The following is a 54,333-nucleotide window of genomic DNA, read 5'->3' as shown; positions in this document are numbered from 1 at the left end:
TCAGCTCCCAGTCGCGGCGGTGCGGCCGGCGGATGAACGCGGAGTCGATGCCCGCGTTCTCGGCGGCGCGCACGTCGGACTCGTTGTCGCCGACGAACAGGGCGTTGCCGGCGTCGAGATCGCCGAGCGCCTGCTCGATGTAGTGTGGGTTCGGCTTGCGGAGCTGGAGCGAGTGGATCGTGGGCTCGCGACCGTAGGCCGCGCCGAATCGCTCGAAGCCGTCGAAGTGGTCGACGAGGAAGTCGACGGTGGCCTGTTGGTTCGAGGAGACGATCCCCATCTCCACCTCGAGGCTCTGCAGCTCGTCGAGGTCGTCGTAGGGGGTCTTCCGCCCCTCGCGTGCCTCCTGCTGTTGGGCCTTCGAGACCACGTCGTCGCGGGTCCGCCAGAACGACCCCGGATCGAGGTCGTACGTCTGGCAGACGGTCCCCACGCTGCCGGGGGTCGCACCGATGGTCATGCGCTCTACGTCGTCCGGATCGGGCTCCTCGACGCCGCACTCCTCGAACGCGTCCCGGGTTGCATCCCGGAGCACGTCGAAGCGCGTGCGGCCCACGAGGACACCGTCGTTGTCGAACACGACGGTATCGTACGTCATAGGGAGTATCCACGCTCAGCGCTTAAAAGGGTTTCACCAACTCCGCGACAGGTACGGCCTCAGTTATCTTCATTTATATACGTTCGCCCCGCGTCCCGCGGTATGCGCGTCAGCGTCATCGGCGGGAGCTCGGTCCCGCCCGAGACGGCGGCGATCGCCGAGAAACTGGGGGAACAGCTCGCGAACCGCGGCCACGCGGTCGTCTGCGGCGGCCTCGGCGGCGTGATGGAAGCGGTCTGCCGCGGCGCCGCGGACGCCGGCGGGGAGGCGATCGGGATTCTCCCGACCGACCGGCGCGCGGACGCGAACCCCCACGTCACGGTCCCGATCGCGACCGGGATGGGCCACGCCCGCAACGCGCTCGTCGTGATGAACGGCGACGCCGCGATCGCCGTCGACGGCTCGTACGGCACGCTCTCGGAGATCGGACTGGCGCTCGCGCACGGGCGCGCCGTCGCCGGGCTCGACACGCACGACGTGGCGGGCGTGGAAGCGGCGGAGTCGCCGGCGGCGGCGGTCGACTACGTGGAAGGGGAGGTCGAGAAGACGCGGTGAGTCGATCGACCGAGAGCACGGACCCGTAGCTCGGTTCGCGCTCTGCCGGCGACCGCCTTCCGCGGCTATCGCTCGCGACCGTCCGAATCGGGCGTGTCAGTCGCGTCGTCGTCCCCCGCTCGCTTCCTTCCTTCCGCCTCGCGCTCGGCGTCTACCGCCGCGATGTTGCGGAAGCGGTCGGAGTCGTCGCTCGAACTCTCACCGCCGGTGCTCCCGCTATCAAGAACGTCCGGACCCCGCGTCGAGCCGCCGGGGCCACCGTATCCGTCCCCGTCGAGGGAGCCGTAATCGCGGTCGAACCGCCCGTTGGTAACCCAGAGTGCGAGGTAGCCGAACCCCATCGTTCCGACGACGAACGTCACGATCCCGCCGAGGACGGGAACGAGTCCGAGCCCCGCCCACGCGACCGCGCCGACGACGAGCGCGGTCCCGCGGTCCTTCGGGGTGCCGCTCCCGAGAGTCGACCGGATCCACGTGCCGAGGGCGATGACGGAGACGGCCGTCCCGCCGAGGCTGAGGATCCCGATGACGATCGCGGCGGGGATGACGATCACGAGACCGATGACGGTGATCGCGAGCAGGAGCATCGCGACGGCGCTTACCACGTACGCCACGAGACCGTACAGGAATGCCTCTCCGGGCTCCGCGCGGAGGTACTCGAGGCCGTCGTCGGTGAACTCCGGCGAGACGGCCGAGACGGCTGCGCAGATGAAACCGATGACGACGGCGGTCACGACGAACTCGACGACGGCCGATCCGACGAGTTCGACGCCGGTCCACTGCGGCGGGCGATCGATCGCGACGGCTACTCGTGGGGGGAGGGCTGCAACCTGTGGCGGGGCCATATGGAGGGGGATCGCTCTCGCGAGTGAAACGCCTTCCCCATTCGAAAGCGCGGATCCACTTTTCGACGAAACCGGTTAGCGGCCCCTAACCGTGCCGCCTACCAGGTGTCGTGGAACGTGTCGAACTCGATCGAGTCGAGCGGCTTCTCGCCGATCGCGGCCTCGTACTCGCCGGGGGTCAGCATCGGCTTGTGGAACCGCGGGCCGTCGTCGGTCGTGATCCGGGGACAGCCGGTGTTGACGAACGCGTCCATGTCGAAGTTTCGGAGGCGGTCCGGCGTCACCTCGTCCATCGTGATCAGGTAGGCGTTCTCGTTGTTCTCGACGATCTCCTGGGCCTTCTCCCACCGGCCCTGCCCGATCTTCGTACAGAAGATGACGCCCCACTTCTCGGCGCCCATCGCCTTGTGGACCGAGGCGTAGCGCTGCTTGAGGAACTGGTCGTGTTCGGCGACCGAGACCGCGTTGTTGACCGGGTCGGCGATGACGACGCGCTTGTCGGGGTGCTCCATCGCGAGCCCGACCGGGTGGAACTTCCCACCACCGACGTACAGCACCTGCTCGGCGTCGATGTCCGCGGAGGCGTAGTTGCAGCCGAGCACCTGTCCCTCCTTGGTGAGCCGGTCGTCGCCCCGGCGGGTGTGAACCTCGTAGCCGCGCTCCTCCAGCCAGTCGGTCATGTCCTCGAACCGGTTCATGTGCTGGGCTGTGGTGACGAGCCCGACGTCGGCGTCCTCTTCCGGTGCCGAGAGCTCCTCTTCCAGCGCGTCCTCCATGATCGGGAAGGGGTCGACGTTCGAGAAGAGGGGCACGTAGACGATGCTGTCGGACTCCTTCATCGGCGTGTGACCGAAGTGGACGAACACGTCCGTCCGGCGCATCAGGTACGTGTCGAGGTCGCAGGCGCCGTAGCAGGGCTGTCCGGACAGCATGAAGGTGACGTCGTCGGGCGCTACCTCGCGGAGGTCGTCGGCGACCTTCGGGCCGCGGCGCTTGAGTCCCTCGGGGAACTGGAGGCCGACCTTGGAGGCGTCGCGCTCCTCGATCGCCTCGACGATCCGATCGAGTTCGTAGTCCCACTCGCGGTCGTGTTTCAGGGCCATCCCCGTCTTCGTGAGGTCGCCCTCCGTGGAGCCGCTCATGTCGAACGAATTGTGCGGCAGGACGGTTAAACGGCGCGTTCGACCGCGGCGTTCGTCCGCGACGCCCGTGACGTTCGCGAACGCGGCGGTGTCTCCGGCCTCTCAGAGCGTGTCGCCCGTGAGCAGTCGACCGATCCACGCCCGCGGACCGGCGAGAAGTGCGTCCCCCTCGACGGCGACCGGATCGCGATCGACGTCGACGAAGACGCGCCCCCGGTCGTCGGGCTCGTCGCCGGCCTCGCGGGTCCAGACGAGCCGGCCGTCCGAGTCGGCCGCGCTCGCGTCGCCGCGGACCTCCCACCCGGACGCCCCGCGGACGGTCACCCGATCGGCGCCGAGGTACCGCACTCCCTCGCCGCCGATGGCGAACGGGACCGAGGGAGCGGCGGGCGTCAGCGGCGTGAACACGACGACGCCGAGGTGTCGCTCCGTGGCGTTCGGGTCCCGGTAGTCGACGAACAGCGTGTCCCCGTCGATCCGCGAGTCGACGTCTCTCGGCTCCGCGATCCCGTCGCGAGCCGCCTCGGAGGCGACCGTGCGCCGAAGGGACCCGTTCGCCGCGAGCGCGTCGCTTCCGGCCGCGAGGTCGACCTCGGCCTCCCACGTCGTCGACCCGTTCTCGCGGATCGTAACGGTCAATTCGCTCTCGCCGGCGACTACTGGCGTGCCGTCCGGCGTCGTTCGGTCGAGGTCACAGACGCCGCAGATCGGCGTCGGCGGTGCGCGAGCGTCGGCCGTCGGTGCTGCGGCGATCCCGGCCGCGAGGAGGAGGACCGCCGCCGCGGCGGCGATGGTGCGGGGACGCATGGATCGAACTCCCGGCGCGATCGTAAATAACCCATCCGCGAGCGAGCGCGGCTTGCGGCTCGATCGCTCTCCGATCGCCCGTCGGTCACGACCCCTCTCTCCGTTCCGAACCGATCGCTGCCGCGGCCGACGGATACAACTCCCGAGCCGACGAACGCCGGACACATGACCGACGTTCCGCTGGAACACGTCCACGTCGCGCCCGACGACGACCCCGAGAACGCCCCCGCCGTCTTCGTGCTGCACGGTCGCGGCGCCGACGAGGAGGACCTGCTGCCGGTGGCACAGCGCCTACCCGACGGGCTTCACGTCGTGAGCCTGCGCGCGCCCGACCCGCTGCAGGGCGGGTACACGTGGTACGAACTCGACCTGTCCGCCGGCGGCCTCGAGTCGAGCCAGCCGGACGCGGCGGACTTCCGGCGGAGCCTCGATCTGGTCGCCGAGAGCGTCGAGGCCGCGATCGAGGCCTACGACTTAGACCCCGACCGGCTCGGCCTGCTCGGGTTCAGTCAGGGGGCGATCACGAGCCTCTCGCTCGCGTTGGAGGAGCCGGACCGCTACGCGTGGGTCGCCGCGCTCCACGGCTACCTCGCGGACGCGCACGCCGACCTCGAACCCGACGGGATCGAGGGCAAGCCGGTGTTCGTCGGCGCGGGCGCCGGCGACCGCGTGATCCCGGAGTCGCGGTCTGCCGCGGCGGCCGACCGGTTCGAGGAGATCGGGGCCGCCGTCACCCGCGGGAGCTACCCGGGCGGTCACGGCATCGGCCAGCAGGAGCTTCGCGACGTGGTCGCGTTCGTGGAGTCGCAGGTCGCACGCGACGAGTGAGCGGGACGAACAGGTGCGGCCGGTCCCCGGAGACACCCCCGGCTCCGGCAGGTTGAAACCGGTCGGTCCCGAGGATCGGGTATGAGCGTCGAACACGCCTCCCCCGACGAACAGGCCACTATCGAGGACCTCGGCCGCGAGCTCGGCGAGCGCATCGCCCAGACGCGCGAGTACGAGCGGTTCGAGTCGGCCCGCGAGGCGGTCCAGCGCGACGAAGAGGTCCAGGCGAAGATCGACGAGTTCGAGCAGCTCCGCGCGGAGTTCATGCAGGCCCGAGAGACGGGGCAGGCGACGAACTCCGGGCTCCAGAAGGTGCAGGCGGCTCAGGACGAACTCCACTCGATGCCCGTCATGAGCGAGTTCCTCGACGCCCAAGAGGACCTGAACGACACCCTCGAAGCCGTGAACGAGGCCATCTCGGAGCCGCTCGCGGTCGACTTCGGCGGCGAGGCCGGCGGCTGCTGTCAGGACTGAGACGGTCCGCTCACCGCTTTTCCTCTCGCGGTCCGCGTCCCTCCCGCCTCCCGCGTTCCCTCCCCGTCCTGCCCTTTATAAGCGATAGCGACGCAACCCGTCGCGTGATAGCCGTGGCCGGTGGAAAGGGCGGAAGCGGGAAGACGACCACCACGCTGGGGCTCGCGCGGGCACTCTCGCGGCGGGGCGCGCCCGTCGTCGCCGCCGACGCGGACTGGGACCTCCCGAACCTCGCGCGGCTGGCGAGCGCGACCGACGGCGACCGCGAACGTGCCGCGGACGCGCCGACCGTGATCGACGCCGTCCGGGCCGACGGAGCGATCCGGCCGGACCGGCGGGCCCCGACGGTGCTTGCGGCGCCAGACGATCCGAGAGACACCGACGCCGGGAGAGTTCTCGGCGCGGTGGCGGAGGCGGTCCCGGACGATGCCCCGACCCTCCTCGACTGTCCGGCGGGGGCGTCGCCCGACGCCGCGGCGCCGCTCCGGGCCGCCGACCGGTGTCTCCTCGCGACGCCGCTCCGCCGGGCGGCGCTCCGCGACGCCGCGAAGACCGCGGCGCTCGCGCGTCGGCTGGACTGCCCGCCGGTCGGTGCCGTCGCCGTGCGGGCCGAGTCGGTGCCGGCGGGCGTCAGCGATCTGCTCGGTTGCCCCGTGCTCGGGCGGATACCGGTAGCCGAGCCCGAGCCGCTGTCCGACCGGTCGGTGCGGGCGGCGTACGACGACGCCGCGCGTCGTCTCGTCGACGAGCACGGAACGGACCGCTGGCGGGTCGCGTGACCGCCGGCCTCGGTTCGGATCGGACGCTCGTCCCCCACCGACAGAGCCAAACCTCCGGAGCCGGCAGCGGGTGTATGGAGACGCTCCCGACCGGGATATCCGTGCTGGACAGGGAGTTCGGCGGCGGACTCCCGAGCGGCAGCGTCGTCGTGTTGAAGGCGGACCCCGCGAGCCAGTCGGAGCTGATCGTGGACCGGTTCTCGCGCCCGCGGGAGTGCCGCTACCTCACGACGGTGCGCTCGGCCGACGCGGTCGGGGAGAGCCTCACGCTCGGCGGGTCGGGCGGAAACGCGGACGCCGAAGGCGACGGGGACGAAGGCGAAAGGGCGGCCACCGAGACCGTCGTCGAGGAGACGGACCGCGAGAGCCCGATCGACGACGTGCTGGCGGCCGCCGCCGACCTCCCGGAACGCGGCACCCTCGTCGTCGACTCCGTCGAACCGCTGGAGGCGGCCGACCGGTCGCGATACGGCTCGTTCCTCACCGACCTCCGCCGACGCGTCGCCGACACCGGGGGAATCGCGGTGATACACGCGTTCAAGGGAGACACCGGACGAAACCGAGTCGTCACCGAGCAGGTCGCGGACGTCGTCTTCGACCTCCAGACGACGGTGACGGGCACGGAGATCGTGAACCGGCTGATCGTGCCGAAGTTCCGCGGCGGCGCGGCGCTCGAAGAGCCGCTCAAGCTGAAGCTCACCGATACGGTGTCGGTGGACACGAGCCGGGACATCGCCTGAAGCGACGCATTTTCGAATTTCTGCCTACAGTGCGGCGGACGCGACGACGACGATCACGCCGACGACCGCCGCCGCGACCGCCCAGTTCCGCGGATCGTCGCGGGGACCGTACGGCCCGCCTTTCCGCGAGAAGAGGTAGACGGCGTACACCGCGAGCGGCGCCAGCGTCGGCAGGGTCGGCACGTCGACGACGCCGGCGACGCCGGACAACAGGGCGACCGCGATCGTCGTCGCACCGGCGCTCGCGGCGACGAGGAGGTCGCTGCGCGCACGTTCGATTTCCATGTCTCTGGGTGGGTCGACCGCGGTTCAAAAGGGATCGGTTCGCGTTCCGCACCGCCGCCCCGGTCGGCTCGGTCGGTCCGGACGATTCCGAGCGTCCGACCGACTCGACCGGAGTACGGCTTACTCCTCGTCGATCTCGTCGACGATCTCGTCGGCGTCGACGTCGACGTCCTCGAGCGCCTCCTCGATGTCCTCGGCGCCGGCGCCGCCGCCCATCCCGCCCATCATGCCGCCGAGACCGCCCATACCGCCGCCCTCGATGACCTCCTCGACGACGACGCGGTCGAGGTCGAGCCGGCTCATGAGATCCTGTGCGATCTGCTGTTTCTGGAACATCCACTGCTGGTTCATCTGCATCGCCTGCGTGGCCGTCACGTAGAGGACGTCCTTCTCGACCTCCTCGGTCTCGACGGTCTCCTCGCCGTCGTCGTCCTCGGTGACGCTCTCCTCCTCCTCGGTGACCGTCTCGATCCGGACCTCGGGCGCCTCCTGGAGGTACATCCCGAGCATGCCGGCGGCCTGCTGTTCGCGGTCGTCGATCTGCTCTAAGATCTCGTACTCGTACTCGAGGTCCTCGCCGGCCAGCGGGTGGTTGAAGTCGACGCGGGCGCGGCCGCCGATGATGGTCTCGAGATAGCCCTGCTGGTTGTCGATCTGGACCTGCGCGCCGGGGTACCGGCTGTCCTCGGGGATCTTGTCGGCCTTGACGGTCTCGACCTCGTCGGGGTCGTACGCGCCGAAGGCGTCCTCGGCGGGCACGTCGACGACGCCCTCGTCACCGACCTCGGCGCCGATGAAGGCCTCCTCGACGGACGGGAACACGTGCCCGGCCCCCAGCGCGATGATGCGGGGCTCGAACTCGTGTTCCTCGGTGTCGATCTCGGCGTCCTCGGCGATCTCCTCGTCGGTGGTGTCGATGACGCGGTCGTCATCGGCGGTTCGAATCGTGTACGCGACTCGCACGAAGTCGCCGTCGGCGAGTCCCTCGGTCTCGGCCTCGTCTGCGTCCTCGGCCGCGTCCGCTTGCTCCTGATCGCTCATACCCTGAAGGTCTCCTGTTACACCCTTAAGGAGCACGGTTCGACCCGGCGGGGTTCACTCCGGCGACGCCCGCGTCGCGTCGAGCTCACGTCCCGCGGCGCTTAAGAACGCGCCCGGCGGAATCCGGGTATGTACGAGGTCGAGATCAAGGTCCCGGCCGACGTCGACGCCGTCCGGGAACGACTGCGCGAGGCCGGCGCCGAGCGCGTCGACGCCCGCCGCCAGCGCGACGCGTACTACGACGCCCCGCACCGCGACTTCGCCGAGACCGACGAGGCGCTCCGGGTCCGACGGGAGTCCCCGCTCCCGGACGGGATCGGGGGCGAGGCCGAGTCCGCGCCGGCGGGCGCGGATCCGGCTCCGGAGACGACGAAGCTCACCTACAAGGGTCCGCTCCTCGACGAGGGCTCGAAGACGCGCGCGGAACACGAGACCGAAGTCGACGACGGCGAGGCGATGGCCGGCGCCCTCTCGGGACTCGGGTTCGAGCCGGCTGCGGTCGTCGAGAAGCGCCGCGAGTTCTGGTCGTTCGCGGGGTTCACCGTCACCCTCGACCGCGTCGAGGGAGTCGGCGAGTTCGTCGAGATCGAGCGCGAGGTCGACGACGAGGGCGCGATCGAGGCCACGCGCGACGAGGCGTTGGCGGCCCTCGATCGGCTCGGGCTCGACGGCGACTCGCAGGTCCGCACGTCGTACCTCGGGCTGTTGCTGGCGGACGGCGAGGGGAGCGAGTGAGGCGCCCCGCGTTCGGTTTTACTCCTCTTCTTCCGGTCGCTTCTCCGAGAGCACGGTCCGGTCGAACTCGCAGACGAGCACGTCGTCGTCCCCCTCGATCACCTTGAACGCCTCCACGTGCATCGTGACCACCCCGCGCTCGCCGTCGCTCGTCTCCCGCTTGTCCGTGACGGTCGACCGCGCGCGGATCGTGTCGCCGTGGAACACCGGATTCGGGTGCTCGACGTCGTCGTACGAGAGGTTCGCGACGATGGTGCCGTCGGTCGTCTCCGGGATCGACACCCCCACCGCGAGCGACATGGTGTAGAGCCCGTTGACCAGCCGCTCGCCGAACTGGGTCCTTTCGGCGAAGTCGGCGTCGAGGTGGAGCGGCTGCTGGTTCATCGTCATGTCGCAGAAGCGCTGGTTGTCGGCCTCGCTTATCGTTCGCCGCTTCGCGTGGTCGATCGTCTCGCCGACCGCGAACTCCTCGTAGTAGCGTCCGGGCATGGGCCGACCGTCGGCGGGCGACGCCAAATCGGTACCGCTCCTTCGACCGGGCGGCCCATCGACCGGGCGACTCGTCGGGCGACGCCCCGACCTCGCGGAGGCGCCGCCGGGACGATTTATATCCATGCGCGCGGACCGCTCGACATGGCACGACGAAGCCTCCTGTTCTCGCCCGGCGACCGCCCGGAGCTCATGCGCAAGGCCCCCGGCGCCGGCGCCGACGTGATCTGCTTCGACCTCGAGGACGCGGTCGCGCCCGACCGGAAGGCCGAGGCCCGCGAATCGGTCCGCGCGGTGCTCGCGGATTCCGACTTCGGCCCCGACGCGGAGGTGTGCGTCCGGCTCACCGCGTCGGATCCCGCCGCCGACCTCGACGCGCTGGTGGGAGCGGGTAAGGGCGGGCGATCCGAGACGCCCGCCGGCCTCCGCCTCGACGCGGTCATGCTCCCGAAGGTGGAGTCGCCCGATCGCGTCGCGGAGGCCGCGTCGCTCTGCGCGGACCGCGGGCTCGACCCGGCCGTGTTCGCCCTCGTCGAGACCGCGGCGGGAGTACTCTCGGCGGAGTCGATCGCGGCCGCCTCCGCGACCGACGCGCTCGTCTTCGGCGCCGAGGACCTCGCGGCCGACGTGGGCGCGACTCGCACCGACGAAGGGACGGAGGTACTGTACGCCCGCGAGCACGTCGTCCTCGCGGCCGGCGCGGCCGAGGTCGACGCGATCGACACGGTGTACACCGACTTCTCCGACGCGGACGGGCTCCGCGAGGAGGCCGCGTTCGCGCTCACGCTCGGCTACGACGGGAAGCTCGCGATCCACCCGGCCCAGGTCGACCCGATCAACGCGGCGTTCACGCCGGACCCCGAGGAGGTCGAGTGGGCGGAGCGAGTGCTCGACGCCCGCGACGCCGCGGACCGCGAGGGGCGCGCCGTCTTCCGGGTCGACGGCGAGATGATCGATGCGCCCCTGATCGCGCAGGCGGAGCGGATCGTCGAGCGCGCCGGCGCGGGCGATCGATAGGCCACCGGTCGAGACAAGAACCGAGGCGGCCGTCACAGTTAACCTCGGCCCCTCGGGAGAATCAGTCATGACCGGCCAAGCCAATCCCTTCGAGAGCCTTCAAGAACAGGTCGACGACGCCGCGGCCTTCCTCGATGCCCCGCCCGGCGTGCTCACCCGTCTGAAGAACCCCGAGCGAGTGCTGGAGACGAACCTCACGTTCGAGCTCGACGACGGGTCGCTGGAGACGGTCCGGGCGTATCGGTCGCAGTTCAACGGCGACCGCGGCCCGTACAAGGGCGGCATCCGGTATCACCCGGGCGTCACCCGCGACGAGGTGAAGGCGCTGTCGGGGTGGATGGCGTACAAGTGCGCCGTCGTCGACGTCCCGTACGGCGGCGGGAAAGGGGGGATCGCGATCGACCCCGCCGACTACTCCGACTCCGAACTGGAGCGGCTCACCCGCGCGTTCGCGACCGAGCTCCGCCCCCTGATCGGCGAGGACCGCGACATCCCCGCGCCCGACGTCAACACCGGACAGCGAGAGATGAACTGGATCAAAGACACCTACGAGACCTTAGAGAACACGACCGCCCCGGGCGTCATCACCGGGAAGGCGCTCGACTCGGGCGGCAGCGAGGGGCGCGTCGAGGCGACCGGTCGCTCCGTCGCGCTCGCCGCGCGCGAGGCGTTCGACTGGCTCGACCGCGACGTCGCGGGCGCGACGGTCGCCGTACAGGGATACGGGAACGCCGGTTCGATCGCCGCCGCGCTGCTCGACGACCTCGGCGCGGACGTGGTCGCGGTCTCGGACTCCTCCGGCGGGCTCCACGCGCCCGACGGGTTCGACCCGCGCGCCGTGAAAGCCCACAAGGCCGAGACCGGCTCCGTCAACGGCTACGGCGACGCGGAGTCGATCACGAACGAGGAGCTGTTGACGCTCGACGTCGACCTCCTCGTGCCGGCCGCGCTGGAGAACGCGATCGACGGCGACCTCGCGGCCGACGTGCGTGCCGACCTGATAGTCGAGGCCGCCAACGGGCCGCTCACCCCCGACGCCGACGACGTGTTCGCCGAGAAGGACGTGTACGTCGTCCCGGACATCCTCGCGAACGCGGGCGGCGTCACCGTCTCGTACTTCGAGTGGGTCCAGAACCGACAGCGGTTCTACTGGACGGAGGAGCGAGTCAACGAGGAGTTAGAGCGCGTGATCACCGAGGCGTTCGATCGGCTGGTCGACAGCTACCAGGCGAACGACGCGCCGAACCTCCGGACCGCCGCGTACGTCGTCGCCATCGAACGGATCGTGGACGCCTTCGATCAGGCCGGCAACTGGCCGTAATTCGGCGTCCGGAGCACAGAACTTCTACTCGAGCCGCGCGTCCCCGACCTCGACGTGGCCGCGGTCGCCCTCCCAGACGGCGTCGTACTCGATGTCGATCCGCCGGTCCATGTGCGGCCCGTCGACGACGTACGTCTCGAACTCGCCGCCCTCGCCCAGCGGATGGACCCCGTACTCCTCTCGGAGATCCACGAGCTCTGCGAGCGCGTCCGCGTCGTAGCGCCGACCGAGCCACGACTCGTCGAGGCCGTAGGCCGCCACCTGCACGATCCGGATCTCGAAGCCCGCCTCGAACATCGCCTCGGCGAGTTCGATCGGGTCCTCCCGCCACAGGGGCGCGAACAGGTCGATCCCGAGCCGGTCGCACATCCCCTGAATGCGGCTCGTCTGGTACTCGCTCTCCACCGCGCCCGCGGTGACGCCCGCGAGGTCGACCCCCTCGTCGGCGGCGATCTCGCGCAGCGCGGCCTCCATCGGCTCCAGTTCGGCGTCGCCCTGCGCGCCCGCGTCGTCGACGTCGTCGGCGCCGAAGTCGTCGGGCGACACCTCGACGAGGTCGATCCCGACGCTCTCGGCCGCGAGCTCGGCCAGTTCGGTCGCCGGCGTGTGGTACATGTACGAGTCGCCCGCGGGGTGAATCGTCAGGAGCCGCGAGACGTCGAGGCCCTCCTCCAGCGCCCGGTACAGCGCCCACGAGGAGTCTTTGCCGCCCGAAAAGAGGCTCACCCAATCGTCGGTCATTGGCGGTGAAACGGCCGGTGCGCCTAAAGCGTCGGCGGTCTCGACGCGGTCGCTGGCGGGCGAACGGCGGTCAGAGAGCGGAAATCTGTCGATATCGGTCACCGCAGGGGAACCGACGGTTCAGAACCGTACTCAGTCCGAGATGAACTCGTTGTCGCGCCAGTTGACGCCGCCGTCGCCGTCTCCCGCCCCCTGGGGGCTCTCGACGACCTCGATGCTCGCGGGACGCGCTTCGCCCTCGACGATGCGTGTCGCCTCCAGCTCGCCGTCCTCCTCGGTGATCGCTGTCAGCGTCCCTTTCTCTGAGCGGGTCGCGATCTCGCGGAGGACTAAGAACATGGGGTACTGGAGCGCGGAGTTCTGGAGGACGGTCTCGCGGTCGCCCTTGAAGCAGGCGAACTCGACGAGCTCGGAGGGGATCTCCTCCTCCTCGTCGTCCATCCACTGCGGGCCGCCGGCGCGCGGGGGCTCTTCTTCCCACACGCGCGTCTCCGTGACCGACGCCTTCAGCTGGGCGGTCGGCGTGTACTTGCTGATGGACTCGTCGTCGGACAGGGCCTTGATGATGAGGGTGTTGTTTCGACGCGTGATGTCGATGTCGTCGATCTCCGGCGGGAGGTCGGGATCTTCTTCGAAGTACGTCTCCACGTCTTCGAGTGGCAGTTCGAGCGTCGAATGAAGTCTGAACACGCGGCCTGTCATTGTTAGTTGGGTGAGGTGGGGTCGAACCGATCGACACGGCGGCAGCGGCGACTGCTGCACCTACCCCGTCTACGGTCCGTAGGTTTATATCGCCTGCCCTTCGACCTCCGAGATTAGGAGTCGACTAAGCCGCGAAAGGCGGGGGCCGCGCGTTCCCTGAGATGTCGGCTTCGGCGGATTCGAACGGGTTATTCAGCGCCTAGCTCGGCCGCGAGCTCGCCCCGCTCGTCGAGCTCCGCGAGCACGTCGCTCCCGCCGACGAACTCGCCGTCGACGAACGTCTGCGGGATCGTCTCCCAGCCGCTGCGGGACTCCAGCGCCTCCCGGTAGTGCGGCAGCGCCGGCAGCACGTCGACAGTCTCGAACTCCTCGACGTGCTGGCCGATCAGCTCGACCGCCCGCTTCGAGTAGCCGCACTGCGGCATCAGGCGGTTCCCCTTCATGAAGAGCACCACGTCGTTGTCGGCGATCGTCTCCTCGACTCGGGCCGCGATCTCGTCGGGGTCGGCGTCGGTCTCGGGTTGGAACGTCATGGGAAGCGATACGCGCCCGCGACGCAAATGGGTTCCGCACGGGATCGACGCGACTCGAACCACGGACGGACGGGGGGCCACGGTACAGCGGACACGGTGTTTCATCCCGTCCTGTCGGCTCCGTTGCACTCTCACTCCTCGGATACGTTCCCGTCCGAAACGGCCGGTCACTGACGGATGTCCCTTGATCGACAGCGGGAGTGGGTATAGCAAGACGGTAGAGTGGTTGTTTATAAGCGATCGAGCGGTGTTGCTGGCGGCTGTTTATAAGTGATCGACGGTATTGCGGTGAAGACCTGCAAAGCCCCAGCCGTGAGGGCGGCGCACGCTCGCCGCGCTCCTCACTCGGTCGCGTTGCTCCCTCGTTGCGGTGCTCGCGTCGCCTGCGCCGCCCTCACGGCTGCCCCTTTGAATCCCACCCGCACAACACCGCAACCGCGCCTCACGCCTCCCCAGCCTCGTCACCGGACTACGTCCGGTTGCTAGCGAGAGCTTCGCTCTCGCCCTGTCGCTGGCGGCGATAGCCGCCAGCGACTCCCTCGCGCGTGCTCCTCGCGGCCTGTCGGCCGCTCGGAGGCACGCAGGGAGGCGCAACGCGCCTCTTGCAGCCGGCGGCTCTGCCGCCGGCGACGCCACCGCGTTGTTATTTATAAGCGATCGTCGCCATCGCTCACGGATCCTTTAAGTACTGATTCGCCACCACCGATCTGCGATACTCACTCCCGCTATCGTTCGTCGCTGTGTCTGTACTGACCGGTTTCGGTCAGAACGCCACTCCCAACTGGTTTCGACGGAGCCGTTCTGTCCTACTCCTCGCGGTCGACGCGGACCACGTCGACGAGCGAGTACACCGGCACGTCGTCGATCTCGTCGTACCCGCGCTTGTCGACCAAGACGACGCAGGCGACCGGCTCGCCGCCCTGCTCGCGGATCGCGTCGATCGACTCGCGCATCGTCGTCCCCGAGGTGATGATGTCGTCGACGACGTAGCAGTCGCGGTCGCGGATGGCGGCGAAGTTCCGCGAGAAACCGCCGCCCTGTTCGTCGATGTCGCCCTCGTCCCACTGGTGTTTCGCGGGCGCGTACGTGCCGAGATCCGTGTCGAGCTGGTTCGCGACCGCGGTCGCGAGCGGCGCGCCGGCCTTCTCGACGCCGACCGTCAGGTCGACGTTCTCGCCCTGCTTGGCCAGCAGGTCCGCCATCGCGCTGGCCGCGTACCGGAGGCGCGTCGAGTCGCGTCCGAGCGCCGACCAGTCGACGTGAATGTCGGCCGTCGAGGTGGACGCCGCGATCTCGTCGCCCGCGTCGTTGCCGCCGCCGCGCTCGACGAGCCAGCTGGCAGTTTCTCGGGAGACGTTCAGCTCGTCGGCGATTTCGCCCTTCGAGAGGCCGTGTTCCGCGAGCTCGGCCGCGCTGTCTATCAGGTCGTCAACGTTCTTCATATACGCCGAATTCGACCGCCGTTTTAATAGTCGTGTCGTCATCCGCGAACGCGGCCTCGAAGTCGTCGAGCCCGTAGATTCCCGTGACGAGATCGTCGAGGAACCCGTCCGAGAAGCGGGACAGCGAGTCCACGGCGGCCTCGAAGTGCTCGTAGCCGGAGTTGACGCTGCCGACGAGCGCCTTGTTGTGGAGGACGAACTCGCGGTGGAGCTTTCCGCCGTCGATCTCGAACACCCAGTCGCCGGGGACGCCGAGCAGCGCCCCCACGCCGTTCGGCGCGAGCGCCTCGATCGTTTCGAAGGCGTGAGGCGCGTAGCCGGTCGCCTCGAAGACGAAGTCCATCGGCTCGTGGGCGTCGGGGACCTCGGGAACCGGCGTCTCGTTGGAGTTGACGTACGTCGCGCCGAGCGACTCGATGACGTCGATCGTCGGGTCCGGTCGCTCCCGGCGGCCGAGACAGTAGATCCGGTCGAACGCCTCGTCGAGGGTCGCCACCGTCAACAGCCCGAGCGAGCCGTTGCCCAAGATTAGCGCCGACTCCGGCTCCCAGTGGAACGCCGACCGGCTGGCGTAGGCGTGTTCGATCGCCTTCTCCGCGATCGAGACGGGCTCGACGAGGAACCCCCACTCGGCCAGCGCCGGCGGGATCTCGACGAGGAACTCCGCGGGGCTGGTGAAGTACTCCGCCATGAATCCGTGGGCGCCGACGATACCGCGCTCGTGGTATCGTCCCTCGGGCGCCATGTCGGGCTCGCCGCGAGCGAAGTACTCGTTGGCCCCGTTCGGCGGCCGTCGGACGGTCGGCACCACGACGTCGCCGACCTCGAACGGCGTGTCGTTCGGCTCTTCGATCACGCCGACCGCCTCGTGGCCCAACACGAGGTGATCCTCGCCCTCGGGGGAGCCGCCGTGGCTCCCCGAGATGACCTCGTGGTCGGTCCCGTCGACGCCGACCCGAAGGGTCCGCACCAACGCCTCCCCGGGCGCCGGCTCCGGTCGCGGCTTCTCTGTCACGACCGGTTCGTCCGTCCCGTCGTACACGGCGATGGCCTTCATGTAACGGCCTTGGCGGCCAGCCACCAAAAGATTTCTTTTATTCTGAGTAAAGACTCTCCGCCCTCGTCGACCGCGGGTTTTTCCTCGCGAGCCACCGGATCGCCGCCGTGTGCACCCTCACGCTCGCCTGGCAGACGTTCGGTGACGCACCGATCGCGCTCGCCGCGAACCGCGACGAAGCGCTGGACCGCCCCTCCGAGCCGCCGGCCCTTCGAGGAGACGACGGCGAGGACGACGACGCCGCGGCCGACGACGACGACGACGCCGCAGCCGGCGACAACGACGATCTGTACGTCGCCCCCCGCGACGCCGAGGCCGGCGGGACGTGGATCGGGCTCTCCGCGTCGGGCGTCGTCGTCGCGGTCACGAACCGCTGGCTCGACGCCGACCGCGATGGCGACCGTTCCAGGGGGCTCCTCGTCCGGGACTGCCTGACCGCGAACTCCGCGGAGGACGCCGTGCGGAGGGTCGAGCGCGAGCTCGAACGCCGGTCGTACGACGGGTTCAACCTCGTGCTCGCCGACGCCGCCGCCGCGTTTCTCCTCTCGTACGACGGCCGACTGGCGATCGCCCGCCTCGACCCCGGCGTCCACGTCGTCGGGAACGTCGGCAGCGTGATCAACGGCGCCGAGCGCTTCGCGATCCCGGACCGGCGACGGGAGTTCGGCGCGGAGCGGGCCGACAGCGCGCGGGCGGTCGCGGAGGCGCTCGCTCCCGAACCCGGCGAGTCCGGCGCGGCGTGGCTCGACCGCGCGAGCGCGACGCTCGCGGACCACGAGTACGGCGCCTGCCTCCACGGCGACGGCTTCGGCACGCGATCGTTCACGCGGATCCGAACCGTCCCGAACTCCGAGGGGGCCTCCGGCTCAGAGACGACCGTCGAGTTCGCGTACGCCGACGGCCCCCCCTGCGAGACGCCCGCGGAGCCGGTACCGCTGCCGGCGGGCTTCGGCACGGGCGGATCGGGCGGCCCTGACTCCATCGGACCGGATGGATCGGCGTAGCGGCGGCGACGGCGCGGAAAGCCAGTTTTAAGCGACTCGCGGGCGCTCGATACGGTATGAGCGTGTCCGAACTCGAGGCCGACCTCTCCGAGGACGAACGCGCCGGCCTCGAACTCATCCGCGAGACCGGTGGCATCCACCAGAGCGACTTCTGGAAGGAACTCGGCGTCTCCTCGCGAAAGGGGAGCCGCATCGCCGAGTCGCTAGAGGAGTCCGGGCTCATCCAGCGCTCGGACACCGTCTACGACGGCCACAACACGTATTACCTCGAACCCGCGCCCCGCGACCTGGACTTCTCGCTTCTCATGGCCGGCGACATGCTCTCGCCGTTCATCGGCGAGGAGGAGGTCGACGCGCAGGCGGACGCCTTCTCCCAGTGGATGATGAACCTCGCGTACGAGGAGTACTGACTCGGACGCCGGGCTATCGCCCGAACGCCCTTACTCTCCGTTATCCGGGTCGATCACGTCGTCGTCGACCCGCCGAATGCTCTCCGCCAGCCGAGAGCCCTCGGGCACGGCGCTCAGGAACGCCTCGGATCCGAACGACGCGTCCCCGTTGACCGACACCATCCCGAGGTCGGCGGGGTCGCCGTCGAGCCCGGTGAGGAACGCGACGGTCCGGACCGCGGGCACGTCGTCGACTCGCGCCGCCGCGTCCACGGAGCCGTACAGGGAGCGATGGGTCGCGACGTGGTAGACGCAGGTCGGCGTCGGCGCGAAACAGAGGAGGAACCGCGCGCCCGGCTCGGTGCGCCCGAGCTTCGGGCGGAGCCCGTGGCTCGCGTCGGCGTGGAAGTACCGCTCCATCCGGCGGTACTGCCGGAGGATCTCGTTGGCGCCGGTCGCGCCTCGGACGGCGGCGTCCCCCTTGAGTTCGATGACGTGATCGACGCGCTCCGGCGTTCGGAGGCGGACGTACACGTCGACGATCCCGCGACGCCCCTCCGCGTCGTACGGCTCCTCCAACCGGATCTCGGGGTCGTCGTGAACCGCGGTGTAGTGGTCGACCACGCGCGTCGCCAGCTCGTCCTCCCGCATGGATCGACCACGGGGACGCCCGCGAATAAAGCCGCCGACGGCGGGCCACCTTCCCTACAAGAAACGACCCACAATTCTCGAACAACGGGGGTAGTCAAGGGGTTTGTAAGGCTCGAACCCCTACTGAAGGGCGATGTCTGACAGACTGTCTAGACGGCGGTACGTCGCCGGGACCGGAGCCGCGCTGACCCTGGGAACGCTCGCCGGCTGTTCCGGCGGCGACGGCGGCGACGGATCCGATGAATCCGGAGAAGATGGCGGGTCCGACGGCTCCGACGGAATGGACGGCGACGACGGTTCGGACGGCTCCGATGGATCCGACGGTTCCGACGGCGGGTCGGGGTCCGACGACGTCCCGAACGAGATCGACGACTACCTCTCCGACGCCCGGCTGTACGAGGGGCAGATCATGGACTACACCGGACAGGACCAGGTCACCGTCGCGGTCGGCGGCGGCAGCGACGGGCTGGCGTTCGAGCCGCCCGCGATCCGGATCGACTCCAGCACGACCGTCGTCTGGGAGTGGACCGGTCAGGGCGGGGCACACAACGTGGTCTCCGCCGAGGACTCCGAGTCCGACTTCGATAGCGGCGACGCGGTCGACGAGGAGGGCGAGACCTTCGAGCAGTCGTTCGACAACACCGGGATTCAGCTCTACTACTGCACCCCCCACGAAACGGTCGGGATGCTCGGTGCCATCGAAGTCGTCGAAGCGTAACTCGGCTCCGAACCGCGATTCGATTTTTCCGAAACGCCGATCCGACAGCGTCGCGGCCGATCGCGTCGGCTCGGATTCGATAACCGTCTCCGACGACTGCGGGAAAAGCGGGAGCTACGGGAGGAACGACCATCGCACGTCGACGATCCGGTCGTCCTCGCTCGTGACCGTCGGGCGCGCGAGGTGGTCGTTCGCGTTGACGCCGGCGTCGGCCAGCCGCGAGAGCGACTCCTCCAGCGTCCGATCGGAGCGTTCGACGGTCGAGTCACGGACGTACGGCGCGTCGAGGGGGTCCGAGCGGGAGTTCGACACCTCGATCGCGTCCGTGAGCTCGCCGCCGATCGCGTACGCCGGCTGGTGGAACTTCCACCCGTCGACGTCTAAGAAGAGCCAGACGTCGCCGTTGATCGCGTGGTATTCCCCGGAGACGCGGGACGGGTCGTGGGCGACGACGCGGGAGAGGACGGCGGTCTTCGTCCGGTAGAGCGCGTCTTTTCGGGCCGACCGGACGTTGCTCTCGGTGAGGTCGCCCCGCTCGTAAGCGGCGGTCGCCTCGTCGGCGAACTGCTTCGCGATCTTGTTGACGACGTACAGCGACTCGAGCAGATCGTCCGTCGGTTCGAGGGGGTCCACGGTGGCATCGGTCGGCTACTGCGACCGGTGTGAAGTGGGCGCGTCGCGCGGATAGACGTTTCGGGATCCGTGGTCGGTGGTCGGACTCCGTGGTCGGTGGTCGGACTCCGCCGTGGTGTCAGAATCCGCGGTCGGTTCGAGAAGTGCGATCGCGTCCCCCGGATGGTTAATTCTTTAAGCACAGGGACGAAGTCGAAGGCAAGCAATGTCGGACGACTCGCTCAAACTGTACACCGCGATCTACGTCGCGCTCCTGATTGCGGCGGCCCTCAACTTCGTTCTCTTCGAGGCCGATTTCCTCAACTTCACCTACGCTCAGGCGCTCGGCGGGACGATGGTGATCGCGACGGTCAAGACGCTGCTCATCGTCGCGTACTTCCAGCACCTCCGGTGGGAGAACCGCTCGCTCACCTACGTGATGGCGCTCGCCCTCGCGCTCACCATGCTGCTGATGGCCGCGGCGACGTACTCCATCTCGTAGACCGCTCTCGTCTTCTCGCGCGTCTCGCGTCCGATCCTCTCTTGCCGGTCCGCTCTTTGCGCCCCCTCTATTCCTGGCCCGTTCCGCCTGTGTGTTTTTTGTAGCCGCGCGTGAATGAGCCGGTATGGATATTCGACCCGCGACGCTCGACGACATCGACGCGATCCGGACCGTCGCGCGCGAATCGCTGATCGCCTCCTACGGCCACGCGGTCGACGAGACGCTGCTGGCGGAAGCGGTCGACGAGTGGTACGACCCCGACGATCTCGGCGCGGATATCGGCGACGAAGACACGGTGTTCCCCGTCGCCGACGTCGGCGGAACGGTCGTCGGGTTCGCCGAGAGCTACGTCGTCGGCCGGCGCGAGCGCGTCGGCGAGATCGACTGGCTCCACGTCCACCCGGACCACCGCGAGTCGGGGATCGGCTCCGCGCTCTTGGAACGGGTCGAGTCGGAGCTCCGTGCGGCCGACGTCGACCGCATCGAGGCGCGCGTCCTCGTCGCCAACGAGGCGGGGACGGCCTTCTACGAGCGGGAGGGATACGACCTCGACGGCGAGCGCCCGGTGGAGGTCGGCGACGAGCGGTTCGACGAACGAGAGTACCGAAAGCAGATCGGACGGCTGACCGGCATCTCCGAGGGCACCTACCAGACGGACGCCGGCGACACCGTCCACGTCGCCTTCGACGAGAGCGACCGCGGCTCGCACGCTCCGTTTTACGTCGCCTACGCCGACGCCGACCTGTCGCAGCGCTACGGCTACCTCTGCGGGAACTGCGAGGGGACGAACGTCGCCATCGACACGATGGACCGGATGGAGTGCCGCGACTGCGGCAACCGGCGTAAGCCGAGCCGGTGGGACGCGGCGTACTGAGCCGCGCTCGCGCCCTCCACCTACGGCGTCCCTTTCACCCTACAGCGTCTCCTTCACGCCCAGCACGCGCTCCTCCGCCTCCCGTCCCGGGTCCCACTCCCCGCCGTCGCGGTCGGCCTCCCGGTGCTCGGCGACGGTCCGAGCCATCGCCTCGCCGGCGGGCGTCGACTCCCACCCGAGCTCGGCGAGCGCGCACGTGTCGAGCAGGTGCGGGTACTCCCGGTACAACACGAAGTCGTCCGGTTCGAGGCCGCCGGCCGCCAGCGCGTCGGCGCTCGCCGCGACGATCTCGCAGTCGACGCCGGCCGCGTCGGCGATCGCTTCCAACGTCTCTTCGAGGGTGAGCGCCCGGCGATCGCCCACGTTGTACGCTCGCCCCGCCTCGCCGCGTTCGGCGACGATCCGGAGCGCGCTCGCCACGTCCGCGACGTACGCGCGGTGCCAGAGGTTCTGCCCGTCCCCGGGGACGACGACGCGGTCGTGAGAGAGCACGCGGTCGATCCAGTAGTCGAGCCGCTCCGTGTAGTCGTACGGCCCGTAGACGATACAGGGGCGCACCGCCATCGCGTTGACCCCCTCCTCGGCGGCCGCGAAGACGGCGCGGTCGCCCTCCGCCTTTCGGTTCCCGTAGGTGTCCGACTCGTCGTCGGTCGCCTGCTCGGGCGTACACGGGCGAAGCGGCGTCTCCCCTTCGCGTTTCGGGGTCTCCTCTTCGGCGTAGCTGTCCCCGGACGAGACGTACACGTATCCCTCCGCGTCGGCGAACACCTCCGTGGCCGTCTCCACGTCGGCCGGCTGGTAAGCCACGCAGTCGATAACGACGTCGGGCTCGACCGAGAGCTTCGCGGTCCGGAGGTCCCGCTCGTTCGTGCGGTCTCCCTCGACGTGAGTCACCCGGTCGTCGTCGGAAAAGGGATTCTCGTGGGTGCCCCGGTTCAACATCCCGACCTCGTAGCCGTTCGCGAGCAGGTCGGAGACGGTGTGTCGGCCGATAAACCGGGTCCCGCCGATGACGAGCGCCGTGTCGGTCATACGGATTGTCGGTTCAGGATCTTCAAAAGGATGATCGAACCGGAACGGGACGAGTGACTCAATCGTCGCGCCTCGCGCGGGGCCCGTCGCCGCGCCACCGCCGGTACAGCAGGTACGCGACCCCGAGTCCGAGGAACCACGTTCCGACCCCGAGCACCGCGAATCCGACCCCGGTCAGGAACTCTCCGGCGGGGATTCCGAGCATACCCCGAGTCGGCGTCTCGGACACATAAACGCTCCGAGGAAGGGATGGTTTCTCGGCACTGGCGCCCGTTCCCGCCGACATGAGCGATCCCGATCTCAGTCGCCGACGACCGTGGCTCGCGGCCCTGTTAGCGCTCGTGGTGTCCGGACTCGGGCACGCCTACCTCAGGCGATGGGCCCGTGCCTTCGGGTGGTACGCGGTGATCACGGCGACGCTCGTGTTCGCCGTTCCCGACGCCGCCGTCGATCGGGTGGTCGCCGGCGAGCGTCCACCGATCGCCGAGATCGCCCCGGCGCTCGTCGCTGTCGCCGCCAGCGTCGTCGACGCGTACGTCCTCGCCGTCCGGAACAACCGAGCGTACGAGCGACAGTCGTCGTCAGTCGGACCCACAGAGGACGCGTCGCCGTCCGAGGACGAGGAGACCGCGTGGAACGATCGCGAGCCCGAACCGTCCGAACCGGAAGCGGACTCGACCACCGAAAGCGTCTCGTGTCCGCACTGTGGCCGCGACACGGACGCGTCGCTGGATTTCTGTCAGTGGTGCGCCGAGTCGCTCGGCGAGTGACGGATCGTTCGAAAAAATCGAACCGGGGCCGCCGTTCCCTCAGAAGAGGTAGAACAGCGGGAAGATGAACACCCAGACGATGTCGACGAAGTGCCAGTAGAGGCCGAAGTACTCGATCGGCCGCTCGTCGTCCAAGTAGTGGCCCTGATACGCCCGGACCCACAGGAAGATGGCGATCACCAGACCGATCACCACGTGGATCCCGTGGAGGCCGGTCGTCACGTAGTAGATCGACGCCTGGACCGGGTCGCCGTACGGGTTCTGCGCGAGGCGGACACCAACGTCGTAGATCTCGTGGTGCCACTCCCACATCTTGATCCCGAGGAACACGAATCCGAACGCGATCGTCGCGCCGAGCGAGGCGAGCAGCCCCTGCCGGCTCTTCCGGTGAGCGGCCACTAGCGCGAGAATCACCGTGAACGAGGAGGTGATCAGCACGAACGTGTTGATGAGGCCGGGAAGCGACTCCGTCAGCGGCTCCCACGTCATCCAGCCGGCGTTGTACCGGACGAAGATGGCCGCGGAGAGGAACGCGCCGAAGACGATCACGTCGGACGCGAGGAAGAACCACATTCCCAGTTTCACCTTCTCGACGCCCTCGAAGGGCCACCGCTCGGCGAACTCGCTGGGCGGGGCGTAGAAGTCTTCTAGGCCCCATTTCACGCCGGACCCGATCAGTCCGATCAGGCCGACGACGACGAGTATCGGGTACACGGGGTTCGACACCGTCATCGTCGTCGCCGCGAGCGAATCGCCGACGGCGAACGACAGCGACTCGTTGAACCCCGAGAGGCCGAGCAGCATGATGCCGAGCGCCAGCGAGAGCGCGAACGGCCAGATGCTCGCGTGGCTCGGGTGCTTGTCCCAGTACGGGTACTCCGAGATGTGCTCTTCGTGGCTGTCGCCGCCGTCGGTTGCGGCGTTGCCGTCGGCGTCAGCCTTCACCGCCGGGCCGCCGTCAGGCACGTAGTCCTTCACGAACTCGAGCTTTCCGGAGGCGTACGAGGGGCGATTCGGCCAGTTCTCGAGCGGCGGGGGCGAGGAGATCGCCCACTCCGCGGTCCGCGAGTAGTCCCACGGGTTGTCGCCGGCGGGCTCGCCGGAGACGTAGGACTTCGCGAAGTTGTAGAACATGATGAAAAAGGAGAAGCCGAGGACGAACGCCCCGATCGTCCCGAACTGGTGGTAGATCTGGAACTCGGGGTTGTACTCGAACACCCGGCGGGGAGTCTCCCAGCCGAGGAACATCGAGAAGTAGACGGCGTTGAACCCGATGAAGAAGACGACGAAGTGGATCTTGCCGAGCAGCTCGTCGTACATCTTCCCGGTCACCTTCGGGAACCAGTAGTAGGCCCCGCCGAACAGCGCCGTCGCGCCGCCGAACATCACGTAGTGGAAGTGCGCGACCACCCAGTAAGTGCCGCGGAACTCGTAGTCGAGCACGATCGCGCCGAGGAACACCCCGGTGATGCCCCCGAGGATGAACAGCAGCAGCGCCCCGAACGCGAAGAGGAACGGCGTCGTGAACTGGATGCGACCCTTGATGAGGGTGTAGATCAGCGAGAACACCACGAGGTCGAAGGGCAGCGAGATCCCGATGGTGGTCGCCATCATCAGCGTCTTGATCTCCAGGTTGATCGTCGTCAGGAACATGTGGTGCATCCACACGAGGAACGACTGGACGGAGATCAAACAGATGGAGATGATCACCCACTTCCGGCCGACGAGCCGCCGCCCGGAGAACGTCTGGAACAGCTCAAGCATTACGCCGAGCGCCGGGAAGAAGACGATGTACACCTCGGGGTGACCGAAGAACCAGAAGAGGTGGCCCCACAGCAGGGAGCCGCCCTCAGTGGCCGAGAAGTACACGCTCCCGAGCACGCGGTCGGACGCGAGGATGAGTCCGACCGCCAAAAGCGCCGCGAACGCGAACAGCATCATCCACACCGTCGCGAGGATGGACCACGTGAACATCGGCATGTCCATGATCCCCATCCCTTCGGCGCGCGAGTGGTGGATGGACGTGAGGAAGTTCACCGTCGACGCCGTGATGCCGACGACGAACATGAACAGCGCGAGCACCGCCCCGGTCGACCCGATGCTCGGCGTGTACATCGGAATGTTGAGCGGGGCGTACATCGTCCACCCGGCGTCGAGCGTCCCGCCCTGGAAGAAGCTGATCCCCAGCAGGATGCCGGAGAACAGGTACATCCAGTAGGACAGCGCGTTCAGGCGCGGGAACGCGAGGTCGTCGGCCCCGATCTGTAGGGGCACGAAGTAGTTCGCGAAGCCGAACCCGAACGGCGAGAGGAACCAGAACACCATGATCAGCCCGTGCGCGGTAACGGCCTCGTTGTAGGCCAGCCCGGAGAGGATCTGGCTCGTCGGGTCCCACAGCTGCATGCGGATCAGCAGCGCAAGGACACCACCGAACAGCAGGAAGAACAGCGCGGTGATCGTGTACAGAATGCCGATGTCCTTGTGGTTCGTCGTGACGAACCAGCGCTTGACGGAGGTCGTCGGCGGAAGCTCACTCATGCGGGGACACCTCCGGCGGTGGAACCACCGATGCTGGCAGAGGTGTTGCCGCTGGCAGATTCGTTGCCGCTAGGGGAGTCGTCACTTCCCGTGTCCTCGTACCACGCCTCCCACTCGTCTTGCGGAATGACGGTGATCTGCCCCTTCATCGCGGAGTGCCCGGGGCCGCAGAGCTCGAAGCACTCGACTCGGTACGTCGCCTCGCCGCCCTGCGCTTGGACCTCTTCGGAACTCACGGAGAACCAGTTGGTGTTGGTGTCTCCGGGGATGGCGTCGGTTTTTATCCGTAACTCCGACGAGCCGAAGTTGTGCCACACGTCCCGTGACGTCACCGCGATGTCGATCCGGGTGTCGGCGGGAACGATCATCTCACCGGTCTCGGTGTGACCGTTCGGGTACTCGTAGTCCCAGCCGTACTGGTACCCCTCGACCGTGATCTCGATGTTGTCCCCGTCGGAGTCCGGCCCTTCCTCGACGTAGAGGAGGATCCCGTACGCGTACACGACGAGGCTGATGACGACGATCGCGCTCAACCCGAACGACAGGAAGAGCTTCTTTGCTTTCGGACCGCCCTGTCCCGTCGGGAGCTCGCCGACCTCCGGCGCGTCGAAGCCCTCCTTCGGCTCGTCACCGTCGTCGCGGTACTTGTACACGTTCCACAGCGTGTACGCGACGACGATGGTTCCGACGAGGGTCCCCAACGCGAGGAAGACGAAGAATATCTCGTCGAATACCTCCGCCTGGGCGCGCCAGCCGCTCCCCTGTTGCAGGATAAGTGACTCTATCATGTTCGTCTCTCTGCTCTTGTACCCACCTTAGTGAAGGCGCACTTAGCTCTTGTGTACCGGCCGAGAAGCGCCCCACGGAAGGACGCGAAGGAGTCGCTTTCGGAGAAGGTATGTCAGCCGGTTCCTGGGAATCACGACGCGGTGAGAGAAGCGAATCGATCGACGGCCGATCGGGCGAACATACGAAGGCTATTTGTACGCGGGAACGGACCGCCTAACAACGAACTCACCATGGTCTCACTCACGCTCTTGAGCACGGCACTGATGGGGCTGCTCGTCGTGGCCACCTTCGTCGCCGTCGCGCGGATCGGCGGGCAACGCAGCGCTCCCGGCGTCGAATCGGCCAGCAGGTACGACGCGATCGTCGGGACCCTCGGCGACGTCGCCCGGAAACCGGTGACGTGGGCCGTCTCCTTCGTCGCCATCGCGGTCGGCGTCGGCGCGCTCGCGGTCCTCGCGGTCGGTAGCTTCGGACTGTCGGAGGGACTCTCTGGGACCCTCCTCAACCTCACGTACGTCGCCGTCGGGCTTCTCCTGACCGGATTCGTCTTCCTCGGCGCCTACTTCGGCGCTCGCGGCCGCGGTCTCGGGAACGCCCACGGCGTCGCTGCCGGGTCGTTCGCGTCGGGACTCGTCTTCCTCGTGGTCATCGCGGTCGAGCTGCTCGTCGGGCTCGTCGGGTAGCTCGGCCGAGTAGAACGTGACGGTGGGACACGGCCGCGATCTTCTCGGCCTGCAGAGAGTCTATCGGCGCCGGTGAAAGCGCCCGGATTCGACGCGCGTCGGCGTTTCGCCGGAACGGTTCTTCTCAGAACCCCTCGCCACGAACCGGTCAGGCGACGGCGACGCCGTTCCGGGCGAGGAAGTCGCTCGCGGCCTTGATCTCCACGGGACTCCCGATGATCCGGCAGTGGTCGTCGCGCTCGACCACCGTCACGGTGAACCGATCGCAGACGCCGTCTCGCAGGCCGTCGAGCGCGCGACACGGAAGGACGATCTGCGTGCTGTCACGGAGACTCGACGGATCGGGCATTCGACGTGTCGCCCGTCGCGGCAGGTCGGCTTAATCGTGTCGAAAGATTGCCGAATCGGGTCCGATCCGTCGGAGACGAGCGTCTGTCTGGGGTCCGTCGCGCTCCGAGCGGTGGTCGGGCACCGCGAACCGGTTCGCGGACGCGGGAGGATCTCGGCCGCGAGGCGGAAGGAACACCTTTAACGAGACGAACGGCCGACTGTACGCCAATGGGACTGGAGGAAGAGATCGAGGACCTCCGCGAGGAGATCGCCGAGACGCCCTACAACAAGTCCACCGAGGCACACATCGGGCGGCTGAAGGCGAAGCTCGCGGAGAAAAAGGAGAAGCTGGAGAACCAGTCCTCCGCCGGCGGCGGCCACGGCTACGCGGTCGAGAAGCACGGGGACGCCACGGTCGCCTTGGTCGGGTTCCCGAGCGTGGGGAAGTCCACCCTCATCAACGCCCTCACCAACGCCGACAGCGAGGTCGGCTCCTACGAGTTCACGACCCTCGACGTCAACCCCGGCATGCTGCAGTACCGCGGCGCGAACATCCAGATCCTCGACGTGCCCGGGCTGATCGAGGGCGCGGCGGGCGGGCGCGGGGGCGGGAAGGAGGTGCTCTCCGTCGTCCGGACCGCGGACCTCGTGGTGTACGTCCTCTCGGTGTTCGAGATCGAGCAGTACGATCGACTGAGCGAGGAGCTGTACAACACCAACATCCGCCTCGACACGGAGCCGCCGAACATCAACATCCGGAAGACCCACAAGGACGGGATCGGGGTGACCATGAGCGACGACGTGAGCCTCGACGAGAACACCGTCAAGCAGGTCCTCCGGGAGTACGGCTACGTCAACGCGAAGGTGACGATCCCCCACGACCTCACGATCGACGAGCTGGTCGACGCCGTGATGGACAACCGCGAGTACCTCCCCTCGATGGTCACCGTCAACAAGGCGGACCTCATCGACAAGGACTACCTCCCGACCGTCAAAGCGGAGCTCCGCGAGCGCGACCTCGACCCCGACGACGTGCTCTTCATCTCCGCCGAGAAGGAACTGGGCCTCGACGGGCTCAAAGACCGGCTCTGGAAGGAGCTCGGGCTCATTCGGATATACATGGACAAGCCGGGCCGCGGCGTCGACTACGAGGAGCCGCTGGTCCTGTTCGAGGGCGACACGGTCGGCGACGCCTGTACGAAGATCGGCGGCGAGTTCGAGGAGCGGTTCAAGTTCGCGCGGGTGTCGGGATCGAGCGCCAAACACGACGATCAGCAGGTCGGGAAGGGGCACGAGCTGGCCGACGAGGACGTGCTCCGAATCGTCGCTCGAAAATAGAATCTGTGAGCTGACCGCAGCGGTAGAGCAGTTGTTCTCTCTCTCTCTGACGCGTTCACCGTTCTCAGATGACGAGCTGACAACGGACGGAGGTCTGTTGAAATCCTCAGCAGGCGATACGTTCTGAACTGTATCCCATCAGTACAGGAGCTCACGAATCGCTCAGTACAGGATATTCACAGATCAACCGGCATTATGCGAGAACCTTGCCACTGAAAACTAGACGTTCATATTGAGTGATCAGACTCCGCCACCACGATTGTAGATGTGGTCTTCTTGCGGCACAGAGTCGGAAAAGAAAACAACCGCAGATGTAATGATCAATAATGCTCCGATGATGATTGAATAAATTGACCACATTTCGTCGGAGGCAAATACAAGTGGATAACCGATCATCCCCACACCGATGAGACCGGCCGCAATAGCAGTCACTTGGTTTCCACTAACTTCTTTATTCATGTCTGCGATTTCACAACCATCTAATATAAAATCCGGTGTCGAGCAAAGGGTCGCGTTAAGTTAGAGGATGAGGCGGACGATTTCTGAGTGTCTATGACAGAATTCGACCGCCTCAGCGAACGTATCGCCTGGATCGACTTGTCGTTTGTGGAGCGAGATCGAACGCCGCGCTGGGCGATTGAAGTAGGGATCCGCTGTCATTTGGCCGGTATGTCACTACGCGAGGTAAGTAATCATCTCGAAAGGTTYGGGATCGATCGCAGTCATGTCGCTATCCATCACTGGGTTCATAAAGCCGATCTACAGCCGATCTCGACCGTCTCCGAGGATCAACTCGCGGTTGATGAAAAGATGATCCGCCTCCACGGCCAGAAGTTCTGGCTGTACGGCGCGGTTGATCCACAGACGAACGAGATCCTTCACGTAAGTCTCTATCCGACCGCAAACAAACAGACGACGCGATGGTTTCTCACCGAGCTACACCGGCGMTATCAGCTCAACAACGTCGAATTTCTCGTCGATGACGCAGACTATCTCGGCTCAGTCCTCGCTGAAGACGGCTATCGATTTYAAGTGATTCGACATGGAAATCGGAATGCCATCGAACGTGTCTTTTGGGAAATAGAAAGACGAACATCATCGTTTGCRAATAGTTTCAGCAATGTCGCGTTCGAGACAGCTCAAAATTGGCTCGAAGCCCTCGCAGTCTACCACAATTCACGCCAAACTTAACGCGACCGAGCAAAGACAAGATAGTCCGATATGTCTGGAAGAAAGGAACAATACGCAGGCTTCAGCGACCGACTGTTCAGACGAGAACATGTCTGAAAATAGGATTTCGACAGGGCCCAAACGGAGACGAACACCTCCAAAGCCCCAGCCGTGAGGACTCGCGTATCTTGTTGCGCGCCTCACTCGGTCGCTCACTTCGTTCGCTCCCTCGCTGCGGCGTGCTTCGTCCTCACGGCTGCCCCTTTGAGTCCCACTCCGCACAGCACCGCAGCCTCACGCCTCCCCAGCCTCGTGGGTGGCCCTCCGCTTCGCTCCGGACCACCGACTCCAGCGAGGGACCGAAGGTCCCTCTAGCAGCCGGCGGCTTCGCTGCCGGCGACCTCGCACGCGCCACCACATCGCTTGATGTCATTTATCTCCCCACCGTGTCCTCGCGACCGACCGAAAGGCGCTTTTCGCGCGGCCGCGACGCACCACCATGATCACGGTCGCGCTGGCGGGCAAGCCGAACGCTGGCAAGTCCACCTTCTACACCGCCGCCACGATGGCCGACGTCGACGTGGCGAACTACCCGTTCACGACGATAGACGCCAACCGCGGGGTGACCCACGTCCGCACCGAGTGCCCCTGTCTCGACCGGGACGAGCGGTGCGGCAACGAGAACTGCCGCGACGGGAAGCGGTACGTCCCCGTCGAGCTCCTCGACGTGGCCGGACTGGTTCCGGGCGCCCACGAGGGGAAGGGCCTCGGCAACCAGTTCCTCGACGAGCTGACCAACGCCGACGTTGTTCTCAACGTCGTCGACGCCTCGGGGGCGACGAACGCGGAGGGCGAACCCGTAGAGGTGGGGGCGCACGACCCCCTCGACGACGTGGACTTCATCGAGGAGGAGATGGACCTGTGGCTCGCGGGGATCGTCGACCGCAACTGGGAGGGCGTCGAGCGCCAGTCCCGCTCGCCCGACTTCGACCTGGAGGCGGCGGTCACCGACCTGCTGACCGGCTTCGGCGCGACGGAGCACGACGTGACGGCGGTCCTCCGCGATCTGGAGTACCCCGACGACCCGAAGACGTGGACCGACGACGACCGCGAGGCGCTCGCGCGGGCGATCCGGCGCCGGACCAAGCCGATCGTCGTCGTCGCCAACAAGGTCGACGCCGCGCCCGAGGGCGCGATCGACCGGCTCCGCGAGGGGACGGACAAGCCGGTGGTCCCGGCCACGGCCGACGGCGAGCTCGCGCTGCGCCGCGCCGCCGAGGCCGGCGTCGTCGACTACGACCCGGGCGACGAGGGGTTCGACGTGGTCGGCGACGTCTCGGAGGGGCAGCGCGAGGGGCTGGAGGCGATCCGCGACGCGATGGCCGAACACGGCGGGACGGGGGTCCAGACCGCGCTGAACGCGGCGGTCTACGACCTACTCGACCGGATCACGGTCTACCCGGTACAGGACGCCTCCAAGTGGACGGACGGGACCGGGACCGTCCTTCCCGACGCCTTTCTCCTCCCCTCGGGGGCGACCCCGCCGGACCTGGCGTACGCGGTCCACACCGACATCGGCGAGGGGTACCTCCACGCGGTCGACGCGCGCTCTTCACGTCGGATCGGCGAGGGCCACGAGCTCTCGGAGGGTGACGTGGTGAAGATCGTCTCGACCGCGGGGCCGTGAGGGAATGGACGGGGACCGGACGAGGGCGGACGAAGACGGCGTCGAGAGGCGAGTGTGAGACCGACAGGCACATGCGGATCCGCTGAGAGGGACCGGTAGATGCTCGGGCTCGAACACGACTTCCGGATCGTCGACACGCGGGCGACGCTCGACCCCGACGAGTCGTCGGTCGCGACCCACGGCCGGGACGTCTCCCCCGAGCTGTTGGAACGCGAAATGCTGCAGGCCGGCGTCGTTCGCGCGGTCGCGAGCCCGGGCCGGCGCGCGCCCGGTCGGAGCTACCTCCGGGCGAACAACGCGGTGGCGCGGCTCTCGATCGACCGCCCGTTCGTCGCGTTCGCCCGCCTCAACGGCCCCCGAGACCCGGGAAGCGGCCCCGTCTCCGCGGTCCGGAACCTCCGCGCCGAGCGCGACGATCACCACGCCCGCCCCGACGACGTCGAGCAGTACTCCTACGACGACCGGTTCCACGGGTTCACCCTCGTCCCGCACGCGGACGGGCTCCCGAACGAGGACGTGCTCACCCGGCTGGAGGACGCCGACCTCCCGGTGATCGTCCACGCCGGCAGGGAGTTCCCGCCGGAGGCGGTCGAGCGCGAGCTGCTCGGGTACGACATGCCGGTCGTGCTCGCCAGCTTCGGCGGCTACCCCCTCGACGCGGATCTGATGAACGAGACGCTCGACCTGTTGGAGGAGTACGACCGGCTGTACGTCGAGACGAGCGCCGTGCGGTACCGCGAGGTGCTCGAACGCGGCGTCTTAGAGCACCCGGACCGCGTCCTCTTCGGTTCCGGCGCGCCCGACGTGCACCCGAACGTCGGCGTGATGGAGGTGCTCACCCTCGACGTCTCCGAGGACCTGATGCGCCGCGTGTTCGCCAAGAACCCCGCCCGGCTGATCCCCGCCCTCGCCGAGGGCGCCGACGTCTGAGCCGTCGCCGTCCGCCCGGCCCGAGACGGTAGCCACTTGTCGCGCCGCCGCCGACCGGACGACAATGAGCGACGCAGACGCCGAGAGCGACGACTCCCTCGTCGACGACGACCCCTTCGTCGAGGTCGTCCGCGCGGTCGGCCACGAGCACGTCACCGCCGAGCACGCGAGCACCGTCGAGCTCACGACCGACGACTGGCTCACCCCCGCGGGCGACTGCATCGTCGGCGTCGAGGCCGACCGCGCGCCCCGCGACTTCGCCCCCGAGTTCCGCGAGGCGTGCCAGGCCGCGGACGCGACGATCACGGCGACGTTCGCGGTCGGCGAGCCGGGTGACGACGCGGTCGGTCTCAAGGATCCGTCCCACGTCGACGAGATCGTCGGCCGCGGCGACCCCGGCCTCGCGCTCCTCGACGACCGGTCGATGGTCGGTCGGACCAGCGACTACACCGACGACGAGCGCACCGTCTTCGTCGACGGCGACGGGGCCGCCGCGGACCTCGACCGCGACCTCGTGGCCGCGCTCGCGGCGGGCGCGCCCCTGACGCTGCGGTTGGAAGTCGACCCCGCCGAATGATGTGAGCGTCTCGAAACGGCATACACGAGCGAGAACATCGAGATCGCACGGGATCGACCGCCCGTTCGAGCCGTTCACCGCACCCCCTGCCAATCCGTGTCACAGAGGTCGCTGACTCAGGCACGTAACTCCGTCGTATTCAAATATCCGCACCAAGACCGATCCGTATGGACGAGATCGACGACCAGTACGCGCCCGCGGACGTCGAGTCCGGGGTCGACGAGTACTGGGACGAGATGGACGCCTACGAGGCGGCGAAGGAGGCGCACGCCGACGACCCGCCCTTCTTCTTCGTGGACGGCCCGCCGTACACCTCCGGCCAGATGCACCTCGGCACGGCGTGGAACAAGACGCTGAAGGACGCGATCCTCCGCCACAAGCGGATGACCGGCCACCGCGTCACCGACCGCCCGGGCTACGACATGCACGGGCTCCCGATCGAGGTGAAAGTCGAGGAGGAGCTCGGCTTCGAGAACAAGCGGGACATCGAGGAGTACGGGATGGAGCCGTTCATCGAGAAGTGCAAGGAGTTCGCCCTGGAGAACCGCGCGGCGATGGACGAGGACTTCAAGTCCATCGGCGTGTGGATGGACTGGGAGAACCCCTACGAGACGATCGACCCCGAGTACATGGAGGCCGCCTGGTGGGCGTTCTCCGAGGTCGCCGACAACGGGCTCGTCGAGCAGGGGAAACGCTCCGTCTCGCAGTGCCCGCGCTGTGAGACGGGACTCGCCAACAACGAGGTCGAGTACGAGGACGTCGAGGACCCCTCGATCTACGTGAAGTTCCCGCTCGCGGACCGCGAGGGGAGCCTCGTCATCTGGACGACGACGCCGTGGACGATCCCCGCCAACACCTTCGTCGCCGTCGACGAGGACCTCACCTACAACGCGGTCCGCGCCGAGAAGGGCGGCGAGGAGGAGCTCCTCTACGTCGCCGCGGAGTGCGTCGAGGACGTGCTCCAGGAGGGCCGCTACGAGGGGTACGAGGTCGAGGCCGAGCTGACGGGCGACGAGCTCGTCGGCTGGGCGTACGACCATCCGCTCGCCGACCGCGTCGCCGAGTACCCGGACTTCGAGGGCGCGGGACGGGTGTACGCCGCCGACTACGTGGAGGCCGACCGCACCGGACTGGTCCACTCCGCGCCGGGCCACGGGGAAGAGGACTTCCACCGCGGCACCGAGCTCGGACTCGAGATCTACTGTCCGGTCGGCCCCAACGGCGAGTTCGCCGAGGCCGCCGGGGAGTACGCGGGCCAGTTCGTGCGCGACGCCAACGACGACATCGTCGACGACCTCGTCGCCGACGGCCACATGCTCGCGCACGGCACCGTCGAGCACAGCTACGGCCACTGCTGGCGGTGTGACACCGGGATCATCCAGCTTGTCACCGACCAGTGGTTCATCTCGATCACGGACGTGAAGGAGGACCTCCTCGACAACATGGAGGAGTCGGAGTGGCACCCGCAGTGGGCGCGCGACAACCGGTTCCGCGACTTCATTCAGGACGCCCCCGACTGGAACGTCTCCCGCCAGCGTTACTGGGGGATCCCGATCCCGATCTGGGTGCCGGAAGACGCCGAAGCGGGCAACCTCGACGAGGACATGATCGTGATCGGCACCCGCGAGGAGCTCGCCGATCGCGTCGAGGAGGACGTCGACCCGGAGACGATCGACCTCCACCGGCCCGCCGTCGACGATCTCACCGTCGTCGAGGACGGGACCACCTACCGCCGCGTCGAGGACGTGTTCGACGTGTGGCTCGACTCCTCGGTCGCCAGCTGGGGCACGCTCGGCTATCCGAGTGACGAGGCGGCCCACGACGAGCTGTGGCCCGCCGACTTCATCGTCGAGGCGCACGACCAGACCCGCGGCTGGTTCTGGTCGCAGCTCGGGATGGGAACCGCCGCGGTGGACCAGGTCCCCTACGAGGAGGTCCTCATGCACGGGTTCGCCAACGACGAGAACGGTCGCAAGATGTCCAAGTCCGTCGGCAACATCGTCACGCCCGAGGAGGCGATCGAGCGCGCCGGCCGCGACCCGCTGCGCACCTACCTGCTCAGCCACGACCAGCAGGGCGTCGACCTCGCGTTCGAGTGGGACGGCCTCGGCGAGCTGCAGGGGAAGCTCAACATCCTCTGGAACGTGTTCCGCTTCCCGCTGGAGTACATGGACCTCGACGGCTACGACCCCGCCGAGGCCGACCTCTCGGACGGCGAGCTCGAGCTCGTCGACGAGTGGGTCCTCTCGCGGCTCCAGTCCGTGGAGACGGAGGTCGAGGAGGCGTGGGCCGACTACCGCGTCAGCGACGCCGTCAACGCCGTCATCGAGTTCGTCACGCAGGACGTGTCGCGGTTCTACGTGAAGGCGGTCCGCGACCGCATGTGGGAGGAGTCCGACTCCGCCTCCAAGCGCGGCGCCTACGCGACGCTCGCGACCGTCCTCGACGAGACGACCCGCCTGCTCGCGCCGATCGCGCCGTACATGACCGAGCGCATGTACCAGACGCTGGACGGCGAGGCCACGACCGTCCACCAGCTCGACTACCCCGAACCCGACGACGACCTCCGTGACCCGCAGCTCGAACGCGACGTGACCGTCCTCCGCGACGTGGAGGAGGCCGCCGCGAACGCGCGCCAGCAGGCCGGCCGCAAGCTCCGCTGGCCCGTGCCGCGCGTGGTCGTCGAGAGCGACGACGAGGACGTGACCGCCGCGGTCGACCGGCTCTCGGCGCTCATCGCCGAGCGCGTCAACGCCCGCGAGGTGACCGTCACCGACGCGTTCGACGAGCTCGTGGAGACGGCCGAACCGCAGATGGGCGCGATCGGCCCCGCCTTCGGCGCCGACGCCCAGAAGGTGATGGAGGCGGTGCAGGGCGCGCCCCGCGCCGCGGTCGAGGGCGGCGAGGTGACCGTCGACGGCGAGCCCGTCGACCTCGACGACGAGATGGTCGAGTACGTCGCGGAGCCGCCGGAACACGTCTCCGGGGCCGACTTCGACGGCGGCGCCGTCTACGTGGACACCTCGCTGACTCCCGAGATCGAGTCCGAGGGGTACGCCCGCGACGTGATCCGCCGGATCCAGGAGATGCGCAAGGAGCTCGACCTGGACGTGGAGGCCCGGATCCGCGTCGGCGTCGCGGTCGACGACGACCGGATCGCCGAGTTCGTCGACGACCACGCCGACCTGATCGCCGGCGAGGTGCGCGCCGACGCGTGGATCGACGACCCGAGCGACGCCGCGGACGCCGACGGCGGCCTCGTCGAGGAGTGGGAGGTCGAGGGCGTCGCGGTCACGATCGGGATCGAACCGGTCGCGTGACTATCTGACCGAGATCGTCGCGGGGAATCGCGCGGCGATCCGTGGATGCAGGGAAGCGTCAGACGTCGAACCGAAGCGTAACTGATCGTTTTTACTATTCTCGTTCTCGGTACCCTGCGAAAGGTTGCCGTCCCGAAACCTATAGGTGACCTCTTTACCCACGGTCGTACATGCATGTCCGGGCGGCGCGGCCCGACGACGCGGAGGCGCTTCGAACGGCGGTCTCGCGGGCCCGGGAGGCCACCGTCTTCGACGACATCGGAGCTCCCCTTCTCGACGTGTCCGCCGCCGGCGTCCGCGAGGCCGCCGCGGAGGCCGAGTGGTCGTTCCTGATGGAGGGCGATGACGGACCGGTGGGCGTCGCCATCGCTCACCCGGACGCGGAGGGGTCGACCGACGAACCGGGAGAGGAGGAAGTGGCGATCGACGGCTGCGACGGCGCCGACGAGGGCGATCGCGAGGCCGAACTGCTCGCGCTGTGGGTCCACCCGAACCACGCGGGCGAGGGCGTCGCGGCCGAACTGCTCGCGCGCGTGGCGTCGTCGGTGGCCGAGCACGATGTCAACACCCTTCGTGCGAGCGTTCCCTCGGACAGCCCCGGCGCCACCGAGTTCTTCAGCGCGCACGGGTTCGCCCACCGGGGCACCCGTCGCGGTCCGGCCGGCGACGAGTCGATCGTCGTCGCCGACGTGAACGCGCTCCGGTGACCGCGGGGCGGGCGAACCGGATAGAGGCGACGGCCAGCGGGAGCGTCGTTACTTCAGGCGCTCCTGGAGGAACGAGGGGTGGGCCGCGGTGACGCCGTCCACGCCGAGGAGCTTCTCGGAGATGACGTCGCCGAGCTCGTCGCCGTCGCCGGCGCGGACCTCGGCCATCAGCATGTGGTCGCCGGAGGAGGTGTACAGCGCCTGCACCTCGTCGAGCTCCTTCAGCTTGCGGGTCGCGCTTACGTACTGCCCCGAATCGACGTCCATGCCGACCATCGCGATCGACTGCGAGGAGAGCTTCTTCGGGTCGATCTCCGCGGAGTAGCCGACGATCACGCCCTTCTCCTCGAGGCGGTCGATGTACTTCCGCACCGTCGGCTTCGAGACGTTCGCCCGGTCGGCGATCTCCGCGCAGGAGGCCTGCGCGTCCTCCTCTAACACCGACAGGATCCGTTCCTCCGTCGATACCGTACTCATGACTACTGCTTTGTCACCACCGAAAAAATACCTTGCGAACCGAAAAACGAGACGAACGGACGACGAACCGCGGCGGGATCGTCGGTCGATCCCGGTCTACGGCCGCGTCAGGCGTGCTTGTCGAGGAACTTGTCGTAGGAACGCTCCCACTCGTAGTCGTCGTCCCAGTAGCGCTCGGCCAGCGGCTCGTCGGGCATCTCGCCGATCGCCCGCTTCTCCTCGCCGTAGGACGGGCGGTCCTCGTCGACGTAGAAGCGGCCGGTGAGGACCTCGCCCTCGTAGAGCGACTCCTCGGTCTTGCGCATCATCTCGGCGGCCTCGACGCGGTCCGTCTTGTCGAAGTCGTAGTCGTCGGACTCGTTGACGTCGATGTACGGGACGTACTGGCGCGCGTCCTTGTTCCAGGTCGGACACTGGGTGAGGAAGTCGACGTGCGCGAAGCCGTCGTGCTCGATCGCCTCGATGAGGATCTCCTTGGCCTGGTTCGGGTTGACCGCGGCGGTGCGAGCGACGTACGAGGCGCCGGCGTTCAGCGACATCGAGAGCGGCTTGATCGGCTCCTTGGCGCTGCCGGCCGGCTGCGTCTTCGACTTGTGGCCCTTCGGGCTCGTCGGGGAGGTCTGGCCCTTCGTGAGCCCGAAGATCTCGTTGTTGAAGACGATGTACGTCATGTCGTGATTCTCCCGGGCCGTGTGGATGAAGTGGTTCCCGCCGATCCCGTAGCCGTCGCCGTCGCCGCCGGCGGCGATCACTTCGAGGTCGGGGTTCGCGAGCTTCGCGGCGCGGGCCACGGGCAGCGAGCGCCCGTGGATCGTGTGGAACCCGTACGTGTCGAGGTAGCTGTTCAGCTTGCCGGAACAGCCGATCCCGGTACACAGCAGGGTCTCCTCGGGCGTGCGCCCGACCTCGGGAAGCGCCTGCTTGAGCGCCTTCAGGACGCTGAAGTCACCGCAGCCGGGACACCAGGTCGGCTGCGGCTCGACGCCGGGGGTGTACTCGTCGCGGTCGATCTCTCGTTCGTCTCCGATTGCTGAAAACGTGCTCATTGGTTAGTCACCTGCGGCTGGGACGAAGGTGGTCTGATGGCCGGACGCGTCGCCGTCGCCCTCGACGATGGAGGCCTCGAACCCGTCGACGATCTCCGCCGGCTCGAACGGGTTCCCGTTGTACTTCAGCAGGCTCGACAGCTTCTCGCCGTAGCGGCCGAGGTTCTTCTGGACGAGCCCGCGGAACTGTCCGGACGCCGTCATCTCGACGACGAGCACCTCGTCGACGCTCTCGACGAACGCCTCGACCTGCTCGGTCGGGAACGGGAGCATGTCGGAGACGCCGTACGACTTCACCGAGACGCCGGCGTCGTTGAGTCGGTCGACCGCCTCCTCGACGGTGCCCTGCTGGCTCCCGAACGTGAGGATGCCGTACTGGGCGTCGTCGGGGCCGGCGTACGAGCCGGTGTCCTCCTGATCGAGGTCGGCGCGGATCGCCTCCAGCTTCTGCGTCCGCCGGTCGATCTGCGCGACGCGATTGTCCGGCGACTCGGCGATGTGACCGGTGGGGCTGTGCTCGTTGCCGGTCGCGAGGAAGCGACCGCCCTTCTGGCCGGGGATCGACCGCGGGGAGACGCCGTCCTCGACGTCGTGCTGGAACCGGTGGAACTTCCCGTCCTCCGAGTGCGGCTCCTCGGCGAGCGCGTCCTCGCTCAGGGTCTTTCCGAGCGTCGGGTTCGGATCGCGGTCGAAGTGGCTCTTCGGGACGTTCACCAGCTCGCCGCCGAGCTTCTGATCGTACAGGAGGATCGACGGGATCTGGTACTCGTAGGCCAGCCGGAAGGCGATCCGCGACTGCTCGTACGCCTCCTCGACGGTCCCGGGCGCCAAGACGACGCGCTGGGAGTCGCCCTGCGAGGTGTACAGGACGTGTTCGAGGTCGGACTGCTCGGGCTTCGTCGGCATCCCGGTCGACGGGCCGGCGCGCATGGCCTCGACGAGGACGACGGGGGTCTCCGTCATCTCCGCGAGTCCGAGCGGCTCCGACATCAGGGCGAAGCCGCCGCCGGAGGAGCCGGACATGGCCTTCACGCCGGCGTGCGAGGCCCCGACCGCGAGCGCGGCCGCGGCGATCTCGTCTTCGACCTGCTCGGAGATCCCGCCGAGCTTCGGCAGGTTCTTCGTCATGATGGTGAACACCTCGGTCCACGGCGTCATCGGGTAGCCGGCGATGAACCGACAGCCCTCGTCGATGGCGCCGTAGGAGATGGCGTCCGAGCCGGACATGAGCAGCTGCTCCTCGTCGTGCTCGCCGGTCGGCACCGTCACGTCCGGCGCGTCCACGTCGTACTCCTCTTTGACCTGCTCGTAGGCGGTCTCGAGGATCTCGATGTTCGGTTCGAGGATCTTCTCCGGCATCGCGTCCCGCATCAGGTCCTCGACGTGTTTGAGGTCCATTCCGGTCAGCGCGCAGGTCGCGCCGACGCCGGCGGTGTTGCGCATGACCTCGCGACCCATGTCGCGGGCGAGCCCGCGGAGGTCGAGGGGGTATACGTGCCAGTCGTTCTCCTCTGCGCGCTCCTCGAAGTCCGGGATCTCGGAGGCGTCGAGGAGCCCCTCGTCGTACACGATGACTCCGCCTTCGCGGAGCTCGTCGAGGTTCTCCGAGAGCGGCTTGATCTCTTCGTTCCCGTAGACGGCCTCCTCCTGCGGGTTGCGGGCGAACGAGTCGCCGAGCGCGAGCAGGAAGTTGTACCCGTCGCCGCGGGACCGCACCGGGTCCGAGGCCGCCCGGACCTCGGTGTAGGTGTGGCCCCCGCGGATCCGCGACGGGTAATGTCGATGCGTGAAGACGTTGAGCCCCGATCGCATCAAGGCCTTCGCGAAGTTCTGGCTGGTCGAAGCGATCCCGTCACCGGATCCCCCCGAAATCCGCCAGATGAGTTCGTCGTCAGTCATAGTGGTATGTGAGCCCGTGAGGGCCTAGTGATTGGACCTTGTGCTGGTTACCTCTTAGGGCTTGCTATGGAATCACAAGGAACAATCATGAAGGACCTTTAGGTGCGACCCGCGGCGGATCGTCTCGACGCCCTTCCGCGCCCTTTTACTCGCCGCCCGCCCGACGAGTCGTATGCTCACGTTCATCGGTCTCGGCCTCTACGACGAGCGATCGATCACCGTCGAGGGGCGCGAGGCGCTCAGGTCCGCGGACCGGGTCTTCGCCGAGTTCTACACGAGTAAGTTGGTCGGTGCCGACGTCGAGGACCTAGAGGCGTACCACGACGCGGAGATCGAGGTCCGGTCGCGCGAGGGCGTCGAACAGGACCCCGAAGCGATCCTCGCGGCGGCGGAAGAGGGCCACGCCGCCTTCCTCACCGCCGGCGACACGATGATCTCGACGACCCACACGGACCTCAGGCTGCGCGCCGAGGAGCGCGGGATCGACACCCGCGTTATCCACGGCGTGACCGCTCAGTCGGCCGCGTCGAGTCTCACCGGCCTGCAGAACTACCGGTTCGGCAAGGCGACGACGCTCCCGTTCCCGTACGCGCACGGCGGCGACGACGTGCCCGGGAGCGTGATCGACACCGTCGAGGCGAACCGCGAGCGCGGGCTCCACACCGTCGTCTACCTCGACATCAAGGTCGGCACCGGCCCGACCGGCCCCGACCCGGACCACGAGGAGTACATGACCGCCGACGTCGCCGCCGGCCTGCTCGCCGAGGGGTGGGAGGACGCGCTCGCCGTCGTCGTCGCCCGCGCGGGCTCGCCCGACTCGGTCGTCGCCGCCGACCGCCTGAGCGCCCTCGCGGAGCGCGAGTTCGGCGACCCGCTCCACCTGCTCGTCATCCCCGGCGACCTCCATCACGTCGAGGCGGACGCGCTCGTCGGGCTCGCGGGCGCGCCGCCGGAGCTCGTCGAGGAGTGAGCACACGGGTCGCCCAGTCCAGACGACCGGTCGTTTGATATCCCCGTCCCGCGTTGTCGTCACCCATGACAGACGTTCCCGTCGAGCGGCTGATGTCGACCGATCTGCTCACCATCGAGTCGGGCGCCTCGGCCGCGGCGGCCGCTCGGAAAATGCTCGAAACCGGGAAGAGCTCGATCCTCGTCGTCGGCGACGACGGGCGCTTGGCCGGACTGATCACCGCGACCGACTTCGTCTCGCTCGTCAGACGGAACGACCCGGAGGACGAGACGCCCGTGGAGGCGTTCATGACCACGGAGATCGTCACCGTGTCTCCCGACGACTCGGTGGAGGAGCTCGCGGGGCCGACGGACCGCGGGTACACGCACTTGCCGGTAGTCGACGCCGACGGGCAGCTGGTCGGGATGGTCTCGACGACCGACCTCACCGCGTACGTCTCGAGACAGCGGTAGCCAAGGCGCGAGCGATCGGGTCCGACACATTCCACCCGTTGCGCCAGCCGGAAGAGTCATCAGGTGTGGTAACACACGCCACATATGGATCTGAACGACCGGACCCGCGTCAGCGAGGTCATGTCGACGCCGCTGGAGACGATCGGGGCCGACGAACCGCTCCGGGAGGCGGCTCGGCGGATGAGCGGCGACGATATCAGCGCGCTCGTCGTGACGACGGGCGGCGGCTGTATCGTCACGCAGAGCGACATCGTCGGCGCCGTCGCGGCCGGCCGCGACCTCGACGACGCGGTCGTCCGCGACGTGATGACCGAGAATGTCGAGACCGTGACGCCGGACCTCATGATGGAGGAGGTCGCGGCGATGATGACGATGTACGGCGTGAAACACCTCCCGGTCGTCGACGACGACTACGTCGGCATGGTCTCCTCGACCGACGTGGCGGCGCATCTCTCGTGAGCGACTGGGGACGCGACCGCGGGCTGGCCCCGGCGCGCTAACGCAGGAGCAGCGGTGCGCCGACCGCGACCCCCACCGCGATCAACACGAGGTTCCAGAACAGCACCGGCCGGACCAGCTCTCTCGCGATGCTCGCGGCGAACGCCGTCTTGACGAGGATGCTCGCGGCAGTCCCCGCCACGACGCCCGTGACCGCGGTGTCGACCGTGATCTGTCCGGTCCCGAGAAGCGAGACCGCCGTGGTCGTCGCCGTGCCGGAGGAGACGAGCCCCGCGAGGAACGACGTGGCGACGAACCCGCCCGCGCCGAAGGTCCGCTCCGCGCCCGCCGAGACCAGCAGCACGACGAGGAACAGCGCCCCGAACGTGAGGGCGTTCCGGAGACTGAACGGCGAGGTGAGCTCCGCCTCTACCGTCGTCCGCCAGTCGCTGCGCCATATCGCGAGCGCCACGCCGGCGACGGTGACCGCGCCGAGCGGCGCCCCGATCACGAGGGCGGCCTCCGGGACGAAGACGGCGACGACCGCGGCGTTCCGGAGGGCCATCGCGGCGTTCGCGAGCAGGATGGATCCGACCGCGATATCGGTCAAGTCCGTTTGCTCCTTCGCGCGCTTGGCCATCTCGGCGACGACCGCGGTCGAGTTCACGAGCCCGCCGAAGAAGCCGGTGACCGCGTAGCCGCGGCCCTGATACCGCTTCACCAAGACGTAGTTGACGAAGCCGATGGCGCTGACGGCGACGACCAGCGACCAGATGAGCCGCGGCTGGACCGCGTCCCACGGGTCGATCGTCTCCGCCGGCAGCAGGGGAAAGACCACGAACGCGAGGATCGTGAACTCGACCGCGCTTCGGACCTCCTCCCGCGAGAGCCCCCACGCGAACTGGTGGAGCTCCCGCTTCAACACGAGCAGCAGCGAGGAGAGCACGGCCACCGTCACCGCCTCGATGAAGAACGCCTCGGCGACGAGCGCGCCCACCCCGTAGGTGACGAGCATCGACACCGACGTGGTCAGCGAGAGGCCCTCGACGTCCTCCTCGACGAAGCTCCGGACCGCGAGCAGCACCGCGATGGCGATGATCAACACGCCGCCGACGATCAGGAGTCCGCCACCGCCGAGCAGCGAGAAGACGGCCGCCGCGAGGCTGATCAGGGCGAACGTCCGGATCCCCGCGGACTTCTGGGACCACTCCCGTTCGAGCCCGAGGAACATCCCCAGCGCGGTCGCCAACACCAACTTCGCCACGTTCGTCTCGAGGTAGACCAGTGGGTCGACGGCGCTCAACACGGCCCGATCCTCCTTCGTCGCGGTATCTGCCCACTCTTTCGCCGCTCCCGGCCCGACCGAGTCGTCGCGCTCATACGCCGAATCAGTCGACAGCGACGCCTATAGCTTACTATATATTGATATATATTTCGAAGGGACCGTCCGTGTCGGACGGGAACGCGTCAGCGGTTGGTCGGCTCCCGCGGCAGATCGAGCGCCTCGGTCAGGTCGTGCTCCTCGCCGGTGAGCAGGTAGAGCACGTCCTCGAGGATGACCACGAGCTCCGGAAGCTCTCGGACGACCAGGAAGGTGATACCGATCAGCGCCACCACCGCGAGCAGTTGGCTCATGATCCGGTCGGAGATCAGAAAGGACACCCGATACGGGTCGCTCGCGCCGAACATCGCCAACACCAGATCCGGGTACCAGTGCATGTACTGGTTGCCCGCGGCGACCGAGATGAACGTCGTCCGGAGGATGTTGAGGACGTAAATGAGCGTGACCGACACCGCGAGCCCGCGGAGCTTCCGCCGCAGGGGCGCTTCGACCGCCGCGACGAGCCCCCCGAAGATCGCCATGCTCCCGAGCCCCGTACAGGCGAGCACGATGTCGATCCGGTAGGTGTGGCCGTCGTCGAGCGTCCACAGGTAGGCCGCGTCGTACCCCTCGCTGCTCGCCACCCGCTCCGGCGCGTAGCCGAGCAGGTCGATGAGCATCCCGGTCTGGGTCGCCACCGCCTCGATGAGGATCCGGCGGGGCTCGGGGAACGAGACGCCCGCGAGCGTGAACGCCGGGATCGTCTCGAACGGGAGGTAGATGAACAGCATGATCGCGATCGCCCGCGTGAGGGTGAACAGCGACGCCCGCCCGTTGTAGAGGAGGTAGCCGGCGTACATGCAGGCCGGGACCCCGACCAAGGCGAGGATCGATTCGACGTAGCTCTGGTGTTCGAACGCGAAGTACGGCACCGTGGTCAGCCAGAAGAGGCCGAACAGCGCCCACGTGCCGGCCGCGAGCGACCGGCCCGCCGCCAGCCCGCGGCTGTCGAGCAGCCACGCGGCGGCGAAGAGGATCGCGACGAGCCAGGCGAACGTGAACGTGTCCGGCAACAGGCTCAGAACCGCCGGTACGCCGGAACCGAACATGTCCGAATCATCAGTCGTCGTCGGATAAAGCCCTTGTCGTTGCCGACGATCCGTCGGGTAGCGGGTCGTGAAAGCGGAGACAGAGAGGAGTCCGGACCGCTATCGGCCGCCTACCGCTCGTCCGAGTCGAGCACGCGGATCTGGTCGCCGCGGACCGTCACCGGGATCGGGACCGTCGCCTCGTACAGCTCGACGGTCACCTGGTCTTTGCCCTCGTCGATGCGCTGGACGCGGGCCTTCTCGCCCTTGAAGGGCCCGGCGATCAGCTCGACGATGTCGCCCTCGGCGATCCCCTCCACGTCGGGGGTCGGCGAGAGGAAGTGCTCGACCTCGGAAAAGGGGCTTCTCGCCGGCCCCTCAGAGCCCTGAATCACGCCGCGAGCGTGGGGGATCTCGTCGAGGATCCGAGCGAACACGCTGCCGTCGGTGGCCTCGACCATCACGTAGCTCGTCAGCTGGTCGGGGGCGATGACGGCCTGAATCTCCGGCATCTCCTTTTCCGCGAGCATGTCGGCGACGGTCCGCTCCTGGCTCGCGGTGGTCTTGACCGAGAAGATCGGCATTACGCGCCGACCCCCGGCAGGAGGCTCATGATCGCGAACATCAGGAAGCCGATGAACCCGATGAGTAAGATTCCGGCCCCGGCGATCTTCGACACCTGGAGGAACTCGTCGGTGCTCGGCGTGCTCGCCAGTTTCAGCACCCGAATGTAGCTGTTGAGGTCGTACGGAACGTCCATGTTGCGAGAGAGTTCGAGTCGATCCGGTTTTTACCTTTTGATGCGAGGCGCACGTCGGACGGAGAGCGAGAACCGGGGAAACGGCCGGAGAGTGAGCGGAGAGCGGACGGAGAGCAAACGGGGAGTGAGAGAGACGGGGACGACCGGACTCGCCGCGACCGGCGCGATTACTCGACGTAGTCGATGTCTTCCATCTCGGGCGACGTTCCCTCGGGCGTCTCGCCGTTGTTGCCGTAGATCTGCGGCGACTCGACGCCGGTCACGACGATCATGGTCCGCATCTCGCCTTCGAGCTCCTCGTCGACGGAGGTCCCCCAGATGATCCGGGCGTCGGGGTCGATCCGGTCGTAGATCTCCTCGACGACGCCCTCGGCCTCCTCGATGGACATGTCCGTGCCGCCGGTGACGTTCACCAGCGCGGAGTTCGCGCCGGAGATGTCGACGTCGAGCAGCGGCGAGCGGAGCGCGGACTTCACCGAGTCCTGCGCCTTCGAGTCGGAGTCGGACTCCCCGAGGCCGATCATCGCGACGCCGCCCTTCTCCATGACGGTGCGGACGTCGGCGAAGTCGAGGTTGACGAGGCCGGGCATCGTGATGAGCTCCGTGATCCCCTTCACCGAGCGCATCAGGACCTCGTCGGACACCTTGAACGCCTGCCGGACGGGGAGCTTCCCGACCGCGTCGAGCAGGCGGTCGTTGGGGACGACGATCACGGTGTCCGAGACGTCGCGGAGGCGCTCTAAGCCGGCCTCGGCGTTCGTCCGGCGGACCTCGCCCTCGGCCGTGAAGGGGGTCGTGACGATGGCGATGGTCAGCGCGCCGGACTCGCGGGCGGCCTTCGCGACGACCGGCGCCGACCCGGTCCCCGTGCCGCCGCCGAGCCCGGCGGTGACGAACACCATGTCGGAGCCGTCGATGGCGTCCTGGATCTCCTCCTGGGACTCGATGGCGGCCTCCTCGCCGACCTGCGGGAGGGAGCCGGCGCCGCGCCCCTGCGTCTTCTGTTGGCCCATGAGGATCTTCGTGTCCGCCTCGATGTTGACGAGGTGCTGGACGTCGGTGTTGGCGGCGACCAGCTTCGCGCCGTGGATCCCCTCCTCGGTCATCCGGTTGACCGTGTTGCCGCCGGCGCCCCCGCAGCCGACGACCGTGATGTTGGTCTGGAGGTCCTGGAGGACGTCCTGCAGCTCCTCGTCGGTCATCGTCCCGGTCTGTGGCGGGGCCCCGGCGGCCGCGTCGTTCCCGCCGGTGCCGGCCTCCCCGGCGTCGTCCGCCGGGGATTCCTCGGCTTCGTCGATGGCGTCCTCTACGATAGAGTCCATTATATGGTGTGGTTGCGACCCGGACGTATTTATTTTTGCCCGATCGTCTGACGGAAGTCGGACTATCGGAGACAGTCTCCAGAACCGACAAGACCCGCGTATCACCGTTCGAAAACGAACGATCGGACCGCCGATCGGCGGCCGCGCTCTCGACGCGCGCCGACCCACTGCGACGCGCCGCCGCGCGAGCCTCACTCGATCGGGAACCGCTCCGTTCGCACCCGCGACACGTCCTCGGGCGCGACCGTCTCGCCGTCGACCTCGACAGACTCCCCGCCGGCGAGCCGGCCGAACGCCGGCCCCTCCGGGACGCCCCGCTCGGCGGCGAGCGCCGGATCGAACGCGGTCTCGCGCGCGACCACGGCGCCGTCGCCGACGTCGACCGCGTCGTACCCGCGCTCCAACACGCTCGCGAGATCCGCGACGAGGTCGTCGAATCCGGGCGAGTCCCCGTCGGCGGCGAACGCGGCCCGCCCCGTCGCCCGCGTCCCGGCCTGCTCGGTGTCGAAGGCGACGGCGTTCGCTTCCACCGCCGCGCGGGCCGCGTCCGCGTCCACGCCCTGCGCCCGCGAGAGGAGTTCGCCCGGCAGCGCTCGGACGCGGATCGAGTCGGGAGACCCGGGGACGACCCCGCCGAACCGGAGCCCCTCGTCGACCGTCGCGACCTCGGCCTCCAGCCGCTCCACCAGCGGGAGGGGGCGATCGCCGACCTCGCGCACCCACGTCTCGCTCACGACGCGATGGCCGAGGTCCTCGACCGTCGCCGCGAGGTCGGGTTTGTCGCCCTCGATCACGGCCAGATTCGCGCGGCTCCGCGCGAACGCCTGCTCGATCACGTCCCGGTTCGCGTCGGGCGCGCCCAGCTCCCCGAGCGCCCAGTCGGCGCCGACGTGTCCCACCGCCCACTCGGTCTCGCGGACGATCCGAGTGAACCGCGGGGCGTAGTGGCCGCCGCCGAATCCGACGACGTGGCGGGGATCGGAGTCGCCGTCGGCGGCCTTTCCCGCGCTCGTCTCGCTCGACTCGCCGATCAGATCCGCGCCGGTCCCCCGCAGATCGAGCACCGCCCGCGCGACCGCCCGGGCCGCCTCCGGGTCGGTCCATTGCGGCTCGCCGGAGCCGAGCTCGACGAACAGCGACGGGACGGAGGTCCCCGTGGGCCCGTGGTGCGTGCACTCGATCCCCGCGTCGTACCCCTCGGGGGCGCGTTCCGCGAGCGCCTCGACGACGCGCTTCTCGGCGCCCGGCGCGGCGAGCGCCAGCGTCTCCGGCTCGCCCCCGTACGGCGCGGGGCCGAAGTTCCCGGTGACGTGGGCGGTCAGGAGTTTTCCGGTCTCCCCCGAATGACGGGAGACGAACGCGAGGAACTCGGGATCGCAGTCGAAGGCGGCGGCCGGGTCGTTCAGTTCGATGTGGAGGCCGTCGAACTCCCGCAGTTCGAACCCGTCGGTCCGGTAGTACGTGCCGCCCCCGTCGGCGTCGGGGCGGCTCGGGTCGTCGCGGCGCTCCCAGTCGCCGACGTCGAGCAGGTGCTCGCCGATGTGTTCCGAGGCGCTGTCGGCCCGGCTGACGACGATCGCTATCACGGATTCCTGTCGGAGTCGGGCGGCCGAATAGCCGTCGGTACGACGCGGACGGAGCGGCGGTGACTTCGTCTGCCTGTCCGGTTGATCGCTTATATGTGGGCGATGTTGGATCGGCGGTGAACGCCTCCAAAGCCCCGGCCGCTCGGCTGTACGTTGGCGTTTATAAACGGCGGATCGACGCGATCTCCTCCAAAGCCCCGGCCGCGAGGCGGGCGCACGTTCGCTGCGGTCCTCGGTCACTCGCTTCGCTCGTTCCCTGCGGTCCTTACGTCACCTGCGCCCGCCTCGCGGCCGCCCCTTTGAGTCCCGCCCCGCACCTCATGCCTCCCCAGCCTCGTCGGTGGTCCTCCGCGTTGCTCCGGACCACCGACTCCCTCGCACGCGCGGTTCGCGCCCTAACGGGCGCTCACCGGCGCGCGCCACCGCCGACGTTCCATCTCATATTTATAACTAACAGTTGTCGTCGATCGACGTCATCCGGTAGAATCGCCACCCTCACGGCAGCAGCAGGTAGATGAACGCGACGTAGCCGGCGACGAGGACGCCGCCGTCGAGCCGCGAGATGCGCTCGCCGCGGTACATCAGCCCGACCAGCAGGGCGGTAAAGGCGAGCAGCGCGGGGAACTCGAAGCCGCGCACGCCGGGGCTCACGCTGATCGGCGTAATGACGGCGACGACGCCGATGACCGCGAGGACGTTGTAGATGTTCGAGCCGACGACGTTGCCCACGCTGAACTCCGCCTCGCCGCGGATCGCGGCGACGACGCTCGCGGCCAGCTCCGGCAGCGAGGTCCCCAGCGCCAGCACCGTGAGCCCGATGAAGATGTCGGAGAAGCCGGCGGCCGACAGCAGGGACTGGCCGCCCTCGACCAACCAGCGGGATCCGAGGACGAGGGCGACGATCCCGCCGACCACGGCGACGACGTCTCGGGCTCGCGCGTCCGGCATCTCCTCGCGTTCGGCGTCGGAGATGCCGGACTGCGTCTGCTGGACCCGCCGCATGACGACGGCGGTGAACGCGACGAGGGCGGCGAGCAGGACGACGCCGTCGACGGCGCCGATCCGCCCGTCCCAGCCGAGGCCGACGAGGAGCAGCGCGGCGAGCACCATGAACGGGACGTGGCGCTCGAAGACGGTCTGCGAGATGTCGAGCGGGCGTATCAGCGCGGACGCCCCTAGCACGAGCCCGATGTTGGCGATGTTCGAGCCGACGATCGCGCCCAGCCCGGTGTCGGTCGACACCGTGATCGCGCCGAGGAGGGCGACGAACAGTTCGGGGGCGGTGGTCGCGAACGCGACGACGGTGACCCCCACCGTCGACGCCTTCAGCCCGACCGCGAGCGCGAGGTCGCCGGCGCCTTTCACGAGCAGCTCTGCCCCGGCGTACAGGAGTGCGGCGCCGCCGGCGAGCAGCAGGAGTTCCGTGAGCGGCGACCCGAGTGGCACGGCTCCCGATTGCGTCGGCGTTTTAAAAAGCGCCGTGATCCCGGGGCGTCGGGAGTTCGTGGAGGCCGTAGGGCTGCCGGCGCCTCAGGCGCGCGTCGCCCGGAACTCGCCGTGTTTCATCCCGACGACGAACGCGACGGCGCCGAAGACGACCATCGAGGGGAGCACCATCATCAGCGTCGTCGAAAGCGCCATCGGCGTCCCGAAGGCGACCCCGAGCGTTCCGAGGACGACGATGAGCGCGACGATACCGACCGCACGCGGGAGGTCGAACTCCATAACGGCAGTACGGCTCGCGATCCCCTAAGCGTTCGGCCCGCGGAAGCGCCCTCTCTGGTGGCGAACCGCCCTCCCGATCCGCCGGAGCGCTACGCTTCGATGATCTCGTCGTCCTCCTCGTCCGGCACCCGAAGCTCGCCGTCCATCGAGACGACCGCCCGTCCGCCGACGCGCACCGCGTCGCCGTCGACCCGAACCCGAACGTGGCCGGGCCGGTCGACGAAGTGGCCCTGCTCGAAGCGCATCTCGTCGGGGAAGTCGCCGTCGAACGCCTCGACCTCGCGGAGGTAGGCCCCGACCGCGCCGCTCGCCATCCCTGTGACGGGGTCCTCGGGAATCCCGAGCGCCGGTGCGAACGCCCGGCCGTGAAGCGTCGAGTCGAAGCCGATCGCGTCGAAGGTGAACGCGTACACGCCCGCCACGTCGTGCGCCGCGGAGATCGCCTCGATCGCCGCCGCGTCGGGCTCGGCCTCGCCGAGCCGTTCGAGGAAGTTCACTGGGACGACGAGCCACGGGAGCCCCGTGGAGGCGACCGCGACCGGGAGGTCGGCGCCCACGTCGCGCAGGGCCGCCGGGTCGATCCCGAGCGCGTCGCCGAGGCGGTCGGCGTCGAGACCGGACCCCTCCTCGACGTCGGGATCGATCACGTCGACCGTCGGGGGGTTCTGCCGCATCCAGACGGTCCCGTCGTCGTCGACCGTGACCTCGAGGTCGCCGACCTCGGTCCGGAGGGTGCGGTCGCCGGCGTCGATCGCGCCCTCGGCGAACAGGGCGCCGTAGGTCGCGATCGTGGCGTGGCCACAGAGGTCGACCTCGGTGGAAGGCGTGAAGTATCGGAGTCGGTCGACAGCGCCGGCGTCGCCGGTGGCGCTCTCGCTGTCGGCGCCGTCTTCGCCCCCGCCGTCCCCGCCGGCGTCGAACAGGAACGCGGTCTCGGAGGCGCCGATCTCCGCGGCGATCCGGCCCATCTGGTCGTCGCTCAGTCCCGCGGCGTCCGGCACGACGCCGGCGACGTTCCCGGCCAGCGGCTCGTCCGCGAACGCGTCGACGAGAAGCGTGCGTCGCGTCTCCATGCGCCACCGTGACGGGCCGCCCTCAAAAGGCTCCCGAGAGGAGGGGAGGGTAAGGAGGGAGAAGGGGAGCCGACCGGCGGCGGCGACGCGCCCGGGAAGCGATGTGAACCCTTTTGCCCTCCACGGCGGATGTACCCCTATGGGCCTCTTCGACCGGCTGCGAGGGAACGACACGCCCCGCGTGGCGTTCATCGGGATCGACGGGCTGCCCCACCGCCTCGTCGCCGACAACCCGGACACGTTTCCGACGCTGTCGGCGATCGCCGACGAGGGCGACGGGGGACCGATCGACAGCGCCGTTCCCCCCGAGTCGAGCGCGTGCTGGCCGGTGCTCACGAGCGGCGTGAACCCCGGCGAGACCGGGGTGTACGGCTTTCAGGACCGCGAGGTCGGCTCCTACGACACCTACGTCCCAATGGGTCGAGACGTGCAGGCGACGCGGGTGTGGGACCGCGCGACCGACGCCGGCCTCGACGCGACCGTGATGAACGTCCCCGTCACCTTCCCGCCGCAGCGAACGGTTCAGCGCATGGTCTCCGGCTACCTCTCGCCCGACGTCGACAAGGCGTCACACCCGGAGGAGCTTCGGAAGTACCTCACCGAGAGCAGCTACAGGCTCTCGGTCAACGCGAAGCTCGGCCACCGAGAGGACAAGACCGAGTTCGTCGAACAGGCGCGCGAGACCCTCGACGCCCGCGCGGCGGCGTTCGACCGCTACGTCGAGAAGGACGACTGGGACCTGTTCGTCGGCGTGTTCTCCACGCCGGACCGGATCAACCACTTCCTATGGGGAGACTACGCGGACGGCGGTCCGTACCGTGAGGATATGCTGGAGTTCTACGCCGCCCTCGACGAACACATCGGCGGCATCCGGAAGGCGCTCCCGGACGACGTGCGGCTCGTCGTCGGCTCCACCCACGGGTTCACGCGCCTCCGGTACGACGTGTACTGCAACGAGTGGCTCGAACGCGAGGGGTGGCTCTCCTACGAGGGCGACGACCACGGAGCGCTGTCCGACATCGCCGGCGACGCTCGCGCGTACTCGCTCGTGCCCGGCCGCTTCTACCTCAACGTGGAGGGCCGCGAGCCCGACGGCGTCGTCCCCGAGTCGGAGTACGAGGCGGTCCGCGAGGAGCTCCGGGCCGAGCTCGAAGCCTGGGAGGGGCCGAAGGGGAAGCCGGTCGCGAAGCGAGTCGTCGAGCGCGAGACGGTGTTCCGCGGCGACCACGACGCCATCGCGCCCGACCTCGTGGTGATTCCGAACGAGGGGTTCGACCTCAAGTCGGGGTTCCGCTCCCACGACGCGGTGTTCGATCCGGACGGCCCCCGGACCGGGATGCACACCTTCGAGGACGCCGCCCTGTTCGTCGATCACCCGGACGCGAAAATCGAGGACGCGGACTTACTCGACGTCGCCCCGACCCTCCTGCGCCTGCTCGACGTCGATTACGGCCGAACCGACCTCGACGGCGCGAGCCTCGTCTGAGGTGGCGCCGACGTGGAACACACACCGGACGGGACCCCGGTCGGCGTCGACGACCCGTACGCGGTCGCCGGCGTCTGCGACCACCTCACCGACGACGGTCGCTGTCGGTTCGCGCTGGCGCGGGCCGGCGACGACCCTCAGTTCGCCGCCGATCGACGCCGGGACGGCTACGCCTGCCACGTCGGCGCAGAGGGGGACTGGCGGGCGTGCCCGCACTACCGCTCGACGACCGACGGGCGGGAGTGCTACCGGTGCGGACTGGCGGAGATCCGGCTGGCTCACGACGACGCCCGACCGCTGGTGGAGGAACACCACCTGTCGTACGGCGACGCCGACTCCTCCTCGGTCGACGCCTCTGACTCCTCCCCGGCCGACGCCTCCGACCTCGACGACGCGGGCCCCCACGAGATCACCGTCGCGCTGTGTCGCTGGTGCCACACGAAGGTCCACAAGTCGTTCGCCCGGATCGACGACGACGCCAGCCCGGATCCCGAGGCGGTCGCGGCGCGGGAGAGCCGGCGGAGCAAGGAGCAGTCGGAGTCGGCGTTCGAGACCGCGAGCGAGCGGTTCGATCGCGAGGAGTAGCGGAACGAAGAGGATGCCGGCCGTCCGCTCGGCGCGTCGGCTCAGCCGTCCGGCTTCGGACGGATCAGGTTCGCCAGCGCGACGAGCACTCCTAGGAACCAGCCGAGCGGGACGGAGATGCCGACCCACATCAGCACGTAGCCGAGACCGGGAACGCCCCACTGCTGGCCGAACGTCTCCAGGTCGAAGGCGCCCCGGAGCGTCTCGTTGATCCCGCCGACCGCGAGGAACGTGTCGAGGATCCACCGCGCGAGCTCGTAGCTCGGATCGAGGACCACGTTCGAGATCGAGGGAGTCAGCAGCGCGGCGACGACCGGCGGCAGGAAGATCGCCGTCATCGCGAACGGGTACGCGAGCAGGGCGCTGACGAACCGGCCCCCGGCCTTCGAGAAGCCGGCGGCGAGCCCGGCGGAGACGACCGCGACGACGCTGGCGCCGCCGATCCCGAGCATCACCTCCGTCGGTAGCTGGAAGTGCGCGAGGAGGGTCAACGAGCCCCAGACGACGGTGGCGACGAGCACCGCGCCGAGCACGCCGAACCGCGTGACCGCGGAATCGAGCTTCGCCGCGTAGTACCGCGTGGCGAATCCGACGAGCAGGAGCGGGTACGTCACCGCCACGAGCGGAGCCCCGAGGATCGCCCAGAGGTAGTACCCGACCGTCTGGACGCCGGTCTCCGGTTTCCACTTCCCTAACACCGCGCTCGGATCGAGCTGTCTGGGGAAGACGACCTCCATCCACGTCTCGTGGAGACGGACGACGTCAAGGAGGAGCGCTTCCACCAGTCCGATTTGCCCTCGGCGTTCCATTTGACTCACCTCGCGCACGACACACCGTGAACTTTGTGCCTTGGATTTCATCGCTGAGCGGGTAATAATAACCGCTCAACTGACACCTCCCGCAGATCCTTAATACCGGCTTAACGGCGTGAAGCGCGCGATTATCAGATCGTCGTATTCCGGGCGATACGCTTAACCGTCTCAGCGGGCGTAGCTCCCGGTATGCACAGACGCGGACTGCTCGCGGCGATCGCCGCATCGACGTCCGTCGCGGTCGCCGGGTGCGCCGGCGCCCAGGGCGAGAACGGCAGCTACGAGTTCGACGCGGAACCGGCCAGCGTCCCGTCCTCGGCCGCGTCCGAAGCGGGGTACGAGGGCGAGGAGCCCGAGTCGTTCACCATCGAACAGGAGTTCGACGTCGCCGGCGTGAACGCGCAGGTGTCCGCGACGACGTGGGCCGCCGGGTACGAGAACTCCGATAACGGGTCGGCCCTGTTCGTGGCGAGCACGCCGGACGCGTCGGTGGGCGGCCAGTCGGTCAACCCGCTCGTCCGCGCGGACGACACGGAGCTGA

General features: G+C 68.3%; 61 protein-coding genes (2 of these 61 only partly in view). 28 read left to right on the top strand and 33 right to left on the bottom strand.

Translation table 11 applies throughout. The features are described from left to right. Positions 1–598: the 5' portion of an HAD family hydrolase gene (locus EDM04_RS09320; protein WP_123621399.1), read on the bottom strand. Its footprint begins 59 nt before the window's first position; only the first 598 of its 657 coding nucleotides appear in the window; its start codon is at positions 596–598; the stop codon falls past the left edge of the window. Positions 599–700: 102 nt separating this feature from the next. On the opposite strand from EDM04_RS09320, the gene EDM04_RS09315 reads away from it, so the two are divergent. Then, the gene (locus tag EDM04_RS09315; protein ID WP_123621397.1) at positions 701–1,153 is read left to right on the top strand and encodes a TIGR00725 family protein; all 453 of its coding nucleotides are present in this window, start codon (positions 701–703) and stop codon (positions 1,151–1,153) included. A gap of 65 nt (positions 1,154–1,218) precedes the next feature. Here the strand turns inward: EDM04_RS09315 and EDM04_RS09310 are convergent, their stop codons facing one another. From EDM04_RS09310 to EDM04_RS09300, 3 genes are all read right to left on the bottom strand, one after another. Further along, on the bottom strand, positions 1,219–1,998 hold the full coding sequence (locus EDM04_RS09310; protein ID WP_123621395.1) for a hypothetical protein: 780 nt from the start codon (positions 1,996–1,998) through the stop codon (positions 1,219–1,221). 98 nt (positions 1,999–2,096) lie between these two features. Further along, on the bottom strand, positions 2,097–3,140 hold the full coding sequence (dph2, locus tag EDM04_RS09305) for a diphthamide biosynthesis enzyme Dph2 (protein ID WP_123621393.1): 1,044 nt from the start codon (positions 3,138–3,140) through the stop codon (positions 2,097–2,099). Between the two features lie 102 nt (positions 3,141–3,242). Beyond that, positions 3,243–3,947, bottom strand: a complete 705-nt coding sequence (locus tag EDM04_RS09300) for a hypothetical protein (protein ID WP_123621391.1) — start codon at positions 3,945–3,947, stop codon at positions 3,243–3,245. Between the two features lie 165 nt (positions 3,948–4,112). Between EDM04_RS09300 and EDM04_RS09295 the strand changes: the two genes are divergently transcribed. From EDM04_RS09295 to EDM04_RS09280, 4 genes are all read left to right on the top strand, one after another. Further along, the gene (locus EDM04_RS09295; protein ID WP_123621388.1) at positions 4,113–4,775 is read left to right on the top strand and encodes an alpha/beta hydrolase; all 663 of its coding nucleotides are present in this window, start codon (positions 4,113–4,115) and stop codon (positions 4,773–4,775) included. An 81-nt stretch (positions 4,776–4,856) separates the two neighbouring features. Continuing rightward, positions 4,857–5,249 carry a YlbF family regulator gene (locus tag EDM04_RS09290; RefSeq protein WP_123621386.1) on the top strand — a complete coding sequence of 131 codons (393 nt, stop codon included), beginning with the start codon at positions 4,857–4,859 and terminating at the stop codon, positions 5,247–5,249. A 104-nt stretch (positions 5,250–5,353) separates the two neighbouring features. Further along, on the top strand, positions 5,354–6,028 hold the full coding sequence (locus tag EDM04_RS09285) for a helicase HerA-like domain-containing protein (RefSeq protein WP_206424445.1): 675 nt from the start codon (positions 5,354–5,356) through the stop codon (positions 6,026–6,028). A 74-nt stretch (positions 6,029–6,102) separates the two neighbouring features. After that, the gene (locus EDM04_RS09280) at positions 6,103–6,768 is read left to right on the top strand and encodes a transcriptional regulator (protein ID WP_123621384.1); all 666 of its coding nucleotides are present in this window, start codon (positions 6,103–6,105) and stop codon (positions 6,766–6,768) included. 24 nt (positions 6,769–6,792) lie between these two features. Here the strand turns inward: EDM04_RS09280 and EDM04_RS09275 are convergent, their stop codons facing one another. Beyond that, positions 6,793–7,053 carry a hypothetical protein gene (locus EDM04_RS09275; protein WP_123621382.1) on the bottom strand — a complete coding sequence of 87 codons (261 nt, stop codon included), beginning with the start codon at positions 7,051–7,053 and terminating at the stop codon, positions 6,793–6,795. 120 nt (positions 7,054–7,173) lie between these two features. Next, the gene (locus EDM04_RS09270; protein WP_123621380.1) at positions 7,174–8,094 is read right to left on the bottom strand and encodes a peptidylprolyl isomerase; all 921 of its coding nucleotides are present in this window, start codon (positions 8,092–8,094) and stop codon (positions 7,174–7,176) included. A 129-nt stretch (positions 8,095–8,223) separates the two neighbouring features. Between EDM04_RS09270 and cyaB the strand changes: the two genes are divergently transcribed. After that, complete coding sequence (gene cyaB / locus EDM04_RS09265) at positions 8,224–8,829, top strand: class IV adenylate cyclase (RefSeq protein WP_123621378.1); 606 nt, start codon at positions 8,224–8,226, stop codon at positions 8,827–8,829. A gap of 18 nt (positions 8,830–8,847) precedes the next feature. Here the strand turns inward: cyaB and EDM04_RS09260 are convergent, their stop codons facing one another. Further along, on the bottom strand, positions 8,848–9,318 hold the full coding sequence (locus tag EDM04_RS09260) for a MaoC family dehydratase (RefSeq protein ID WP_123621376.1): 471 nt from the start codon (positions 9,316–9,318) through the stop codon (positions 8,848–8,850). A 144-nt stretch (positions 9,319–9,462) separates the two neighbouring features. On the opposite strand from EDM04_RS09260, the gene EDM04_RS09255 reads away from it, so the two are divergent. Together EDM04_RS09255 and EDM04_RS09250 are read left to right on the top strand one after the other, a co-directional pair. After that, a complete protein-coding gene (locus EDM04_RS09255) occupies positions 9,463–10,335 on the top strand; it encodes a CoA ester lyase (protein WP_123621374.1) in 873 nt (290 codons plus the stop codon). A 67-nt stretch (positions 10,336–10,402) separates the two neighbouring features. After that, a complete protein-coding gene (locus tag EDM04_RS09250; protein WP_123621372.1) occupies positions 10,403–11,656 on the top strand; it encodes a Glu/Leu/Phe/Val dehydrogenase in 1,254 nt (417 codons plus the stop codon). Between the two features lie 24 nt (positions 11,657–11,680). On the opposite strand, the gene EDM04_RS09245 is transcribed toward EDM04_RS09250, so the two are convergent. From EDM04_RS09245 to EDM04_RS09225, 5 genes are all read right to left on the bottom strand, one after another. After that, positions 11,681–12,397 (bottom strand): diphthine--ammonia ligase, encoded by a 717-nt coding sequence (locus EDM04_RS09245; RefSeq protein ID WP_123621370.1) that lies wholly within the window; start codon positions 12,395–12,397, stop codon positions 11,681–11,683. Positions 12,398–12,529: 132 nt separating this feature from the next. Next, positions 12,530–13,099, bottom strand: coding sequence for a hypothetical protein (locus tag EDM04_RS09240; RefSeq protein WP_123621368.1), 570 nt, complete (start codon positions 13,097–13,099; stop codon positions 12,530–12,532). 188 nt (positions 13,100–13,287) lie between these two features. Next, positions 13,288–13,632, bottom strand: a complete 345-nt coding sequence (locus tag EDM04_RS09235) for a glutaredoxin (protein WP_123621366.1) — start codon at positions 13,630–13,632, stop codon at positions 13,288–13,290. 806 nt (positions 13,633–14,438) lie between these two features. After that, positions 14,439–15,074 (bottom strand): transcriptional regulator GfcR, encoded by a 636-nt coding sequence (gfcR, locus tag EDM04_RS09230; protein ID WP_123621363.1) that lies wholly within the window; start codon positions 15,072–15,074, stop codon positions 14,439–14,441. Beyond that, positions 15,061–16,131 carry a glucose 1-dehydrogenase gene (locus EDM04_RS09225; protein ID WP_123621361.1) on the bottom strand — a complete coding sequence of 357 codons (1,071 nt, stop codon included), beginning with the start codon at positions 16,129–16,131 and terminating at the stop codon, positions 15,061–15,063. Before EDM04_RS09225 ends, gfcR begins: the two co-directional genes overlap by 14 nt. Positions 16,132–16,238: 107 nt before the next feature. On the opposite strand from EDM04_RS09225, the gene EDM04_RS09220 reads away from it, so the two are divergent. Both EDM04_RS09220 and EDM04_RS09215 read left to right on the top strand, forming a co-directional pair. Continuing rightward, the gene (locus EDM04_RS09220) at positions 16,239–17,135 is read left to right on the top strand and encodes an NRDE family protein (protein ID WP_123621359.1); all 897 of its coding nucleotides are present in this window, start codon (positions 16,239–16,241) and stop codon (positions 17,133–17,135) included. Between the two features lie 56 nt (positions 17,136–17,191). Further along, entirely contained in the window at positions 17,192–17,545 is a 354-nt protein-coding gene (locus tag EDM04_RS09215; RefSeq protein WP_123621357.1) for a MarR family transcriptional regulator, read from the top strand. A 30-nt stretch (positions 17,546–17,575) separates the two neighbouring features. Here EDM04_RS09215 and EDM04_RS09210 read toward each other — a convergent pair whose 3' ends face one another. After that, complete coding sequence (locus EDM04_RS09210; protein ID WP_123621355.1) at positions 17,576–18,175, bottom strand: hypothetical protein; 600 nt, start codon at positions 18,173–18,175, stop codon at positions 17,576–17,578. 133 nt (positions 18,176–18,308) lie between these two features. On the opposite strand from EDM04_RS09210, the gene EDM04_RS09205 reads away from it, so the two are divergent. Next, on the top strand, positions 18,309–18,893 hold the full coding sequence (locus EDM04_RS09205; protein WP_123621353.1) for a halocyanin domain-containing protein: 585 nt from the start codon (positions 18,309–18,311) through the stop codon (positions 18,891–18,893). Positions 18,894–19,007: 114 nt separating this feature from the next. On the opposite strand, the gene EDM04_RS09200 is transcribed toward EDM04_RS09205, so the two are convergent. Beyond that, the gene (locus EDM04_RS09200; RefSeq protein ID WP_123621351.1) at positions 19,008–19,526 is read right to left on the bottom strand and encodes a hypothetical protein; all 519 of its coding nucleotides are present in this window, start codon (positions 19,524–19,526) and stop codon (positions 19,008–19,010) included. Positions 19,527–19,731: 205 nt separating this feature from the next. Here EDM04_RS09200 and EDM04_RS09195 point away from each other — a divergent pair, with 205 nt between their 5' ends. Both EDM04_RS09195 and EDM04_RS09190 read left to right on the top strand, forming a co-directional pair. Next, complete coding sequence (locus EDM04_RS09195) at positions 19,732–20,007, top strand: cytochrome C oxidase subunit IV family protein (protein ID WP_123621349.1); 276 nt, start codon at positions 19,732–19,734, stop codon at positions 20,005–20,007. Between the two features lie 124 nt (positions 20,008–20,131). Continuing rightward, positions 20,132–20,881, top strand: coding sequence for a GNAT family N-acetyltransferase (locus EDM04_RS09190; RefSeq protein WP_123621348.1), 750 nt, complete (start codon positions 20,132–20,134; stop codon positions 20,879–20,881). 39 nt (positions 20,882–20,920) lie between these two features. On the opposite strand, the gene EDM04_RS09185 is transcribed toward EDM04_RS09190, so the two are convergent. Both EDM04_RS09185 and EDM04_RS18505 read right to left on the bottom strand, forming a co-directional pair. Then, positions 20,921–21,913, bottom strand: coding sequence for an NAD-dependent epimerase/dehydratase family protein (locus tag EDM04_RS09185; RefSeq protein ID WP_123621346.1), 993 nt, complete (start codon positions 21,911–21,913; stop codon positions 20,921–20,923). Positions 21,914–21,971: 58 nt separating this feature from the next. Then, a complete protein-coding gene (locus EDM04_RS18505) occupies positions 21,972–22,118 on the bottom strand; it encodes a hypothetical protein (protein WP_164471111.1) in 147 nt (48 codons plus the stop codon). 79 nt (positions 22,119–22,197) lie between these two features. Between EDM04_RS18505 and EDM04_RS09180 the strand changes: the two genes are divergently transcribed. Next, a complete protein-coding gene (locus tag EDM04_RS09180; protein ID WP_123621344.1) occupies positions 22,198–22,683 on the top strand; it encodes a zinc ribbon domain-containing protein in 486 nt (161 codons plus the stop codon). Positions 22,684–22,722: 39 nt separating this feature from the next. Here the strand turns inward: EDM04_RS09180 and EDM04_RS09175 are convergent, their stop codons facing one another. Together EDM04_RS09175 and coxB are read right to left on the bottom strand one after the other, a co-directional pair. Continuing rightward, positions 22,723–25,221, bottom strand: coding sequence for a cbb3-type cytochrome c oxidase subunit I (locus EDM04_RS09175; protein ID WP_123621342.1), 2,499 nt, complete (start codon positions 25,219–25,221; stop codon positions 22,723–22,725). Beyond that, entirely contained in the window at positions 25,218–26,009 is a 792-nt protein-coding gene (gene coxB, locus EDM04_RS09170) for a cytochrome c oxidase subunit II (protein ID WP_123621340.1), read from the bottom strand. Before coxB ends, EDM04_RS09175 begins: the two co-directional genes overlap by 4 nt. Positions 26,010–26,240: 231 nt before the next feature. Here coxB and EDM04_RS09165 point away from each other — a divergent pair, with 231 nt between their 5' ends. Then, the gene (locus tag EDM04_RS09165) at positions 26,241–26,693 is read left to right on the top strand and encodes a hypothetical protein (protein WP_123621338.1); all 453 of its coding nucleotides are present in this window, start codon (positions 26,241–26,243) and stop codon (positions 26,691–26,693) included. A gap of 148 nt (positions 26,694–26,841) precedes the next feature. Here the strand turns inward: EDM04_RS09165 and EDM04_RS09160 are convergent, their stop codons facing one another. Continuing rightward, complete coding sequence (locus EDM04_RS09160; RefSeq protein WP_123621336.1) at positions 26,842–27,042, bottom strand: hypothetical protein; 201 nt, start codon at positions 27,040–27,042, stop codon at positions 26,842–26,844. Positions 27,043–27,251: 209 nt separating this feature from the next. On the opposite strand from EDM04_RS09160, the gene EDM04_RS09155 reads away from it, so the two are divergent. Next, the gene (locus EDM04_RS09155) at positions 27,252–28,361 is read left to right on the top strand and encodes a GTP-binding protein (RefSeq protein ID WP_123621334.1); all 1,110 of its coding nucleotides are present in this window, start codon (positions 27,252–27,254) and stop codon (positions 28,359–28,361) included. Between the two features lie 240 nt (positions 28,362–28,601). Here EDM04_RS09155 and EDM04_RS09150 read toward each other — a convergent pair whose 3' ends face one another. Next, the gene (locus EDM04_RS09150; protein ID WP_123621332.1) at positions 28,602–28,820 is read right to left on the bottom strand and encodes a hypothetical protein; all 219 of its coding nucleotides are present in this window, start codon (positions 28,818–28,820) and stop codon (positions 28,602–28,604) included. A gap of 93 nt (positions 28,821–28,913) precedes the next feature. On the opposite strand from EDM04_RS09150, the gene EDM04_RS09145 reads away from it, so the two are divergent. The 6 genes from EDM04_RS09145 (at position 28,914) to EDM04_RS09120 (ending at position 36,752) form a co-directional block, all read left to right on the top strand. Continuing rightward, the gene (locus EDM04_RS09145) at positions 28,914–29,552 is read left to right on the top strand and encodes an IS6 family transposase (RefSeq protein WP_123620025.1); all 639 of its coding nucleotides are present in this window, start codon (positions 28,914–28,916) and stop codon (positions 29,550–29,552) included. Between the two features lie 478 nt (positions 29,553–30,030). Continuing rightward, positions 30,031–31,218, top strand: a complete 1,188-nt coding sequence (locus EDM04_RS09140) for a redox-regulated ATPase YchF (RefSeq protein ID WP_123621330.1) — start codon at positions 30,031–30,033, stop codon at positions 31,216–31,218. 99 nt (positions 31,219–31,317) lie between these two features. Further along, on the top strand, positions 31,318–32,148 hold the full coding sequence (locus tag EDM04_RS09135; RefSeq protein WP_123621328.1) for an amidohydrolase family protein: 831 nt from the start codon (positions 31,318–31,320) through the stop codon (positions 32,146–32,148). A gap of 64 nt (positions 32,149–32,212) precedes the next feature. Continuing rightward, positions 32,213–32,725, top strand: coding sequence for a DUF371 domain-containing protein (locus EDM04_RS09130; protein ID WP_123621326.1), 513 nt, complete (start codon positions 32,213–32,215; stop codon positions 32,723–32,725). 167 nt (positions 32,726–32,892) lie between these two features. Beyond that, positions 32,893–36,045: an isoleucine--tRNA ligase gene (ileS, locus tag EDM04_RS09125; protein WP_123621324.1), complete on the top strand. Its 3,153-nt coding sequence runs from the start codon at positions 32,893–32,895 to the stop codon at positions 36,043–36,045. Between the two features lie 170 nt (positions 36,046–36,215). After that, complete coding sequence (locus EDM04_RS09120; protein WP_123621322.1) at positions 36,216–36,752, top strand: GNAT family N-acetyltransferase; 537 nt, start codon at positions 36,216–36,218, stop codon at positions 36,750–36,752. A gap of 48 nt (positions 36,753–36,800) precedes the next feature. Here EDM04_RS09120 and lrpA1 read toward each other — a convergent pair whose 3' ends face one another. The 3 genes from lrpA1 to EDM04_RS09105 form a co-directional block, all read right to left on the bottom strand. Continuing rightward, positions 36,801–37,229, bottom strand: a complete 429-nt coding sequence (gene lrpA1 / locus EDM04_RS09115; protein ID WP_123621320.1) for an HTH-type transcriptional regulator LrpA1 — start codon at positions 37,227–37,229, stop codon at positions 36,801–36,803. A 107-nt stretch (positions 37,230–37,336) separates the two neighbouring features. After that, on the bottom strand, positions 37,337–38,275 hold the full coding sequence (locus EDM04_RS09110; RefSeq protein WP_123621318.1) for a thiamine pyrophosphate-dependent enzyme: 939 nt from the start codon (positions 38,273–38,275) through the stop codon (positions 37,337–37,339). A gap of 3 nt (positions 38,276–38,278) precedes the next feature. Continuing rightward, complete coding sequence (locus EDM04_RS09105) at positions 38,279–40,174, bottom strand: 2-oxoacid:acceptor oxidoreductase subunit alpha (RefSeq protein ID WP_123621315.1); 1,896 nt, start codon at positions 40,172–40,174, stop codon at positions 38,279–38,281. 172 nt (positions 40,175–40,346) lie between these two features. On the opposite strand from EDM04_RS09105, the gene dph5 reads away from it, so the two are divergent. The 3 genes from dph5 (at position 40,347) to EDM04_RS09090 (ending at position 42,055) form a co-directional block, all read left to right on the top strand. Then, on the top strand, positions 40,347–41,144 hold the full coding sequence (gene dph5 / locus EDM04_RS09100; protein ID WP_123621314.1) for a diphthine synthase: 798 nt from the start codon (positions 40,347–40,349) through the stop codon (positions 41,142–41,144). A 65-nt stretch (positions 41,145–41,209) separates the two neighbouring features. After that, positions 41,210–41,596: an HPP family protein gene (locus EDM04_RS09095; protein WP_123621312.1), complete on the top strand. Its 387-nt coding sequence runs from the start codon at positions 41,210–41,212 to the stop codon at positions 41,594–41,596. Positions 41,597–41,680: 84 nt separating this feature from the next. Continuing rightward, on the top strand, positions 41,681–42,055 hold the full coding sequence (locus EDM04_RS09090) for a cyclic nucleotide-binding/CBS domain-containing protein (protein ID WP_123621310.1): 375 nt from the start codon (positions 41,681–41,683) through the stop codon (positions 42,053–42,055). 37 nt (positions 42,056–42,092) lie between these two features. Here EDM04_RS09090 and EDM04_RS09085 read toward each other — a convergent pair whose 3' ends face one another. From EDM04_RS09085 to EDM04_RS09045, 9 genes are all read right to left on the bottom strand, one after another. Next, a complete protein-coding gene (locus EDM04_RS09085) occupies positions 42,093–43,340 on the bottom strand; it encodes an MgtC/SapB family protein (protein ID WP_123621308.1) in 1,248 nt (415 codons plus the stop codon). A 161-nt stretch (positions 43,341–43,501) separates the two neighbouring features. Then, the gene (gene artA / locus EDM04_RS09080) at positions 43,502–44,464 is read right to left on the bottom strand and encodes an archaeosortase A (protein ID WP_123621306.1); all 963 of its coding nucleotides are present in this window, start codon (positions 44,462–44,464) and stop codon (positions 43,502–43,504) included. 110 nt (positions 44,465–44,574) lie between these two features. Continuing rightward, on the bottom strand, positions 44,575–45,027 hold the full coding sequence (locus tag EDM04_RS09075; protein ID WP_004050001.1) for a transcription elongation factor Spt5: 453 nt from the start codon (positions 45,025–45,027) through the stop codon (positions 44,575–44,577). Continuing rightward, positions 45,027–45,203: a protein translocase SEC61 complex subunit gamma gene (locus tag EDM04_RS09070; protein ID WP_006628863.1), complete on the bottom strand. Its 177-nt coding sequence runs from the start codon at positions 45,201–45,203 to the stop codon at positions 45,027–45,029. The genes EDM04_RS09075 and EDM04_RS09070 overlap by 1 nt, the downstream gene beginning before the upstream one ends. A gap of 167 nt (positions 45,204–45,370) precedes the next feature. After that, positions 45,371–46,525, bottom strand: coding sequence for a cell division protein FtsZ (ftsZ, locus tag EDM04_RS09065; protein ID WP_123621303.1), 1,155 nt, complete (start codon positions 46,523–46,525; stop codon positions 45,371–45,373). 191 nt (positions 46,526–46,716) lie between these two features. Beyond that, positions 46,717–48,111: a D-aminoacyl-tRNA deacylase gene (locus EDM04_RS09060; RefSeq protein ID WP_123621301.1), complete on the bottom strand. Its 1,395-nt coding sequence runs from the start codon at positions 48,109–48,111 to the stop codon at positions 46,717–46,719. A 495-nt stretch (positions 48,112–48,606) separates the two neighbouring features. After that, positions 48,607–49,557, bottom strand: coding sequence for a calcium/sodium antiporter (locus tag EDM04_RS09055; protein WP_123621299.1), 951 nt, complete (start codon positions 49,555–49,557; stop codon positions 48,607–48,609). Positions 49,558–49,641: 84 nt separating this feature from the next. After that, positions 49,642–49,836 carry a hypothetical protein gene (locus tag EDM04_RS09050; RefSeq protein WP_123621297.1) on the bottom strand — a complete coding sequence of 65 codons (195 nt, stop codon included), beginning with the start codon at positions 49,834–49,836 and terminating at the stop codon, positions 49,642–49,644. 89 nt (positions 49,837–49,925) lie between these two features. Next, a complete protein-coding gene (locus EDM04_RS09045; RefSeq protein ID WP_123621295.1) occupies positions 49,926–50,909 on the bottom strand; it encodes a PhzF family phenazine biosynthesis protein in 984 nt (327 codons plus the stop codon). 139 nt (positions 50,910–51,048) lie between these two features. Here EDM04_RS09045 and EDM04_RS09040 point away from each other — a divergent pair, with 139 nt between their 5' ends. Together EDM04_RS09040 and EDM04_RS09035 are read left to right on the top strand one after the other, a co-directional pair. Further along, positions 51,049–52,395: an alkaline phosphatase family protein gene (locus EDM04_RS09040; RefSeq protein WP_123621293.1), complete on the top strand. Its 1,347-nt coding sequence runs from the start codon at positions 51,049–51,051 to the stop codon at positions 52,393–52,395. A 12-nt stretch (positions 52,396–52,407) separates the two neighbouring features. Continuing rightward, on the top strand, positions 52,408–52,980 hold the full coding sequence (locus tag EDM04_RS09035; RefSeq protein WP_123621291.1) for a hypothetical protein: 573 nt from the start codon (positions 52,408–52,410) through the stop codon (positions 52,978–52,980). 41 nt (positions 52,981–53,021) lie between these two features. On the opposite strand, the gene EDM04_RS09030 is transcribed toward EDM04_RS09035, so the two are convergent. Further along, complete coding sequence (locus EDM04_RS09030) at positions 53,022–53,762, bottom strand: hypothetical protein (RefSeq protein ID WP_123621531.1); 741 nt, start codon at positions 53,760–53,762, stop codon at positions 53,022–53,024. A gap of 219 nt (positions 53,763–53,981) precedes the next feature. On the opposite strand from EDM04_RS09030, the gene EDM04_RS09025 reads away from it, so the two are divergent. Next, positions 53,982–54,333: the 5' portion of a DUF6517 family protein gene (locus EDM04_RS09025; protein WP_123621289.1), read on the top strand. It continues 323 nt past the right edge of the window; 352 of the gene's 675 nt are visible here — the first part of the coding sequence; its start codon is at positions 53,982–53,984; its stop codon lies off the right edge, out of view.

Source organism: Halorubrum sp. CSM-61 (assembly GCF_003781945.1).
Classification (GTDB): Archaea; Halobacteriota; Halobacteria; order Halobacteriales; family Haloferacaceae; genus Halorubrum.
The sequence above is the reverse complement of the archived record's forward strand: the minus strand, read 5'-3'. Positions and strand labels throughout refer to the sequence as shown.

Excerpts from the sequence above, each read along its gene's own strand:
- EDM04_RS09315 (WP_123621397.1), top strand. The coding sequence starts at position 701 with ATGCGCGTCAGCGTCATCGGCGGGAGCTCGGTCCCGCCCGAGACGGCG.
- EDM04_RS09310 (WP_123621395.1), bottom strand. The coding sequence starts at position 1,998 with ATGGCCCCGCCACAGGTTGCAGCCCTCCCCCCACGAGTAGCCGTCGCG.
- dph2 (WP_123621393.1), bottom strand. The coding sequence starts at position 3,140 with ATGAGCGGCTCCACGGAGGGCGACCTCACGAAGACGGGGATGGCCCTG.
- EDM04_RS09300 (WP_123621391.1), bottom strand. The coding sequence starts at position 3,947 with ATGCGTCCCCGCACCATCGCCGCCGCGGCGGCGGTCCTCCTCCTCGCG.
- EDM04_RS09295 (WP_123621388.1), top strand. The coding sequence starts at position 4,113 with ATGACCGACGTTCCGCTGGAACACGTCCACGTCGCGCCCGACGACGAC.
- EDM04_RS09290 (WP_123621386.1), top strand. The coding sequence starts at position 4,857 with ATGAGCGTCGAACACGCCTCCCCCGACGAACAGGCCACTATCGAGGAC.
- EDM04_RS09280 (WP_123621384.1), top strand. The coding sequence starts at position 6,103 with ATGGAGACGCTCCCGACCGGGATATCCGTGCTGGACAGGGAGTTCGGC.
- EDM04_RS09275 (WP_123621382.1), bottom strand. The coding sequence starts at position 7,053 with ATGGAAATCGAACGTGCGCGCAGCGACCTCCTCGTCGCCGCGAGCGCC.
- EDM04_RS09270 (WP_123621380.1), bottom strand. The coding sequence starts at position 8,094 with ATGAGCGATCAGGAGCAAGCGGACGCGGCCGAGGACGCAGACGAGGCC.
- cyaB (WP_123621378.1), top strand. The coding sequence starts at position 8,224 with ATGTACGAGGTCGAGATCAAGGTCCCGGCCGACGTCGACGCCGTCCGG.
- EDM04_RS09260 (WP_123621376.1), bottom strand. The coding sequence starts at position 9,318 with ATGCCCGGACGCTACTACGAGGAGTTCGCGGTCGGCGAGACGATCGAC.
- EDM04_RS09255 (WP_123621374.1), top strand. The coding sequence starts at position 9,463 with ATGGCACGACGAAGCCTCCTGTTCTCGCCCGGCGACCGCCCGGAGCTC.
- EDM04_RS09250 (WP_123621372.1), top strand. The coding sequence starts at position 10,403 with ATGACCGGCCAAGCCAATCCCTTCGAGAGCCTTCAAGAACAGGTCGAC.
- EDM04_RS09245 (WP_123621370.1), bottom strand. The coding sequence starts at position 12,397 with ATGACCGACGATTGGGTGAGCCTCTTTTCGGGCGGCAAAGACTCCTCG.
- EDM04_RS09240 (WP_123621368.1), bottom strand. The coding sequence starts at position 13,099 with ATGACAGGCCGCGTGTTCAGACTTCATTCGACGCTCGAACTGCCACTC.
- EDM04_RS09235 (WP_123621366.1), bottom strand. The coding sequence starts at position 13,632 with ATGACGTTCCAACCCGAGACCGACGCCGACCCCGACGAGATCGCGGCC.
- gfcR (WP_123621363.1), bottom strand. The coding sequence starts at position 15,074 with ATGAAGAACGTTGACGACCTGATAGACAGCGCGGCCGAGCTCGCGGAA.
- EDM04_RS09225 (WP_123621361.1), bottom strand. The coding sequence starts at position 16,131 with ATGAAGGCCATCGCCGTGTACGACGGGACGGACGAACCGGTCGTGACA.
- EDM04_RS09215 (WP_123621357.1), top strand. The coding sequence starts at position 17,192 with ATGAGCGTGTCCGAACTCGAGGCCGACCTCTCCGAGGACGAACGCGCC.
- EDM04_RS09210 (WP_123621355.1), bottom strand. The coding sequence starts at position 18,175 with ATGCGGGAGGACGAGCTGGCGACGCGCGTGGTCGACCACTACACCGCG.
- EDM04_RS09205 (WP_123621353.1), top strand. The coding sequence starts at position 18,309 with ATGTCTGACAGACTGTCTAGACGGCGGTACGTCGCCGGGACCGGAGCC.
- EDM04_RS09195 (WP_123621349.1), top strand. The coding sequence starts at position 19,732 with ATGTCGGACGACTCGCTCAAACTGTACACCGCGATCTACGTCGCGCTC.
- EDM04_RS09190 (WP_123621348.1), top strand. The coding sequence starts at position 20,132 with ATGGATATTCGACCCGCGACGCTCGACGACATCGACGCGATCCGGACC.
- EDM04_RS09185 (WP_123621346.1), bottom strand. The coding sequence starts at position 21,913 with ATGACCGACACGGCGCTCGTCATCGGCGGGACCCGGTTTATCGGCCGA.
- EDM04_RS18505 (WP_164471111.1), bottom strand. The coding sequence starts at position 22,118 with ATGCTCGGAATCCCCGCCGGAGAGTTCCTGACCGGGGTCGGATTCGCG.
- EDM04_RS09180 (WP_123621344.1), top strand. The coding sequence starts at position 22,198 with ATGAGCGATCCCGATCTCAGTCGCCGACGACCGTGGCTCGCGGCCCTG.
- EDM04_RS09175 (WP_123621342.1), bottom strand. The coding sequence starts at position 25,221 with ATGAGTGAGCTTCCGCCGACGACCTCCGTCAAGCGCTGGTTCGTCACG.
- coxB (WP_123621340.1), bottom strand. The coding sequence starts at position 26,009 with ATGATAGAGTCACTTATCCTGCAACAGGGGAGCGGCTGGCGCGCCCAG.
- EDM04_RS09165 (WP_123621338.1), top strand. The coding sequence starts at position 26,241 with ATGGTCTCACTCACGCTCTTGAGCACGGCACTGATGGGGCTGCTCGTC.
- EDM04_RS09160 (WP_123621336.1), bottom strand. The coding sequence starts at position 27,042 with ATGCCCGATCCGTCGAGTCTCCGTGACAGCACGCAGATCGTCCTTCCG.
- EDM04_RS09155 (WP_123621334.1), top strand. The coding sequence starts at position 27,252 with ATGGGACTGGAGGAAGAGATCGAGGACCTCCGCGAGGAGATCGCCGAG.
- EDM04_RS09150 (WP_123621332.1), bottom strand. The coding sequence starts at position 28,820 with ATGAATAAAGAAGTTAGTGGAAACCAAGTGACTGCTATTGCGGCCGGT.
- EDM04_RS09140 (WP_123621330.1), top strand. The coding sequence starts at position 30,031 with ATGATCACGGTCGCGCTGGCGGGCAAGCCGAACGCTGGCAAGTCCACC.
- EDM04_RS09135 (WP_123621328.1), top strand. The coding sequence starts at position 31,318 with ATGCTCGGGCTCGAACACGACTTCCGGATCGTCGACACGCGGGCGACG.
- EDM04_RS09130 (WP_123621326.1), top strand. The coding sequence starts at position 32,213 with ATGAGCGACGCAGACGCCGAGAGCGACGACTCCCTCGTCGACGACGAC.
- ileS (WP_123621324.1), top strand. The coding sequence starts at position 32,893 with ATGGACGAGATCGACGACCAGTACGCGCCCGCGGACGTCGAGTCCGGG.
- EDM04_RS09120 (WP_123621322.1), top strand. The coding sequence starts at position 36,216 with ATGCATGTCCGGGCGGCGCGGCCCGACGACGCGGAGGCGCTTCGAACG.
- lrpA1 (WP_123621320.1), bottom strand. The coding sequence starts at position 37,229 with ATGAGTACGGTATCGACGGAGGAACGGATCCTGTCGGTGTTAGAGGAG.
- EDM04_RS09110 (WP_123621318.1), bottom strand. The coding sequence starts at position 38,275 with ATGAGCACGTTTTCAGCAATCGGAGACGAACGAGAGATCGACCGCGAC.
- EDM04_RS09105 (WP_123621315.1), bottom strand. The coding sequence starts at position 40,174 with ATGACTGACGACGAACTCATCTGGCGGATTTCGGGGGGATCCGGTGAC.
- dph5 (WP_123621314.1), top strand. The coding sequence starts at position 40,347 with ATGCTCACGTTCATCGGTCTCGGCCTCTACGACGAGCGATCGATCACC.
- EDM04_RS09095 (WP_123621312.1), top strand. The coding sequence starts at position 41,210 with ATGACAGACGTTCCCGTCGAGCGGCTGATGTCGACCGATCTGCTCACC.
- EDM04_RS09090 (WP_123621310.1), top strand. The coding sequence starts at position 41,681 with ATGGATCTGAACGACCGGACCCGCGTCAGCGAGGTCATGTCGACGCCG.
- artA (WP_123621306.1), bottom strand. The coding sequence starts at position 44,464 with ATGTTCGGTTCCGGCGTACCGGCGGTTCTGAGCCTGTTGCCGGACACG.
- EDM04_RS09075 (WP_004050001.1), bottom strand. The coding sequence starts at position 45,027 with ATGCCGATCTTCTCGGTCAAGACCACCGCGAGCCAGGAGCGGACCGTC.
- EDM04_RS09070 (WP_006628863.1), bottom strand. The coding sequence starts at position 45,203 with ATGGACGTTCCGTACGACCTCAACAGCTACATTCGGGTGCTGAAACTG.
- ftsZ (WP_123621303.1), bottom strand. The coding sequence starts at position 46,525 with ATGGACTCTATCGTAGAGGACGCCATCGACGAAGCCGAGGAATCCCCG.
- EDM04_RS09050 (WP_123621297.1), bottom strand. The coding sequence starts at position 49,836 with ATGGAGTTCGACCTCCCGCGTGCGGTCGGTATCGTCGCGCTCATCGTC.
- EDM04_RS09045 (WP_123621295.1), bottom strand. The coding sequence starts at position 50,909 with ATGGAGACGCGACGCACGCTTCTCGTCGACGCGTTCGCGGACGAGCCG.
- EDM04_RS09040 (WP_123621293.1), top strand. The coding sequence starts at position 51,049 with ATGGGCCTCTTCGACCGGCTGCGAGGGAACGACACGCCCCGCGTGGCG.